The sequence below is a fragment of the Streptomyces cyaneochromogenes genome, assembly GCF_003963535.1.
GTDB lineage: Bacteria > Actinomycetota > Actinomycetes > Streptomycetales > Streptomycetaceae > Streptomyces > Streptomyces shaanxiensis.
In genome coordinates, this window is the sequence record NZ_CP034539.1 from 6,093,280 (window position 1) to 6,149,548 (window position 56,269).

At 70.4% G+C, this 56,269-nt stretch carries 53 protein-coding genes and 1 pseudogene (2 of these 54 running past the window's edge); 36 read left to right on the forward strand and 18 right to left on the reverse strand.

Annotated features, from left to right (window positions below; genetic code table 11):
* On the reverse strand, positions 1-184 hold the 5' end (the start) of the coding sequence (coaA, locus tag EJ357_RS27905; RefSeq protein ID WP_126394286.1) for a type I pantothenate kinase. The gene continues 806 nt to the left of window position 1, outside the view; 184 of the gene's 990 nt are visible here — the first part of the coding sequence; it begins with the start codon at positions 182-184; its stop codon lies off the left edge, out of view.
* A gap of 201 nt (positions 185-385) precedes the next feature.
* Here coaA and EJ357_RS27910 point away from each other — a divergent pair, with 201 nt between their 5' ends.
* Together EJ357_RS27910 and EJ357_RS27915 are read left to right on the forward strand one after the other, a co-directional pair.
* Positions 386-1,396, forward strand: a complete 1,011-nt coding sequence (locus EJ357_RS27910) for an ATP-binding cassette domain-containing protein (protein ID WP_126394287.1) — start codon at positions 386-388, stop codon at positions 1,394-1,396.
* On the forward strand, positions 1,393-2,208 hold the full coding sequence (locus EJ357_RS27915; protein WP_126394288.1) for an ABC transporter permease: 816 nt from the start codon (positions 1,393-1,395) through the stop codon (positions 2,206-2,208). The genes EJ357_RS27910 and EJ357_RS27915 overlap by 4 nt, the downstream gene beginning before the upstream one ends.
* Positions 2,209-2,412: 204 nt before the next feature.
* Here the strand turns inward: EJ357_RS27915 and EJ357_RS49545 are convergent, their stop codons facing one another.
* Positions 2,413-2,748 carry a hypothetical protein gene (locus EJ357_RS49545; RefSeq protein WP_228472622.1) on the reverse strand — a complete coding sequence of 112 codons (336 nt, stop codon included), beginning with the start codon at positions 2,746-2,748 and terminating at the stop codon, positions 2,413-2,415.
* Positions 2,749-2,792: 44 nt separating this feature from the next.
* On the opposite strand from EJ357_RS49545, the gene glmS reads away from it, so the two are divergent.
* Entirely contained in the window at positions 2,793-4,640 is a 1,848-nt protein-coding gene (gene glmS / locus EJ357_RS27930) for a glutamine--fructose-6-phosphate transaminase (isomerizing) (protein WP_126394289.1), read from the forward strand.
* Positions 4,641-4,727: 87 nt separating this feature from the next.
* Here glmS and EJ357_RS27935 read toward each other — a convergent pair whose 3' ends face one another.
* The 3 genes from EJ357_RS27935 to EJ357_RS27945 form a co-directional block, all read right to left on the reverse strand.
* The gene (locus EJ357_RS27935) at positions 4,728-5,087 is read right to left on the reverse strand and encodes an SH3 domain-containing protein (RefSeq protein ID WP_126394290.1); all 360 of its coding nucleotides are present in this window, start codon (positions 5,085-5,087) and stop codon (positions 4,728-4,730) included.
* A gap of 68 nt (positions 5,088-5,155) precedes the next feature.
* A complete protein-coding gene (locus EJ357_RS27940; protein WP_126394291.1) occupies positions 5,156-6,364 on the reverse strand; it encodes an FAD-dependent monooxygenase in 1,209 nt (402 codons plus the stop codon).
* Positions 6,365-6,811: 447 nt separating this feature from the next.
* Positions 6,812-8,248: an NAD(P)H-hydrate dehydratase gene (locus EJ357_RS27945; RefSeq protein ID WP_126394292.1), complete on the reverse strand. Its 1,437-nt coding sequence runs from the start codon at positions 8,246-8,248 to the stop codon at positions 6,812-6,814.
* A 277-nt stretch (positions 8,249-8,525) separates the two neighbouring features.
* Here EJ357_RS27945 and EJ357_RS49550 point away from each other — a divergent pair.
* Positions 8,526-8,876, forward strand: a pseudogene (locus EJ357_RS49550) (hypothetical protein); the annotation flags it as partial.
* A gap of 83 nt (positions 8,877-8,959) precedes the next feature.
* On the opposite strand, the gene EJ357_RS27955 reads toward EJ357_RS49550, so the two are convergent.
* Positions 8,960-9,331: a holo-ACP synthase gene (locus tag EJ357_RS27955; RefSeq protein WP_126394293.1), complete on the reverse strand. Its 372-nt coding sequence runs from the start codon at positions 9,329-9,331 to the stop codon at positions 8,960-8,962.
* A 107-nt stretch (positions 9,332-9,438) separates the two neighbouring features.
* On the opposite strand from EJ357_RS27955, the gene EJ357_RS27960 reads away from it, so the two are divergent.
* The 5 genes from EJ357_RS27960 to EJ357_RS27980 all read left to right on the forward strand — a co-directional run bounded on the left by EJ357_RS27960 (position 9,439) and on the right by EJ357_RS27980 (position 13,998).
* On the forward strand, positions 9,439-10,446 hold the full coding sequence (locus tag EJ357_RS27960; protein WP_126394294.1) for a L,D-transpeptidase family protein: 1,008 nt from the start codon (positions 9,439-9,441) through the stop codon (positions 10,444-10,446).
* Between the two features lie 56 nt (positions 10,447-10,502).
* Positions 10,503-11,669 (forward strand): alanine racemase, encoded by a 1,167-nt coding sequence (alr, locus tag EJ357_RS27965; RefSeq protein ID WP_126394295.1) that lies wholly within the window; start codon positions 10,503-10,505, stop codon positions 11,667-11,669.
* A 241-nt stretch (positions 11,670-11,910) separates the two neighbouring features.
* Complete coding sequence (locus EJ357_RS27970) at positions 11,911-13,152, forward strand: alpha/beta fold hydrolase (protein WP_126394296.1); 1,242 nt, start codon at positions 11,911-11,913, stop codon at positions 13,150-13,152.
* Positions 13,118-13,630 (forward strand): tRNA (adenosine(37)-N6)-threonylcarbamoyltransferase complex ATPase subunit type 1 TsaE, encoded by a 513-nt coding sequence (gene tsaE, locus EJ357_RS27975; protein ID WP_126394297.1) that lies wholly within the window; start codon positions 13,118-13,120, stop codon positions 13,628-13,630. Before EJ357_RS27970 ends, tsaE begins: the two co-directional genes overlap by 35 nt.
* A 158-nt stretch (positions 13,631-13,788) precedes the next feature.
* Positions 13,789-13,998 (forward strand): hypothetical protein, encoded by a 210-nt coding sequence (locus EJ357_RS27980; RefSeq protein ID WP_126394298.1) that lies wholly within the window; start codon positions 13,789-13,791, stop codon positions 13,996-13,998.
* On the opposite strand, the gene EJ357_RS27985 is transcribed toward EJ357_RS27980, so the two are convergent.
* Positions 13,995-14,549 carry a hypothetical protein gene (locus EJ357_RS27985; RefSeq protein WP_126394299.1) on the reverse strand — a complete coding sequence of 185 codons (555 nt, stop codon included), beginning with the start codon at positions 14,547-14,549 and terminating at the stop codon, positions 13,995-13,997. The genes EJ357_RS27980 and EJ357_RS27985 overlap by 4 nt on opposite strands.
* A gap of 114 nt (positions 14,550-14,663) precedes the next feature.
* Between EJ357_RS27985 and tsaB the strand changes: the two genes are divergently transcribed.
* The 4 genes from tsaB to EJ357_RS28005 are packed head-to-tail and all read left to right on the forward strand — an operon-like array spanning position 14,664 to position 17,215.
* On the forward strand, positions 14,664-15,320 hold the full coding sequence (gene tsaB, locus EJ357_RS27990) for a tRNA (adenosine(37)-N6)-threonylcarbamoyltransferase complex dimerization subunit type 1 TsaB (RefSeq protein WP_126394300.1): 657 nt from the start codon (positions 14,664-14,666) through the stop codon (positions 15,318-15,320).
* A 50-nt stretch (positions 15,321-15,370) separates the two neighbouring features.
* On the forward strand, positions 15,371-15,868 hold the full coding sequence (gene rimI, locus EJ357_RS27995) for a ribosomal protein S18-alanine N-acetyltransferase (protein WP_126400109.1): 498 nt from the start codon (positions 15,371-15,373) through the stop codon (positions 15,866-15,868).
* Positions 15,861-16,961, forward strand: coding sequence for a tRNA (adenosine(37)-N6)-threonylcarbamoyltransferase complex transferase subunit TsaD (gene tsaD / locus EJ357_RS28000; RefSeq protein ID WP_126394301.1), 1,101 nt, complete (start codon positions 15,861-15,863; stop codon positions 16,959-16,961). The genes rimI and tsaD overlap by 8 nt, the downstream gene beginning before the upstream one ends.
* Complete coding sequence (locus EJ357_RS28005; RefSeq protein WP_126394302.1) at positions 16,958-17,215, forward strand: hypothetical protein; 258 nt, start codon at positions 16,958-16,960, stop codon at positions 17,213-17,215. Before tsaD ends, EJ357_RS28005 begins: the two co-directional genes overlap by 4 nt.
* 122 nt (positions 17,216-17,337) lie before the next feature.
* Here EJ357_RS28005 and EJ357_RS28010 read toward each other — a convergent pair whose 3' ends face one another.
* Complete coding sequence (locus EJ357_RS28010; protein WP_126394303.1) at positions 17,338-17,817, reverse strand: hypothetical protein; 480 nt, start codon at positions 17,815-17,817, stop codon at positions 17,338-17,340.
* Between the two features lie 421 nt (positions 17,818-18,238).
* Between EJ357_RS28010 and EJ357_RS28015 the strand changes: the two genes are divergently transcribed.
* From EJ357_RS28015 to EJ357_RS28030, 4 genes are all read left to right on the forward strand, one after another.
* Positions 18,239-18,640 (forward strand): hypothetical protein, encoded by a 402-nt coding sequence (locus tag EJ357_RS28015; RefSeq protein WP_126394304.1) that lies wholly within the window; start codon positions 18,239-18,241, stop codon positions 18,638-18,640.
* 78 nt (positions 18,641-18,718) lie between these two features.
* A complete protein-coding gene (locus EJ357_RS28020; protein ID WP_126394305.1) occupies positions 18,719-19,990 on the forward strand; it encodes a hypothetical protein in 1,272 nt (423 codons plus the stop codon).
* The gene (locus EJ357_RS28025; protein ID WP_126394306.1) at positions 19,987-20,565 is read left to right on the forward strand and encodes a hypothetical protein; all 579 of its coding nucleotides are present in this window, start codon (positions 19,987-19,989) and stop codon (positions 20,563-20,565) included. The genes EJ357_RS28020 and EJ357_RS28025 overlap by 4 nt, the downstream gene beginning before the upstream one ends.
* Entirely contained in the window at positions 20,562-21,299 is a 738-nt protein-coding gene (locus tag EJ357_RS28030; RefSeq protein WP_126394307.1) for an ABC transporter ATP-binding protein, read from the forward strand. The genes EJ357_RS28025 and EJ357_RS28030 overlap by 4 nt, the downstream gene beginning before the upstream one ends.
* A 115-nt stretch (positions 21,300-21,414) precedes the next feature.
* On the opposite strand, the gene EJ357_RS28035 is transcribed toward EJ357_RS28030, so the two are convergent.
* The 3 genes from EJ357_RS28035 to EJ357_RS28045 all read right to left on the reverse strand — a co-directional run bounded on the left by EJ357_RS28035 (position 21,415) and on the right by EJ357_RS28045 (position 24,960).
* Complete coding sequence (locus EJ357_RS28035) at positions 21,415-21,864, reverse strand: hypothetical protein (RefSeq protein WP_126394308.1); 450 nt, start codon at positions 21,862-21,864, stop codon at positions 21,415-21,417.
* Positions 21,865-21,974: 110 nt separating this feature from the next.
* Positions 21,975-22,169 (reverse strand): hypothetical protein, encoded by a 195-nt coding sequence (locus EJ357_RS28040; protein WP_126394309.1) that lies wholly within the window; start codon positions 22,167-22,169, stop codon positions 21,975-21,977.
* 442 nt (positions 22,170-22,611) lie between these two features.
* Positions 22,612-24,960 (reverse strand): beta-xylosidase/alpha-l-arabinosidase, encoded by a 2,349-nt coding sequence (locus tag EJ357_RS28045; protein ID WP_126394310.1) that lies wholly within the window; start codon positions 24,958-24,960, stop codon positions 22,612-22,614.
* A 122-nt stretch (positions 24,961-25,082) separates the two neighbouring features.
* Between EJ357_RS28045 and EJ357_RS28050 the strand changes: the two genes are divergently transcribed.
* From EJ357_RS28050 to EJ357_RS28065, 4 genes are all read left to right on the forward strand, one after another.
* Positions 25,083-26,219, forward strand: a complete 1,137-nt coding sequence (locus EJ357_RS28050; protein ID WP_228472623.1) for a LacI family DNA-binding transcriptional regulator — start codon at positions 25,083-25,085, stop codon at positions 26,217-26,219.
* Positions 26,220-26,733: 514 nt separating this feature from the next.
* A complete protein-coding gene (locus tag EJ357_RS28055) occupies positions 26,734-27,792 on the forward strand; it encodes an LCP family protein (protein ID WP_126394311.1) in 1,059 nt (352 codons plus the stop codon).
* 137 nt (positions 27,793-27,929) lie between these two features.
* Positions 27,930-28,232, forward strand: a complete 303-nt coding sequence (locus EJ357_RS28060) for a hypothetical protein (RefSeq protein WP_126394312.1) — start codon at positions 27,930-27,932, stop codon at positions 28,230-28,232.
* Positions 28,207-28,587, forward strand: coding sequence for a WD40 repeat domain-containing protein (locus tag EJ357_RS28065; protein WP_126394313.1), 381 nt, complete (start codon positions 28,207-28,209; stop codon positions 28,585-28,587). The genes EJ357_RS28060 and EJ357_RS28065 overlap by 26 nt, the downstream gene beginning before the upstream one ends.
* A 139-nt stretch (positions 28,588-28,726) precedes the next feature.
* On the opposite strand, the gene EJ357_RS28070 is transcribed toward EJ357_RS28065, so the two are convergent.
* Positions 28,727-29,425 carry a TetR/AcrR family transcriptional regulator gene (locus tag EJ357_RS28070; RefSeq protein WP_126394314.1) on the reverse strand — a complete coding sequence of 233 codons (699 nt, stop codon included), beginning with the start codon at positions 29,423-29,425 and terminating at the stop codon, positions 28,727-28,729.
* A gap of 51 nt (positions 29,426-29,476) precedes the next feature.
* On the opposite strand from EJ357_RS28070, the gene EJ357_RS28075 reads away from it, so the two are divergent.
* Genes EJ357_RS28075 through EJ357_RS28085 form a run of 3 tightly spaced genes read left to right on the forward strand, consistent with a single transcriptional unit; the run spans position 29,477 to position 32,787 of the window.
* On the forward strand, positions 29,477-30,964 hold the full coding sequence (locus EJ357_RS28075) for an MFS transporter (RefSeq protein ID WP_126394315.1): 1,488 nt from the start codon (positions 29,477-29,479) through the stop codon (positions 30,962-30,964).
* Between the two features lie 48 nt (positions 30,965-31,012).
* A complete protein-coding gene (locus EJ357_RS28080; RefSeq protein WP_126394316.1) occupies positions 31,013-31,369 on the forward strand; it encodes a YciI family protein in 357 nt (118 codons plus the stop codon).
* Between the two features lie 47 nt (positions 31,370-31,416).
* On the forward strand, positions 31,417-32,787 hold the full coding sequence (locus EJ357_RS28085; RefSeq protein ID WP_228472624.1) for an RNA polymerase sigma factor: 1,371 nt from the start codon (positions 31,417-31,419) through the stop codon (positions 32,785-32,787).
* Position 32,788: 1 nt separating this feature from the next.
* Here the strand turns inward: EJ357_RS28085 and EJ357_RS28090 are convergent, their stop codons facing one another.
* Positions 32,789-33,958, reverse strand: coding sequence for a THUMP-like domain-containing protein (locus tag EJ357_RS28090; protein ID WP_175647546.1), 1,170 nt, complete (start codon positions 33,956-33,958; stop codon positions 32,789-32,791).
* A 235-nt stretch (positions 33,959-34,193) separates the two neighbouring features.
* Between EJ357_RS28090 and EJ357_RS28095 the strand changes: the two genes are divergently transcribed.
* The 4 genes from EJ357_RS28095 (at position 34,194) to groL (ending at position 38,420) form a co-directional block, all read left to right on the forward strand.
* Positions 34,194-35,219 carry a polysaccharide deacetylase family protein gene (locus EJ357_RS28095; RefSeq protein WP_126394319.1) on the forward strand — a complete coding sequence of 342 codons (1,026 nt, stop codon included), beginning with the start codon at positions 34,194-34,196 and terminating at the stop codon, positions 35,217-35,219.
* Between the two features lie 38 nt (positions 35,220-35,257).
* Complete coding sequence (locus EJ357_RS28100) at positions 35,258-36,061, forward strand: polysaccharide deacetylase family protein (protein WP_126400115.1); 804 nt, start codon at positions 35,258-35,260, stop codon at positions 36,059-36,061.
* A 302-nt stretch (positions 36,062-36,363) separates the two neighbouring features.
* Positions 36,364-36,672, forward strand: coding sequence for a co-chaperone GroES (gene groES, locus EJ357_RS28105; RefSeq protein ID WP_055493212.1), 309 nt, complete (start codon positions 36,364-36,366; stop codon positions 36,670-36,672).
* A gap of 119 nt (positions 36,673-36,791) precedes the next feature.
* The gene (groL, locus tag EJ357_RS28110) at positions 36,792-38,420 is read left to right on the forward strand and encodes a chaperonin GroEL (RefSeq protein WP_126394320.1); all 1,629 of its coding nucleotides are present in this window, start codon (positions 36,792-36,794) and stop codon (positions 38,418-38,420) included.
* A 100-nt stretch (positions 38,421-38,520) separates the two neighbouring features.
* Here groL and EJ357_RS28115 read toward each other — a convergent pair whose 3' ends face one another.
* Together EJ357_RS28115 and EJ357_RS28120 are read right to left on the reverse strand one after the other, a co-directional pair.
* Positions 38,521-39,213, reverse strand: a complete 693-nt coding sequence (locus EJ357_RS28115; RefSeq protein ID WP_126394321.1) for an ester cyclase — start codon at positions 39,211-39,213, stop codon at positions 38,521-38,523.
* A gap of 161 nt (positions 39,214-39,374) precedes the next feature.
* The gene (locus EJ357_RS28120) at positions 39,375-40,148 is read right to left on the reverse strand and encodes an SDR family NAD(P)-dependent oxidoreductase (protein WP_126394322.1); all 774 of its coding nucleotides are present in this window, start codon (positions 40,146-40,148) and stop codon (positions 39,375-39,377) included.
* Positions 40,149-40,399: 251 nt separating this feature from the next.
* On the opposite strand from EJ357_RS28120, the gene EJ357_RS28125 reads away from it, so the two are divergent.
* On the forward strand, positions 40,400-41,305 hold the full coding sequence (locus EJ357_RS28125) for a LysR family transcriptional regulator (RefSeq protein WP_126394323.1): 906 nt from the start codon (positions 40,400-40,402) through the stop codon (positions 41,303-41,305).
* A gap of 49 nt (positions 41,306-41,354) precedes the next feature.
* Here EJ357_RS28125 and EJ357_RS28130 read toward each other — a convergent pair whose 3' ends face one another.
* On the reverse strand, positions 41,355-41,684 hold the full coding sequence (locus EJ357_RS28130) for a WhiB family transcriptional regulator (protein WP_126394324.1): 330 nt from the start codon (positions 41,682-41,684) through the stop codon (positions 41,355-41,357).
* A 380-nt stretch (positions 41,685-42,064) separates the two neighbouring features.
* Here EJ357_RS28130 and EJ357_RS28135 point away from each other — a divergent pair, with 380 nt between their 5' ends.
* The 4 genes from EJ357_RS28135 to EJ357_RS28150 all read left to right on the forward strand — a co-directional run bounded on the left by EJ357_RS28135 (position 42,065) and on the right by EJ357_RS28150 (position 46,482).
* Positions 42,065-42,676 carry a response regulator transcription factor gene (locus EJ357_RS28135; protein WP_003948568.1) on the forward strand — a complete coding sequence of 204 codons (612 nt, stop codon included), beginning with the start codon at positions 42,065-42,067 and terminating at the stop codon, positions 42,674-42,676.
* 320 nt (positions 42,677-42,996) lie between these two features.
* Complete coding sequence (locus tag EJ357_RS28140) at positions 42,997-43,584, forward strand: sigma-70 family RNA polymerase sigma factor (protein WP_115906402.1); 588 nt, start codon at positions 42,997-42,999, stop codon at positions 43,582-43,584.
* Between the two features lie 165 nt (positions 43,585-43,749).
* Entirely contained in the window at positions 43,750-45,252 is a 1,503-nt protein-coding gene (gene guaB / locus EJ357_RS28145) for an IMP dehydrogenase (RefSeq protein ID WP_126394325.1), read from the forward strand.
* A 105-nt stretch (positions 45,253-45,357) separates the two neighbouring features.
* A complete protein-coding gene (locus EJ357_RS28150; RefSeq protein WP_126394326.1) occupies positions 45,358-46,482 on the forward strand; it encodes a GuaB3 family IMP dehydrogenase-related protein in 1,125 nt (374 codons plus the stop codon).
* Positions 46,483-47,173: 691 nt separating this feature from the next.
* Here EJ357_RS28150 and EJ357_RS28155 read toward each other — a convergent pair.
* Positions 47,174-48,382 (reverse strand): nucleotide sugar dehydrogenase, encoded by a 1,209-nt coding sequence (locus EJ357_RS28155; protein ID WP_126394327.1) that lies wholly within the window; start codon positions 48,380-48,382, stop codon positions 47,174-47,176.
* A gap of 262 nt (positions 48,383-48,644) precedes the next feature.
* Between EJ357_RS28155 and EJ357_RS28160 the strand changes: the two genes are divergently transcribed.
* Positions 48,645-50,351: a glycerol-3-phosphate dehydrogenase/oxidase gene (locus tag EJ357_RS28160; RefSeq protein ID WP_126394328.1), complete on the forward strand. Its 1,707-nt coding sequence runs from the start codon at positions 48,645-48,647 to the stop codon at positions 50,349-50,351.
* Positions 50,352-50,445: 94 nt separating this feature from the next.
* Here the strand turns inward: EJ357_RS28160 and EJ357_RS28165 are convergent, their stop codons facing one another.
* Entirely contained in the window at positions 50,446-51,531 is a 1,086-nt protein-coding gene (locus EJ357_RS28165) for a serine hydrolase domain-containing protein (protein WP_407698419.1), read from the reverse strand.
* Between the two features lie 242 nt (positions 51,532-51,773).
* On the opposite strand from EJ357_RS28165, the gene EJ357_RS28170 reads away from it, so the two are divergent.
* Both EJ357_RS28170 and EJ357_RS28175 read left to right on the forward strand, forming a co-directional pair.
* Positions 51,774-53,930, forward strand: coding sequence for a serine/threonine-protein kinase (locus EJ357_RS28170; protein ID WP_126394330.1), 2,157 nt, complete (start codon positions 51,774-51,776; stop codon positions 53,928-53,930).
* A 155-nt stretch (positions 53,931-54,085) separates the two neighbouring features.
* Positions 54,086-56,269: the 5' portion of a protein kinase gene (locus EJ357_RS28175; protein WP_175647547.1), read on the forward strand. Its footprint extends 501 nt past the window's final position; the window shows 2,184 of its 2,685 coding nt (coding positions 1-2,184); the start codon lies at positions 54,086-54,088; its stop codon lies beyond the right edge, outside the window.

A 56,269-nucleotide genomic window follows, 5' to 3' on the forward strand; every position in this document is an offset into this window, starting at 1 on the left:
GGACCTCGTCGAGGTCGATGACGTCGCCGAGGCCGCGCAGCTTCTCGACCTCCTCCGCGGTGAGCGGCAGCGGGGTCTTGTCGCGCAGCGCGCTCCACTCGGCGCGGGTGAGGTCGACGTAGGGAGTCGCCTCCGGCCGCTGCCGGTGGGCGCTCCGGGGCGTCGAGGAGACCGGAGAGATCACAGTCCATTGTTAACGGAGTTTGAACGGGGTGGAGGGTGGGGTCCGTCACGCGGTGGCGGACCGTGCCAGGCGGAGTGCCGGAGGAGTCTGTGGCCGCTTCCGGGAGGAATCCGGGCAAGGTGGGGAATGTCAGTGCCGTGCGTCACAGTTGTGGGAAGGGTGGGCCCAGGCCGGGGTCCACCAACCCCGAGGGGGTGACCCATGACGTATGCGATCGAGGCGGAAGGCCTGGTCAAGCGGTTCAAGGAGACCGAGGCGCTGGCAGGGGTCGACCTGGGGGCCCGCAAGGGCTCGGTGCTGGGGCTGCTGGGGCCCAACGGCGCGGGGAAGACGACCGCGGTGCGGATCTTCGCGACGCTGCTCAGGCCCGACGCCGGCAGGGCCCACGTGGCAGGGCACGACGTGGTCCGCGAGGCCGGGGTCGTACGCGCCATGGTCGGGCTGACCGGGCAGTACGCGGCGGTGGACGAGAACCTGACCGGCACGGAGAACCTGCTGCTCATCGGCCGGCTGCTCGGTCTGCCGAGGAGGGAGGCCAGGGCGCGCGCGGCTGAGCTGCTGGAGCGCTTTCAGCTGACGGACGCGGCCGGACGGGCCGTGAAGACGTACTCGGGGGGCATGCGCAGGCGGCTGGACCTCGCGGCCAGTCTGGTGGGCAGACCCAGCATCCTCTTTCTCGACGAGCCGACGACCGGCCTGGACCCGCACAGCCGCGGTGAGCTGTGGGACCTGCTGCGGGGCCTGGTCGCGGACGGGGCGACGGCCCTGCTGACCACGCAGTATCTGAACGAGGCCGATGTGCTCGCCGACGACATCGTGGTGATCGACAAGGGCCGGGTGATCGCCGAGGGCACCCCGGACCAGCTGAAGTCCCAGGTCGGCGGGCAGGTGCTGGAGCTGAGGCCGGTGCTGGGGCAGGACCTCGCGCGGGCGCATCTGCTGGTGGCCGGGGCCGCCGGGCAGGAGGCCCGGATCGAGGGCGAGACGATCACCGCCCCGGTGAAGGACCCCGAGCTGATGCCGGCGGTCGTGCGGGCGCTCGACCGTGAGGGGATCGCGGTGGGCGAGCTCGCCCTGCGGCGTTCGTCGCTCGACGAGGTCTTCCTGGCGCTGACCGGGCATCGAGCCGAGCCGGGTTCGCCCGAGGGCAACGGTGGCGCGGCCGTCCGGGACGACGAGAGCGAGCTGCAGGAGGCGGTGAGCCGGTCATGACCGCCGCCACCACGACCATCACGGCACCGATCAGCAAGTCGGGCCGTGTGCGGCCGCTCGACGGGATGCGACAGACCTTCACGATGGCCTGGCGGAGCCTGGTCGCGGTGAAGCACAACCCGCTGGAGCTGGTCGACTACAGCATCACGCCCATCATGTTCGTGTTCCTCTTCACGTACGTGCTGGGCGGGCAGATGGCCGGGTCGCCCGAGGCGTATCTGAAGTACGCGCTGCCCGGGATCATCGTGCAGAACACCCTGTTCATGACGATGTACACGGCCATGGCGCTCAACACCGACCTCACCAAGGGCGTCTTCGACCGTCTGCGCAGCCTGCCGATAGCCCGCTCCGCCCCGCTCATCGGCCGGATCACCGCGGACCTCGCCAAGCACGTCTGGGCGTTGCTGCTGATGATCGGCCTCGGACTGCTGCTCGGCTTCCGGATCACCGGGGGACTGGACGGGTTCCTGCTCGGGACGTTGCTGGTGGTGGTGTTCGCGGCGGCGGTGTCCTGGAGCGCGGTGCTGATCGGGATGCTGGCGGGCGACGCGGAGAAGGTGCAGGCGTTCGCGTTCACGATCATCTTCCCGATCACCTTCACCAGCAGCGCGTTCGTCATGGTCGACACCATGCCGGGGTGGCTGCAGGCGTGGAGCGACGTCAATCCGGTGACGCATCTGTCGGACGCGTTCCGGGGGCTGCTGCTGGGCGGGCCGGTGGCCGAGCCGGTGGTGTGGTCGTTGGTGTGGGCTGCGGGGATCGCGCTGGTCTTCTATCCGTTGGCCATGCGGGCCTATCGGGCGAAGACCTGACGGGCGGTCATGGCTGGGCTTCGACAGTGGTCAACTCGCCTGTAGCTCCTGCGGCTTGCCCAGGGGGCCCTGGAAGGTGCGTGGCGCCGACTGACGGCAGCCGACTGGCACCGCTCGGTCCGGTTCCGCCATGCCACGGTGCTTGGACACGGCGCCGGCACGGTGGCGTGAGGCGGAGATCCACGCTGTCGACCTCGCGGTCGGCTACCGCCCCCGCGACTGGACGCGGACTTCGCTGAGCACGCTCTCGGCTTCCTGTCCGATCGTGGCCCGGTCGGCACGCGGCTGCTCCTGCGCGCCACCGACGTCGAGTTCACCCGCGCCCTGGGCACGGGCACGGGCACGACAGTCGAGCTCACGCGCGTCGGTGCGGAACACCAGCCGCACGCCCGACGGCATCAGGGTCACCCCGTAGACCGACGGGTTCTGATACTGCTCCTTGGTCCACGCGGGCGGTCGGCGCGGCATCACCCCCGTCGGCGTGATCCGCCTGCTCTGCCGGGCACTCGTACCGCGGTGGGAATTTCCGAATTCGGGCACGCAGAGGCCCTTTCGGACGCCGTTTCGGTCGTAGGCTGCCGCGCATGTGCGGAATCGTGGGATACGTGGGGTCGCAGTCGGCGCTTGAGATCGTGATGGCCGGGCTGAAGCGGCTGGAGTACCGGGGGTACGACTCGGCGGGCGTCGCCGTGCCGGCGGACGGGGGGCTGGCGGCGGCCAAGAAGGCCGGGAAGCTGGGGAACCTGGAGAAGGAGCTGGCCGAGCGGCCGTTGCCGACCGGGACCACCGGGATCGGGCACACGCGGTGGGCCACGCACGGGGGGCCAACCGATGCGAACGCGCATCCGCATCTCGACAACGCCGGACGGGTCGCCGTCGTGCACAACGGGATCATCGAGAACTTCGCCGCTCTGCGGGCCGAGTTGACGGAGCGGGGGCATGAACTCGGCTCCGAGACCGACACCGAGGTGGTCGCGCATCTGCTGGCCGAGGAGTTCTCCTCCTGTGCCGATCTCGCCGAGGCCATGCGGCTGGTGTGCCGGCGGCTGGAGGGGGCCTTCACCCTCGTCGCGGTGCACGCCGATGAGCCCGACGTGGTCGTCGGCGCGCGGCGGAACTCGCCGCTCGTGGTGGGCGTTGGGGAGGGTGAGGCCTTTCTCGCCTCGGACGTCGCCGCGTTCATCGCCCATACGCGGTCGGCGATCGAGCTGGGTCAGGACCAGGTCGTCGAAATGCGGCGGGACGGGGTGACCGTCACCGGGTTCGACGGGCGGCCGGCGGATGTGCGGCCGTATCACGTCGACTGGGACGCCTCGGCCGCGGAGAAGGGGGGCTATGACTACTTCATGCTCAAGGAGATCGCCGAGCAGCCCAAGGCGGTCGCCGACACGTTGCTGGGGCGCATCGACGCGGCCGGCTCGCTGACGCTGGACGAGGTGCGGATCAGCGCCTCCGAGCTGCGGGAGGTCGACAAGGTCGTCATCGTCGCCTGCGGCACGGCCTTCCACGCCGGGATGATCGCCAAGTACGCCATCGAGCACTGGACGCGGATCCCGTGCGAGGTGGAGCTGGCGAGCGAGTTCCGCTACCGGGATCCGATTCTGGACGCGCGCTCGCTGGTCATCGCCATCTCCCAGTCCGGCGAGACCATGGACACCCTCATGGCGCTGCGGCACGCCCGTGAGCAGGGCTCCAAGGTGCTGGCGATCTGCAACACCAACGGTTCGACGATCCCGCGCGAGTCGGACGCGGTGCTGTACACGCACGCCGGGCCGGAGGTGGCCGTCGCCTCGACCAAGGCGTTTCTGACGCAGCTGGTGGCGTGCTACTTGGTCGCCCTCTATCTGGGACAGGTGCGGGGCACCAAGTGGGGCGACGAGATCGGCGCCGTGATTCGCGACCTGTCGCAGATCTCCGGTGCGGTCGAGCGGGTGCTGGAGACCATGGAGCCGGTACGGGAACTGGCGCGGACGCTGGCCCACAAGGACACGGTGCTGTTCCTGGGCCGGCACGTGGGCTATCCGGTGGCGCTGGAGGGCGCGCTGAAGCTGAAGGAGCTCGCCTATATGCACGCCGAGGGCTTCGCGGCGGGTGAGCTGAAGCACGGGCCGATCGCGTTGATCGAGGACGATATGCCGGTGGTGGTGGTAGTTCCGTCGCCTCGGGGGCGCTCCGTGCTCCACGACAAGATCGTGTCCAACATCCAGGAGATCCGGGCGCGGGGTGCGCGGACCATCGTGATCGCGGAGGAGGGGGACGAGGCGGTCGTGCCGTACGCCGATCACCTGATCGGGATCCCGGTCACGCCGACCCTGCTGCAGCCGCTGGTCGCCACGGTGCCGCTGCAGGTGTTCGCGTGCGAGCTGGCGACGGCTCGTGGCAACGAGGTGGATCAGCCGCGGAATCTGGCGAAGTCGGTGACGGTGGAGTGAGCGAGTGAGCCGCGCTCAGGCCTGAGCGAAGGAAAAGGGCGAACGGCTGGATGCCGTTCGCCCTTTCTCGATCAGCCGGTCACGCGGTCAGATGGGCAGGCAGGTCGCCGGGACCCAGCCGCTCACGTCGCTGTTGTTGGGGCTGCCGTACCACCACTGGTCGCTCGTCTCGCCGCAGGCCGTGTAGCGGCCGCCGGTGTAGGGGTGGCGCTCGTCGAAGCAGACGCCTCCCGGCTTGCCCTTGCCCCAGACACCGAGGGCCGTGGCGCTCGTCTTGGGCAGGCTGCGGAGTTTGACGGATTCCTTGGGCTTGACGTTGACGAGCGAGCTGCTGCACTCCGGCGGCGCCGCCGCGGAGGCGGTGCCGCCGGTGGCGACGGCACCGGTGAGGGCCGTGCCTATGAGGGCCGCGGTGGTCAGCGCGGTGCCCAGAGACTTCAACTTCAAGGCTGTGTTCTCCCGTTTATGTGCGTAGCGCTCCGCGTTGAGACGTGGAGTGCTGGTCACTGGGGAGGTTACTGGGGGAGGCGAGTTGTGATGATCTTCGGGGTGCCTTGGCCGTCCACTGCGTCCGTCCTCCACACCGTCGCCTGAGGCAGGAACCGGTGCTCGGTCGCGTGCGCTGCCATGCGAGCGTTGCGGGCCTGCGCCTCCGGGCCGTCCGGCAAGTGGAATTCGCTGCCCGCCTGTGCGGAACGGGCCTGCATGCTCGTGGCGCCCGCCAGCCGTCGGCGGACGTAGCGGTCGAGGGCGTCGGGTACGTCGCTCGGCGTCGCGCCCGTGAGGACGTCGCCCAGTACCGCGGCGTCCAGGATCGCCTGGGCCGCCCCCTGGGCCTGGAACGGCACCATCGCGTGGGCGCTGTCGCCGAGGAGGGTCACCCGGCCGAGGTTCCAGTGCTTGAGCGGGGTTCGGGTGTGGATGCCGTAGCGGAAGACCTGGCCCGCGCGTTCGAGGATCGTGCGGACCCGGGGGTCCCAGCCCGCGAACACCTGCAGTTGTTCGCCGGGTTCCGCCTTCGCGGTCCACGACTCCTGTGCCGCCGCCTGCGTGCTGAACACGGCCACGACGTTGAGGAGTTCACCTCGGCGCACCCAGTAGTGGACGAAGTGCCGGTCCGGGCCCAGCCAGGCGGCCAGTTGGGGCAGGTCCAGGTCGGACACCTCGTCTGCCGGGAGCAGCGCCCGGTACGCGGCGGTTCCCGAGAACACCGCCCCGTCCTCGCCGAAGAGCCACTGGCGGGCCCCGGAGCGGATCCCGTCCGCCGCCACGACCAGGTCCGCGACCAGGCGTTCGCCGCTCGCCGTCGTCACGTGGGCGGACCTGTCGTCCTGGTCGATTCCGACGACCGTCGTGCTCAGGCGCACCGACTCGGGCGGTACCGCGCCGGCCAGGGCACCATGGAGGTCCGCTCGGTGGACCGTCAGGTAGGGCGCCCCGAACTCCTCCTCGGCCTCGCGGCCCAGCGCGTAGCGGCAGATCTCCGTCCCCTCCGACCAGGTGTGGAAGCTGACGTGGGCGGGATGGGCGGCCTGCGCGGCGACCGTGTCGAGCAGGCCCAGCCGGCGCAGCACCCGCGTGGCGTTGGGCGCGAGCTGGATTCCGGCGCCGACGTCGGTGAAGCGGGGTGTCTGCTCGACGAGCGTGACCTCGCAACCCGCCCGGCGCAGGCTCAGTGTCGCGGCCAGTCCGCCGATGCCCGCGCCCACGACGATCGCTCGCATGCCACGACCTCACTCTGCCGGATTGCCGGACTTGCCCGCCCCTGTGCGTCCTGACTGCCAACCTGGCCGAGCAGGAGAGCGTCGGTCAACCCGCGCGTTGCGGTAGCCGGCACTGTGCGGGGTGCCGGGGTGCGGGGTGCCGGGTGCCGTGGTGCGGGTGGCACCCTCGTGCCGGCTGCAGGCCGTCCGCGTACGACTCCCTGGCCGGGGCCGGTCGTCCTCATACGACGATCGCGCCGCAGCGCCGACCTCGTGAGGGGATCGCCGCCGGCCTGCGCTTTTCTCGGCCCTGCGTTCCCCGCCGGGCCCCGGTTCTCAGCCCTGCGTTCCCCGCCGGGCCCCGGTTCTCAGCCCTGCGTTCCCCGCCAGGCCTCGGCTCTCAGCCCCGTCCTCCTCTGCCAGGCCCCCGGCCCTCAACCCCCGTACATCCCACCACGCCCCGGCCCCTCACCCCCGTACATCCCGCCAGGCCCCCGGAATCCCCTCGGCCACGTCATGCGCCCCCACCGGCGCCCCGTCCGCCGCGAACCTCGCCGACAGGCCGTGGAGATATGCCGCGACGCTCGCGGCGTCCACCGACGTGAGGCCCGCCGCCAGGAGTGATCCCGCGAGTCCCGACAGCACGTCCCCGCTTCCGGCCGTGGCCAGCCAGCCGGTTCCCGTGGGGTTCACCCGGACCGGGCCCGCGCCCCCGGCGTCGGCCACCAACGTCGTCGACCCCTTCAACAGCACCGTCGCCGCATACCGCCCCGCCAACTCCCGTACCGAAGCCAGCCGAGCCCCCTCGACCTCCTCCCGTGCGACCCCGAGCAGCGCCGCCGCCTCTCCGGCGTGCGGGGTCATCAGGGTCGGTGCCGTGCGGGCACGTACCGCCTTTGGGTCGGCCAGCCGCAGGCCGTCCGCGTCGAGCAGGACCGGTACGTCCGTCGCCAGTACCTCCGCCACGGTCGCCGCGTCGTCGCCCGCCCCGGGGCCGGCCACCCACGCCTGCACGCGGCCCGCCTTCTTCGGGCCCCGGTCCGACACCAGTGTCTCGGGGAACCGGGCGATGACCGCGTCCCCGGCCGGGCCGACGTACCGTACGGCCCCCGCCCCGCCCCGCAACGCCCCCGCGACCGCGAGCACGGCGGCGCCGGGGTAGCGGGCCGAGCCGGCCGCGATGCCCACGACACCTCGCCGGTACTTGTCCGTCTCCGCCGCCGGGAGGGGCAACAGCCGTGCCACGTCCGTGTGTTGCAGGGCCTCCAGCTCCGCCGCGTCGGCCGGCAGCGCGAGGCCGATGTCCACCAGCCGCACCACACCGGCGTACTCCCGCGCCGGATCGATCAGCAGCCCCGGCTTGTGTGTGCCGAAGGTGACCGTCAGGTCGGCGCGCACCGCCGCGCCACGTACCTCGCCCGTGTCCGCGTCCACGCCGCTCGGCAGGTCCACGGCGACCACGGCGGCCCTCGATCGTGCGGCCGCCGCGGCCGGCGGTGCCGCCTCGGGACGGAGCCCGCCCTTGCCGCCGATGCCGACGATGCCGTCCACGACCAGGTGCGCGCGCTCGATCAACTCCTCGGCGGCATCGACCCCGACCGCTGTGCCGCCCGCCCGCTTGAGCGCCGAGAGGCCCCCGGCGTGCGCCCGTTCCGGCGACAGCAACACGGCCGTGACTCCCGCCCCGCGCCTGGCCAGCCGGGCCCCGGCGTACAGGGCGTCGCCGCCGTTGTCGCCGCTGCCGATCAGCAGGACGACCCGGCTGCCGTACACCCGGCCGAGCAGATCCGCGCAGGCGGCGGCGAGTCCGGCCGCCGCCCGCTGCATCAGCGCGCCGTCCGGGAGCCGTGCCATCAGCTCCCGTTCGGCCGCCCTTACCGTCTCCACGCTGTACGCAGTCCGCATGTGACCGAGTCTTCCGTACTCTCCCGTCCGCGCTCTTCCGTCCGCGCTCTTCCGTCCTCACTCTTTCGTCCGCGGCGAAGCTCGTCGCATCCGTTGACGCTTTGCCGTGCCTTTGCCGAACTCACCGGCCCCCACAGTGTGAATCGATTCAGTCGAAATGAGTTCGATGAGATCGGTTTCGATGAGAGGAAACCCCATGGGGCGCAGAGTTCCCCTCCTCGCCGCAGCCGGTGCCACCGCTCTCCTCAAGCTCCTAACCTGGACGGCGCGGCGCGGCAGCGGCACCATCAACGTCACCGGCAGCGGCTCCGGGGACCAGGCGCCCGTCTACTCGCGCGGCACCCGGGACGTCGAGGTCCAGCATCTGAACCTCACCGGCAGCCCGCTGTACGGCGTCTTCATGCGCAACGTCGAGAACGTGGTCCTCGGGCAGATCGACATGCGGCTGTCGGCCGGGCTGGGTGTGCGCATCGACAACCGCGGCAACACCAGCCAATGGACGCGCAACGTCCGCATCGACAACGTGTTCGTCTCCGGCGCCTCCAGCCACGCCGTGGAGACGTACGGCGTCGACGGCATCACCATCGGGACGGTGACCGCCCGCATTGTCGGTGAGTCCGGGCTGTTGGGAGAACACCGCGTTCCGCAACATCACACGGGTGCACACCGGCCAGTCCATCTGCTGACGCGGACCTCACGGGTGGCGAAGGCTCAGCCCTCCGCCACCACCACCGCGGACGCCACCCCGGCGTCATGGCTCAGCGACACATGCCAGGACCGCACGCCCAGTTCGGCCGCCCGGGCCGCCACCGTGCCCGTGACCCGCAGGCGCGGCCGGCCGCTGTCCTCGACGAAGACCTCCGCGTCGGTCCAGAGCAGGCCCGCCGGTGCGCCCAGGGCCTTCGCGAGGGCCTCCTTCGCCGCGAACCGGGCCGCGAGCGAGGCGACGCCCCGCCGTTCGCCGCTGGGCAGCAGCAACTCGCTCTCCAGGAACAGCCGTTCGGCCAGATTGGGGGTGCGCTCCAGCGCCGCCCCGAATCTGTCGATCTCGGCCACGTCGATTCCGACCCCGATGATGCTCATGCCGAGCACCCTATGGGTCATATGGGTCTTCGAAAGATGGTCCTCAAAAGAGTGACCCAGCCGCGCGGCATCCCCCGCACGGCGGGCCCTCACGCTTCTGTGACCCCATGATCAGCGGACGTATCGCATGTCGGAGCATCGCCGTGGTGCTCGCCGCCACCCTGCTGCCCATCGGCAGTGCCTCGGCCGACGACCCCGTGCCCCCGGCTTCCGGACCGCAGGGCGAACCAGTGCCCGCGCCTGCCGGACTCGTACCCCCGTCTGCCGGACCGTCGGGCGAACCCGCGCACCGGGATCCCCGACCCCAGGCCGACCCGGTGCCCCCGGTGTCCGGACCGCAGTCCGAACTCGTGCCCGGCGTCCCCCTGAACTCGCTCCAGCTCTGGCAGACCGACACGCCCGACCAGGCGCTGGCGCCCGAGGTGTACACGCCCAGCGCCGCCGAGGACGCCGTCGAGCCGCAGGACGCGGCGGACGGGACGTACGACCGCGTCGAGTACGTCCCTCGCGAGGACGCCGTCGAGGACGTGGAGTGCACCGAGCGGACGGGCCCGCAGCAGCGGCAGGTCGAGGAGTTTCTGAAGCTGGAGGTGGACGGGGAGCAGTCGGTCGCCGACTGCCGGGCCATCCGCGCGTTCCAGACCAAGCACAAGATCGAGCCCGCCAGCGGGTTCGCCGGGCCGGTGACATGGGCCACCATGCAGCTCATCTCGGCCCGGAAGAACCCGAACGCCGAGAAGAAGTGCCCGAAGCGCAAGTACCGGGTCGCCTGTGTCGATCTCGACCGTCAGCTGATGTGGGTGCAGGACGGCCGGAAGGTCGTCTTCGGGCCCGTCTCGATCCGCAGCGGACGGGAGGGATACGGGACGCGGACCGGGTGGCACGCGATCTACTGGCGGCACAAGAACCACGTCTCGTCGCTGTACCACAGCCCCATGCCCTACTCCCAGTTCTTCAACGGGGGCCAGGCCTTCCACGGCGTCTACGGCACCCTCTACACACCCATCGGTTCGAGGGGCTGCGTCAACATGACCCTGGACGACGCCCGGGCGCTGTGGGGGGTGCTGAGGAAGGGCGACCGGTTGTACGTGTGGGGGCACAGGCTGGAGGAGTAGCTCATGGATCCCGGCGCGGCGGCGTTGTCGGACCCCTCTGAGACACTGGGGGCGCCATGACAGAAACAGCAGCCCTGCGGACCGCCCCCCTGCGCGCCCGCGCCGAGATCGATCTGGCCGCCCTGCGGGCCAATGTGCGGACCTTGCGCGCCCTCGCGCCGGGTGCGGCCCTGATGTCCGTCGTGAAGTCGGACGCGTACGGCCACGGGGCGGTGCGGTGTGCCCGCGCCGCCGTCGAGGCGGGCGCCCAGTGGCTGGGCACGGCCACGCCCGAGGAGGCCCTCGTGCTGCGCGCCGCCGGGCTGGACGGCGTACGGATCATGTGCTGGCTGTGGACGCCGGGCGGGCCCTGGCGGGAGGCCATCGAGGCCGACCTCGACGTCTCCGTGAGCGGCATGTGGGCCCTGCGGGAGGTCACCGAGGCCGCGGGGCAGGCCGGCGCCGCCGCGCGCGTACAGCTCAAGGCCGACACCGGGCTCGGACGCAACGGCTGCCAGCCGGGTGAGGACTGGGCCGAGCTGGTCGGTGAAGCCCTGCGCGCGCAGGCCGCCGGGCTCATTCGTGTCACCGGGCTGTGGTCGCATTTCGCCTGCGCCGACGAGCCCGGCCATCCCTCCGTCGCCGCCCAGCTCGCCCGCTTCCGGGAGATGGTGGCGTACGCCGAGACACAGGGCGTGCGCCCCGAGGTGCGGCACATCGCCAACTCGCCCGCCACGCTCACCCTCCCGGACAGCCACTTCGACCTGGTGCGCACCGGGATCGCGACCTACGGCATCTCGCCCAGCCCCGAGCTCGGCAGCCCCGCCGACTTCGGGCTGCGGCCCGTGATGACGCTGTCGGCGTCCCTCGCCCTGGTCAAGCACGTGCCGGGGGGCCACGGCGTCAGCTACGGCCACAGCTACACCACCCCCGGCGAGACCACCCTCGGCCTCGTCCCCCTGGGCTACGCCGACGGCATCCCGCGGCATGCCTCCGGCGCCGGGCCCGTCCTGGTCGGCGGCAAGTGGCGGACGGTCGCGGGGCGGATCGCGATGGACCAGTTCGTCGTCGACCTCGGTGGGGACGAGCCCGAGCCGGGCGCGGAGGCCGTGCTGTTCGGGCCCGGCGACCGCGGCGAGCCCACCGCCGAGGACTGGGCGCAGGCCGCGGGCACCATCGCGTACGAAATCGTCACCCGGATCGGAACGCGCGTTCCGCGCGTCTACAGGGATGCGTCCCTGTGATGCGGGCTCGTGACGCGGCCAGGTGACGCGGCCGGGCGGCGCTGCCACGCGGTCTGTCTACGTGATGGTGGTCCTAGGAATGCGTGCGCGGGCATGCGTCCATAGGAGTGCGTCTATGTGAATCAGGAACGAGACGGGTAACCCGTAGCGGAACAGCGCAACAGAACACCGGCACCATCCACCACCGACGTCACACCGGCACCAGCCGACCACTGCATGACCCAGCGAAGAGGAGCGGTACGTGAGCGAGAGCAGCGCGGAGGCCGTCGCGGCCGTCGCCTCCGCCACGGGGGCGGCCGCGAACTGGCGCAGGGCGACCGGTTTCGCCGGTGCGGCGATAGGCGTGATCGCGGCGGGCGCCGCCGCCGGGGTCGCCATAGAGCGGATGACGGTGGGCCGGGGCATGCGGCAGAAGGCCCGCATCGCCCTGGACTCGGCGGGACCGTACGGCTCGCTGCGCGGCACGCCCGGCAAGGCGCAGGCCGACGACGGCACGGAGCTGTACTACGAGGTCGACGACATCGACCCCGAGGCCGCCCCCGCCCTCACCCCGCGCCGCCGACGGCTCTTCGGCCGCAAGGCTCCCGCCCCCGTCACCGTCGTCTTCAGCCACGGCTACTGCCTCAGCCAGGACTCCTGGCACTTCCAGCGCGCCGCGCTGCGGGGCGTCGTACGCACCGTGCACTGGGACCAGCGCAGCCACGGCCGGTCGGGGCGGGGCGTCGCCCAGACGCAGGAGGGCAAGCACGTCGACATCGAGCAGCTCGGGCGGGACCTGAAGGCCGTCATCGACGCGGCCGCACCCGAGGGGCCGCTGGTGCTGGTCGGTCACTCCATGGGCGGGATGACCGTGATGGCGCTGGCCGACCAGTACCCCGAACTGATCCGCGACCGCGTCGTCGCCACCGCCTTCGTCGGTACGTCCTCCGGGAAGCTCGGCGAGGTCAACTTCGGGCTGCCCGTCGCGGGAGTGAATGCCGTACGGCGGATCCTGCCGGGCGTGCTCAAGGCGCTGGGGCAGCGGGCCGAGCTGGTCGAGAAGGGGCGCCGGGCCACCGCGGACCTGTTCGCGGGGATCATCAAGCGGTACTCGTTCTCGTCCCGGGACGTCGACCCGGCCGTCGCGCGGTTCGCCGAGCGGATGATCGAGGGCACGCCGATCGACGTGGTCGCGGAGTTCTACCCGGCCTTCACCGACCACGACAAGGCCGAGGCGCTCGCCCTCTTCACGGACCTGCCGGTACTCGTCCTGGCCGGCGTCGGCGACCTCGTCACGCCCAGCGAGCACAGCGAGGCGATCGCCGACCTGCTGCCGGACGCCGAGCTGGTCCTGGTGCCGGACGCCGGGCACCTGGTGATGCTGGAGCACCCGGAAGTGGTCACCGACCGTCTGGCCGACCTGCTCACCCGCGCGGGTGCCGTGCCCGCAGGGGCTACCGTAAGTGGCTATGGAAGCACCAGCAGCACCGCACGACGCGGGTGACATCGAGCTCACCGTCACTTCTCCCGACCAGATGCGGGAACTGGGCCGCCGCCTGGCCAAGCTGCTGCGCGCGGGCGACCTCCTGATGCTCAGCGGGGAGCTCGGCGCGGGCAAGACGACGCTGGCCCGGGGGCTCGGCGAGGGCCTGGGCGTCAGAGGCGCGGTCACCTCCCCGACCTTCGTGATCGGCCGCGTGCACCCCTCCCTCGGCGACGGGCCGCCGCTCGTCCACGTCGACGCCTACCGGCTGTCCGGCGGCCTGGACGAGATGGAGGACCTCGACCTCGACGTCTCGCTGCCCGAGTCGGTGATCGTCGTGGAGTGGGGCGAGGGCAAGGTCGAGGAGCTGACCGAGGAACGCCTTCAGGTCGTGATCCACCGGGCCGTCGGCGACACCACCGACGAGGTGCGGCATGTGACCGTGACCGGGCTCGGGGAGCGCTGGGCGGCCGCGGACCTGAGCGTGCTGTCCGCCTGAGCGCTGGATGGGCCCGGGGATCCGGATGAACATTCCGACAAGACGTCGGCAAGATGTCGGCAAGATATTGCATTTGCGGTCTTGCGCGTGGTCACATGGTATCCAGTCCGTGGTTAGGTCTACCTAACTACGTCCCCTCCCGGCCCCAGGAGGCGTCCATGTCGGCTTCGGAGAACAAGGTCCAGCAGCGGCCGCACGTGGTTGCCGGGTTGTCCATGCGTGATCTGCTGGCGGCCGGTGCCGCCGCGAACCTGATCTCCACCCCGCCGCGGGTTCCCGAGCCGGCGGCGAACCGGCCGTCGGCTGAGCACGGGCATCGTGAGGAGCGCGGGCGCCACCAGGAGCACGGGCACCGCAGGGCCGCCTAGGGGATCACTGCCACCGCGCGGCCGATCGTCGCGAAGTCCCACATCGCGTTGCCGTCCTCGCGGGACTCGCGGATGCCGCCCGTCTTCAGCGCCGGGTCCGGCGCCTGCATCGAGCCGTCCACGGCCGCGCTGAAGCCGATGGTGATGTCCTCCACCTCGGTGAAGCGGACGACGTGCTCGACGGGGGTGCCGTCGGTGCCGGTGATCGCGTTGGAGCGGGACGTGACCGCGTAGACGCCCGGCGCCGGGTCGACCGATCCGGGGGTGACGCGGAACGTGCGCTTGACCGAGTCACCCTCGCCGACCAGCCACACCCGGTCGTCGTCCACCGAGTACACGACCCGCACACCCGTACCGGACCCGGCGGGCAGCGCGGCGGGGTCCTTCCGGTCGCGGGGCGTCTTGGAGGCACCCACGTCGGGTGAGTTGTTCGCGTGCGGCCTGCCCAGGCCGGCCGGGACGCTCGCCGAGGCCTGGTACGCGAGGAAGCCGACGGACGCGAGGGCGGCCACGGTGAGCCCCGCCACGAATCCGGAGCTGCTGCTTGCCACCGTCGCCCACCTCGGTTGTTCGGTCGTAGGTCGCGCTTTCGCTCGACCGTAGCAGTCGGGAAGCGCCCGACCGGGGCGGCGCTTCCTGAGCGCCCAGCGCCGTAGGCTGTTTGCGTGCTCTTGCTCGCTCTGGATACCGCCACCCCCGCCGTCACCGTCGCGTTGCACGACGGTACGGACGTCATCGCCTCGTCGAGCCAGGTGGACGCGCGCCGGCACGGCGAGTTGCTGCTGCCGGCCGTCGACCGGGTCCTCGCCGAGGCCGACGTGAAACTCGACGCCGTCACCGGCATCGTCGTAGGCATCGGCCCCGGCCCCTACACCGGACTGCGCGTCGGACTGATGACCGCCGACACGTTCGGACTTGTCCTCGGCGTCCCCGTGCACGGCGTGTGCACGCTGGACGGCCTCGCCTACGCCGCCGACATCGAGAAGGGCCCGTTCGTCGTCGCGACCGACGCCCGGCGCAAGGAGGTCTACTGGGCGCGCTACGCCGACTCGCGGACCCGCCTGACCGACCCGGCGGTCGACCGGCCCGCCGACATCGCCGACCAGGTCGCCGGACTGCCCGCCGTCGGCGCGGGCGCGCTGCTGTACCCCGACACCTTCCCCGGCGTCCACGAGCCCGAGCACGTCTCGGCTGCGGCGCTCGCGGCACTGGCCGCCGAGAGACTGGCCGCGGGCGAGGAACTGCCCGCACCCCGGCCGCTGTACCTGCGCCGGCCCGACGCCCAGGTCCCCAAGAACTACAAGGTGGTCACCCCCAAGTGACCGAACCCGTGACCCCTTCCGCCGCTCCGTCCGGTCCCACGCTGCGTGAGATGCGCTGGTGGGACATCGACCGCGTGCTGGAGCTGGAGAAGGACCTCTTCCCCGAGGACGCCTGGTCCCGGGGCATGTTCTGGTCCGAGCTGGCCCATGCGCGCGGGCCCGAGGCGACGCGGCGCTATGTCGTCGCCGAGGAGGGCGAGCGGCTCGTGGGATACGCCGGCCTCGCCGCCTCCGGAGACCTCGCCGACATCCAGACCATCGCCGTCGCCCGTGCCCACTGGGGGACCGGGCTCGGCGGCCGTCTCCTCACCGAACTGCTGAACGCGGCGACCGACTTCGACGCCGCCGAAGTGATGCTGGAGTGCCGCGTGGACAACGTCCGCGCGCAGAAGCTCTACGAGCGCTACGGCTTCGAGGCGATCGGCTTCCGGCGCGGCTACTACCAGCCGGGGAACGTCGACGCGCTGGTGATGCGCCTGACCACAGCGCCCGACAGCGGCTCCGCCGCGGGCGAAAACTCCGTACAAGGAACCGAGATCAATGGCTGACTCGCGGGACGAACCCCTCGTCCTCGGCATCGAGACCTCCTGTGACGAGACCGGCGTCGGCATCGTCCGCGGCACGACCCTGCTCGCCGACGCCGTCGCCTCCAGCGTCGACGAGCACGCCCGCTTCGGCGGCGTCGTGCCGGAAGTGGCCTCCCGGGCGCACCTGGAGGCGATGGTCCCGACCATCGAGCGCGCGCTGAAGGAGGCGGGGGTGAGCGCGAGGGACCTGGACGGCATCGCGGTGACCGCCGGCCCCGGGCTCGCGGGCGCGCTCCTGGTCGGCGTATCGGCGGCGAAGGCGTACGCCTACGCGCTGGGCAAGCCGCTCTACGGCGTCAACCACCTCGCCTCCCACATCTGCGTGGACCAGCTGGAGCACGGCGCGCTGCCGGAGCCGACGATGGCGCTGCTGGTGTCCGGCGGGCACAGCTCTCTGCTGCTGTCCTCGGACATCACCTCCGACGTCCGCCCGATGGGCGCGACCATCGACGACGCCGCGGGCGAGGCCTTCGACAAGATCGCCCGGGTGCTGAACCTCGGCTTCCCCGGGGGCCCGGTCATCGACCGCTACGCCCGCGAGGGCGACCCGAACGCGATCGCGTTCCCGCGCGGCCTGACCGGCCCGCGCGACCCGGCGTACGACTTCTCCTTCTCCGGCCTCAAGACGGCGGTCGCCCGCTGGATCGAGGCCAAGCGGGCGGCGGGCGAGGAGGTGCCGGTGCGCGATGTCTCGGCCTCCTTCCAGGAGGCGGTCGTCGACGTGCTGACCCGCAAGGCCGTCCGCGCCTGCAAGGACGAGGGCGTCGACCACCTGATGATCGGCGGCGGCGTGGCCGCCAACTCCCGCCTGCGCGCCCTGGCCCAGGAGCGCTGCGAGGCCGCCGGCATCCGGCTGCGGGTGCCCCGGCCGAAGCTCTGCACGGACAACGGGGCGATGGTGGCGGCGCTGGGCGCGGAGATGGTGGCGCGGGGCCGGCCGGCGTCCAGCTGGGACCTGTCGGCGGACTCCTCGCTGCCGGTGACGGATCCACATGTTCCCGGCCACCACCATGACCACGTGCACGAGGTCAGCAAGGAGAACCTGTACTCGTGACGGTCGCGTTGATGTGGGAGGCCCGGGCCGTCCCCGGCCGGGGGGAGGAGCTGCTGGCTTGGGCGCATGCGCAGGAGCTTTCGGGGAAGCCCCTGCGACGCGAGGCCTTCCGGGCGCCGCAGGACCGGGTTCTCGTGATCACCTGGTGGGATGCGCCGTACGATGCGGAACTGCCCGAACTGCCGGAGCCAGCGGGCGATTTGGTGAACCGGGCGGTGCATCGGTGGCGGTTCGAGTCGATGGGTACGGCCTGAGCCGACACCATCCGCTCGGCCGGTCAGCCTGCTTGACGCTGTGCAGGCCCTCCTGGTGCTCGGACGGTTCGCACCCCTGAGCTACCAAGAGGCCCTGCTGTCATGCGCGGGTCCGTGCCTGATCAGCAGCCGTTTCCGGCATGACGGGGCGGATAGTCGTCGGCCGTGTTGTCCACACAAACACTGGCGACCTCCACCTGCGAGGCGCCACCGATGTCCGTGAGCTGGAAGTAGTACTCCGACGAGTTCGTGCTGGTGTCGGGCAGGTCGCTCCATTCCCCTTGGCTTCGCAGCCCTGCGTCGACATCAAAGCACGCCGTGAATGTCTTCTTGTCGTAGCCCTTGTCCGGTGCGTTGTTGACGTCCATCCGCATCTGTACCGTCACGCTATTGGCGTCGTCGCAGACGATGAAGATGACCTCGGAATACGAGGAGTCCTCCCAACGTCGGGACTGGAACCCCTCGATCGCCCCGGCGATGTGGCTCTTCCAGAGATAGTCGCCGGTGTTGATGGGGTACGCATTGGCCGATGGAGCGGACGCCAACCCCAGGAATACCGCCCCTGAGCAGACGGCAGCTATGTATCTCTTGCGACTAAACATCAAGAACCCCCACCTTGGTGTCGTCTCCACTCGCATGGCGATGGTCTTGGGGCGAGTGGATCAGTCGAGTAGATCACCGGACTGTACATGCCAACAGGCGTACAGGCAACGGAGATTGGCGGTTCGACTCCGATGCCGGATCCGTTGCGCGTGCGCCGGCGCCCGGTAGGCGCAAGGCGGGCTTCTGAATCGGTGTCAATAAGCATGCGGCTACGGGCGACTGTACGCGCAGGCGGCTTCCGTTCCGCTTCCGGGCCGGATCAGAAAGCCCTAGCCGATACCGGAAATGATGGTGTACCGTCAGCTCGCTCTGTGTGGCTCAACGACGCCCCGACCAGGCGCGTCGATTCACTTACAGGTAGGGGGAAGGGTTTTGCGTGCAATCCGTCGGAAGACCATTGCGGCAGCTCTGTTGGGCGCCGTGGCGCTGGGCTGGGTCAACGCTTCAAGCGCGAGCGCGTACCCGATCTACATTCGGGACTACTTGTGGGACAGCTACATCTTCCAGCAGACCGAGGGATTCGAATCCCGTAGATGGGAAGACGGCAGCTACTCGGAGATCCTGTTCAACCAGTGCGGGGGCGGAAGTGCGGTAACCATCCAGATGCGGATGGACGTCAACAACGCGCCGGACAAGGGCTACGACAATAAGACGTTCACCGCGTGTTACGGCACGCTGGGGCAGTGGAGCCAGGGCGAATGGAGCGATCTCCCCAGCACCACTAACAATTCTTCTGAGTACTACTTCCAGATCAATGACATTCGCGGGGACGACGAGTTCAGTGCCGGGAAAGTTCTGGTCGACGACACTGCGGCCGACTAGAAGTTCAGCTATCGCCTGTGTCGCGACGCCATTGATGCGTCGCGACACAGGTCGTTAGACATTGGATATGACGCCTCTATGAAATTCAAAACGCGACTGCGGTCGTCGTTCGCCGTGAAGTCGTCACCTTTCCTGCTGGGGCTGGTTCTCTTCTACTATCTGGGAGACGCCGGGCCCCCTCCTCAGAACTACGGCCATGCCCCGACCGTAGTGTCCTTCCCGCTCTTCTACCTGTGCGCTTTCGCCTATGCCGCCGCGTCCGCACTGGCGGCCTGGGAGTCCGGGTCGATCCGGAAGTTCGGCGTATGGCATTGGGCGCCGCAGCGATCGCGATACCGAATCGCGGCCGAGTCCCTCATGCCGGTCGTCCTTGTTTCGTGGTCGATGCTGGTTCTTCCTGTCTCGCTGGCGCTTGTCGAGACCTCCACTCTTCCCACGCTCGCAAGCCTTGGGCCGCTCTTCGAGGCCATGGTTCTCTGCGTGGCGCACGCGGTCATCGGATTCGCTGTCGGCCTCTACCTGCCACGATCGGTCTCCGCACCCGTCCTCGCGGTCACGACGTGGATCGTGATCGCATTCACCATTTCGTTGGATCCGCCGTGGCTGCGTCAGATTTCGGGACTCTGTTTCGAGTACCTGATGTTCGGCGAGGCACTGACCTTTTCCGCATTGTGGCCACCCATACTCCTGGCGGGGGGCGTCGCGCTGGCCGTGGCGGTGCTGTGGATGAAGAATCGGTTCGTGGCCATTCCGGTAGCCCTCGCGATTCTGCTGACCGGGGTAGTTGTCTCGTACAACGAAGTCAAAGATCGTGGGTACTTTCCGCCGATGGCCACGGGCGTGACGGAGTTGTCGTGTGCGCAGAGCCCCGGCGGAACTGAAGTGTGCATGCCGAAGGTGACCGCCTCCGCGCTGCCGCGGGTGGCGCGCACATCGCAGTCGGTACTCGCCGACCTGCGGAGTGCCGGCGTGGAGCGAAGCCCCCGGCTGATCACCGATTCACTGGCGGATGGACGCTACCTGCGCCCGTCGACCGACCGTGTCTGGCGTATCCCGCTGACCAGGGCGGCCGCACAGAACGGTGAGCGCTTCCAGATCGTCATCGCGGCGGTCGGCTTCACCTGCGCACGGCCGGATCCCGTCCTTCGCAGGGCGGTCCTGGAATGGGTCGCCGGTGTGACCCACACCGAGCGTGAGTGGCAGCAGGCGAAGGCGCGCGTGGAGCAGGAACGTAGTAGCGCCGACGCCGCCGCGACGTCGATGGTGCAGGGCGTGCACCGGAAGACGAAGGCGCAGCAGGCCAAGTGGTTCGAGGAGTCCGTTCACGCATCATGCCGTCGGGATGGATGAGCATGTGGTGGTGGATGAAGGCACGGAGAACACACAGTGTGGTTCTTTCGGGCCTGGCTATTTCCCTCCTGCTGTCCCTGACGATCGGCAGCGAAGAAGTCGAACTGCCTTCGCTCGTCTCAGGGATGCAGCAGGCGGTTCTGACGATGTTCGTCCCCATTCCCCTGGTCGCGGCACTCATGGTGTCACTGGAGTCGCGCTTGCCGGGCATCGAGGCCAGCAGCGTGCGACGCGTCGGCGGGTGGGATGCGCTCTTGGTGAGTGCCACCGTGGGGTTCTGGTTCGCGCTCGCCGCAGTGAGCGGGTCCGGGGTAGTAGCTGCTTCTGCCCGTAACGCCGCCTTCCTTGCCGGGTTGATGCTTCTGGCGCGTCCCTGGGTGGGCGAGGCCGCGGTGATGGTCCCGGTTGCCTGGACGATGGTTGTGGTTGCCTTCAACCGTCGTCCGGCACCGGATCCGGAGCCATGGACAATTCTGCCCGAGCCTGCATCCGCGCCCCATGCAGCACTGGCGGCGGCTGTTCTCTTCGGGATCGGGATCAGTTCCGTTATGTTCATCAGCAAGGATAAGTCATGACTCTTGAACTGACCGAGTGCACATATTCCTATCGCCGTTGGCGGCCTGCAGTTCTTCAGGACCTGTCTTACTCCCTCCCGTCCGGGCTGACCATCCTTCTCGGCCCCAACGGGGCTGGCAAGACAACCATGTTGAAGCTCGCGGCGGGTGTTGTTCAGCCCAACAACGGGGAAGTGAAGCTCGATAGCCTCACATCTCGCGACCGTCGGTTTCGGCAACATGTTGCGTGGATGCCGCAATCTGTGGTGGCCATGCCCTCCCTCTCGTCACGAGAGTATGTCGCCTATGTCGGCTGGCTCAAAGGAATGTCCCGCCAAGCGGCATGGGAGAAGGCGGCCCAGGCCCTCACTCGCGTGGAGATGCTTGAACACGAGGACGTGAAGACCAGCCGACTTTCGGGTGGCCAGCTTCGGAGGGTCGGAGTCGCGGCGGCTCTGGTTCACGAGGCGGAGATCCTTTTGCTCGATGAACCAACCGCGGGAATGGATCCACGACAGCGCCGGGTGTTTCGTGATGTCCTCAAGGAGCTGAGCGGAGAAGTCGGCATCCTCATGTCAACTCATGATGTGGCCGACCTCGCCGAGGAATCGGACCACGTCGCGGTGATGCAGGCGGGCCGACTCGCATTCGCGGGTTCCACGGCCGATTTCCTCGCCCATGCTCCGGCGGAAGTTGCGCCCGGCCGGATGGCGGAGGCTGCGTACACGGCGCTGAGCGAGTCGTACGCTCTGTGACCTGGGGCGAGGGAGCGAGCAGAGAGGGTCCGTCAGCAAGCTGACGGACCCTCATGCGCAGGCGAAAGGTGATCTGCAAGCGCTCAGTCGGCTGCGCCGGCGCTCACTGCCGCGGTCAGCAAATGTCGTCGCATGCGGTGGTGTCCACCGCCACCGTTGTCACGTCCACCGAAGAGGCACCCCCGATGTCCGTGAGCTGGAAGTAGTATTCCGAAGAATTGTCGCTGGTGTTGGGGAGGTTGTACCACTCGCCCTGGCTCCAGTCGGGCTTGTAGCAGGCAGTGAACGTCTTCTTGTCGTACCCCTTGTCCGGGGCGTTGTTGACGTCCATCCGCATTTGCACGGTGACGCTGGAGCCGCCGACGCACTTGCCGAACAGCACCTCGCTGTACTCGCTGTCCTCCCAGCGGCGAGACTGGAATCCTTCGGATCCGTTGTTTATGTGGCTCTGCCATGTGTAGTCGTAGAGCTTGATCGGATAGGCCTGCGCAGAGGGCGCAAATGCCAGGCCCAGAAGAGATGCGCCGACGCAAGCTGCCCCGATGTGCCGCTTACGAATAGACATTCAGTCCTCACCGTCGTCAAGTCGTTGGTTGCTTCTGCGATGAACTGATCCGGAAAGCCGCGCGAGCCTGCCCCATGTGCTGTGCACATGGGGCAGGCGTGAAGTCGCTGTCAGGAATCGTCCTTGAGGGTGTCCTGGTCGACGTCGGCCACATCCAGTGTGCCGCTCGACCCACCGTCGATCTTCTTGATCGCGAAGTAGTAGTTGCCCTGAGGGAGGTTGTTCCATTCGCCGCGACTCGTGCCGCCGTTGAAGCAGGCCGTAAACGTCTTCTGGTCGTAGCCCGGGTCAGGGGCGGAGCTCACGTCGCGGCTGAGCTTTACGTCTACACTCGCGTCTCGCGGTGTGTTGCAGCCTGTGAACAGCACCTCGGAGTAGGACCCGTCCCACCATCTCCGGGATTCGAACCCGACGGATGCGTCGGTGATGCTGCTCGACCAGTTCGCCCAGGCCGTCGGTGCCAGAAGTATCGTGGCTGCAACGGCCCCCGCTGCTGCAGTTGCGCCACGATGCAACTTGTTGATGGATCGCATTGATTTCCCCCTCTTACGAACCGCTTCTTTGCTGAATCCGGCCTACAGCTCTCTAGGGTTGAGGTGTACATGCCTTTAAAAACCGTACACCGATGGAGAGATGTGAGTCCAGTGTTCGAGGGGAATTCGCGCGCACGGTGTATCCACTGCCGTCGGCCATACCGATAACCGCGGCACCGGGCCGAAGTCGTCGGCCGGAATTCACATCCGGAATCTATATTCCGTCACCGACAACGCCAGGCCGTCCGACCCGCGACACCTTTGTCTCGCACCGCAGCAGTCGGTCGGGCCCCAGCGCCCGCTCCGGCCCTGTCAACCGAACCCGTGCCACATGCCGTACCTCCGCACTGGAGATCCCCAACCGCAGCTCCAGGACACCCGGTTCGACCACCCGTCGGCCCGAGCGGTCCGTGAAGGAGGACAGGTCGGTGTGGAAGCGGAAGGTCACGCGGCTGGACTCGCCCGGTGTCAGTTCCACCCGCTGGTACCCGATCAGCCGCACATCCGGCCGGGTCACCGACGCCACCGGGTCGTGCAGGTACAGCTGGACCACCTCGGCACCCTCACGGTCGCCCGTGTTGCGGACCGTGACCGACACGTCGTACGAGCCGTCCGTGCCGATCTCGGTGAGGGTCTCGCCGCCGGTGCAGTCCGTCCACTCGAACGTCGTGTACGAGCGGCCATGCCCGAACGGGTACAGCGGCGTCGGATCCAGGTTGCTGACCTCCCCCGCCAACCCCAGGGGCGGCTGGAGGTACGTCCACGGCTGGCCCCCGGGCTCCCGCGGCACGCTCACCGGCAGCCGCCCCGACGGGTTCACGCGGCCCGACAGCACTCCCGCCACCGCCGGGCCGCCCTCCTCCCCGGGGAAGAACGCCTGGACGACCGCCGCGAGGCGCCCCTGCCAGCGGCCCAGTGCGTACGGGCGGCCGGTGAGGAGGACCAGGACGACTGGGACGCCGGTCGCGACCAGGGCGTCCAGCAGGTCGGCCTGTACGCCGGGCAGCCGTAGGTCCGTCGCGTCGCAGCCCTCGCCCGACGTGCCCCGCCCGAACAGCCCGGCCCGGTCGCCCAGGACCGCCAGGCACACGTCCGCCTCCGACGCCCGCGCCACCGCCTCCTCGAAGCCCGCCGGGTCCGGGTCGAGGACCCCGCAGCCCTCCGCGAACGTCACCTTGGCGTCGGGGAGTTCGGTGCGCAGCGCCTCCAGGACCGTCGGGATCTCGATGCCCATCGCCACCTCGGGGTGGTGCGTGAGGACGTGGGAAGGGAAGGAGTAGCAGCCCAGCATCGCGAGCGCGTCCGCCGCGCGCGGGCCGACGACCGCGATCCGGGCGTCCGGGGGGAGGGGCAGTGTCCCGTCCGGGTTGTCCAGCAGGACCACCGACTTCTCCGCCAGCCGGCGGGCGACGGAACGGTTCGCGGGGGAGTCCAGGTCGAGGTGCGCCGACCGCGGCTCCGGGGTCCAGTCCTCGTCGAGGAGGCCCAGCTCGCACTTCTGGAGCAGGACCCGGCGTGCCGCCCGGTCCACCAGTTCCTCCGGGATCTCGCCCGCCCGGACCGCCTCCACCAGCGGTTCCCCATAGCACTTCAGGGTCGGCAGCTCCACGTCGATACCGGCGGCCAGCGCCGCGTGCGCCGCCTGGGCCGGGCTGCCCGCCACACGGTGCAGCGTCTGCAGGAAGCCGATGCCGAAGTAGTCGGCCACGACCGTTCCGGTGAACCCCCACTGCTCCCGCAGGAGTTCGGTCAGCAGGGCCGGGTCCGCCGACGCCGGCACCCCGTCCGTCTCGTTGTACGCCGCCATCACCGAGCGCGCCCCGCCCTCGCGCAGCGCCATCTCGAACGGGGGGAGGGTGACGTCCGCGAACTCCCGCACGCCCGCCCGTACCGGTGCCAGGTTGCGCGCGCCCGCCGAGGACGCGTACCCGGCGAAGTGCTTCAGTGTCGCGATGACCCCGGCCGACTCCAGACCCCGGACGTAGGCCGCGCCGATCGTGCCGGTCAGGTACGGGTCCTCGCCGATGGTCTCCTCGACCCGGCCCCAGCGCGGATCGCGTACCACGTCCAGGACGGGCGCCAGCCCCTGGTGGACGCCGGCCGCGCGCAGGTCGCCGCCGATGCGCCGGGCCATCTCCTCGACGAGCGGCGGGTCGAAGGCGGCCCCCCAGGCCAGCGGTACCGGATAGGCCGTGGCCTGCCAGGCCGTGAAGCCCGCCAGGCACTCCTCGTGGGCCACGGCGGGGATTCCGAAGCGGCCCGCGTCGGCGATCCGACGCTGGGCGCGGGCCAGTGCCTGCGCGCCCAGCGCCGGGTCCACGGGGGCGGTGCCGAAGGAGCGGGTGAGCTGGCCGAGGCCGTGGGTGATCAGCTCAGCGAAGTCGTCGGCGGAGGCGACGGTCATGTCGTGCTGGTGCGGGGCGACTCCGTCGCCGTCCGAGGCGGCGCCCACCCACACGCCGTACAGCTGGGCGGTCTTCTCCTGCAGGGTCATCCGGGAGAGGAGGTCGTCGACGCGGGCGGCGGCGGGCAGGGCGGGGTCGCGCCAGGGGGCGGTGGTCATGAAACTCCTGTCGGGGCGATGGCCCACTCGCGAATGTTTCGTTGTTCACCTCGAATGTTCCGGGAACTTAGGTGCGGTGAGAAGGGTTCGTCAAGAGGCCGCGCAGGGATACGATCGCCGCCATGACTGCCCGTGAGCCCGCTGAAACCCGGACACCGCCGGGTGAAACCCGGAAGACACAGTCGGAAAGCCGGTCGACACCGTCGGAAACCCGGACGACCACGACCACGGCGTCGACGACCGCCCGGTCCACCCGGACCGCGACGCTCGCCGAGATCGCCCGCGAGGCCGGCGTCTCCGCGCCGACTGTTTCGAAGGTCCTCAACGGACGGGCCGACGTCGCCCCGGCCACCCGCACCCGTGTCGAGGAACTGCTGCGCGCCCACGGCTACCGGCGCCGGCGCGCCGAGGCCAGCCGCTCGCCCCTGATCGACCTGGTCTTCCACGAGCTGGAGAGCGCCTGGGCGATGGAGGTCATCCGGGGCGTGGAGAACGTCGCCCGGGACGCCGGGCTGAGTGTCGTGCTGAGCGAGAGCGCCGGTCGGCTGACGCCCGGCCGGACCTGGGCCGACCAGGTCGCCGCCCGCCGCCCGCACGGCGTGGTCCTCGTGCTGTCCGGCCTCGACGAGTCCCAGCGTGCCCTGCTCACCAGCCGGTCGATCCCGTTCGTGGTGATGGACCCGGCGGGCGACCCGGGCGCCGACGTGCCGTCCATCGGGGCGACCAACTGGCAGGGCGGCCTCGCCGCCACCCGGCACCTGGTCGAGCTGGGGCACCGCAGGATCGGCGCGATCACCGGGCCGTCCCGGATGATGTGCAGCCGCGCCCGCATCGACGGCTACCGCGCCGCCCTGGAGACGGCCGGGCTCCCGGTCGAGCAGGACCTGATCCGGCCCGGCGACTTCCACCACGAGACCGGCTACCGGCGGGGCCTGGAACTGCTGCGCCGCCCGGACCGGCCGACCGCCGTCTTCGCCGGCAACGACCTCCAGGCGCTCGGGCTGTACGAGGCCGCGCGCGAGCTGGGGCTGCGGATCCCGGAGGACCTGAGCGTCGTCGGCTTCGACGATCTGCCGGTCACCCGCCTGGTGGGGCCGCCGCTGACGACCGTGCGGCAGCCGCTGACGGAGATGGCGGAGGCGGCGGCCAAGCTGGTCCTCGACCTCGCGCGGGAGGAGGGGACGCCGACGGCGACGCGGGTGGAGCTGGCGACGAGTCTGGTGGTGCGCAGCAGTACGGGGGAGCCTCCGGCGGTTTAGCGGGAGAGGCCTGGTGCCGTGTGGCGGAGGCCTGTTGCCGTGCGGCGGGCGAGGCGTGGTGCCGTGGGGCGGGCGAGGCGTGTTGCGGTATTGGCGGGCGTTGCGCCGCGTCGGACACTGCACCGAAGCCAGTCGGATATTCAACCGAAACTTTCGGATGCCACCCGCATGAGATCTCTGAGAAGAGGCTTATCCTCGGCTGACCCCCGGCAACGCCATGAAGTGGGGCTCCGTCGAGCCGACCCGCGGCTCTTTCGACCGGGCGGAGGCCTCTGGTGCGACGGCCTCGGCGCCGACCGATCGACGGGGTCGGGCTCCAGGCCCACCTGATCCTCGGGCCCCGGTGTGTCGGCGTCACGGTCCGGCTGACTTCGGGTTCAACGGGGCGTGGAGCGGGAGCAATTCGCTGCCGACGGTGACCCTGGGCTGAGAAGGGTCAGAGAAGTCTGAGATTTTCCGAAGAAAACCTGGTCTGGCGTTCCTGCCGTAATAATTCGGACTTACGTTCCTCCTCGTGACTGGACGAGACCAGAACGACGAGAACGGGGACGACGGCAGACGGGCGGGCCGGCGGTCGAGGGTGCTGAAGACCGCCGGCCTGATCCTCGCGGGCGCCCTGGTGCTGGGCGCGGGGACGGCGGGCTGGGCCTACTGGCACCTGAACGACAACATCAAGAGCGTCGACATCAACAACGCCCTCGGCGACAACCGCCCGCAGCGGGCGATGACGACCCCGGCGCCCTCGACCTCCGAGTCGCCGCTGCCCACCGGGTCCCTGAACATCCTGGTCCTGGGCTCGGACTCGCGCACCGGCGAGGAGAACAAGGAGTTGGGCGGCGGCAGCAGCACGGGGGCCCGTTCGGACACCGCGATGGTGGTCCACATCGACGCCGGCCGCACGGAGTCGACGGTCGTCAGCATCCCGCGCGACACCCTCGTCACCCGCCCGTCCTGCCCCCTGTCGTCGGGTGGTTCGACGGAGGTGGCCTACGGCACGATGTTCAACAGCGCGTACGCGATCGGCGGCCCCGTCTGCGCGGTGGCGACGGTCGAGTCAGTCACCGGCATCCGCATGGACCACTACATCGAGATCGACTTCTCCGGCTTCGCCAAGCTGGTGGACGCGCTGGGCGGCGTCACGGTCACGACGGACGAGGACATCGACGACGAGGACAGCCACCTCCAACTGCAGGCAGGCACCCATCACTTGGACGGCGAACAGGCGCTGGCCCTGGCCCGCACCCGGCACGGCATCGGCGACGGCAGCGACCTGGGCCGCATAGGCCTGCAGCAGAAACTGGTGAAGGCCCTCCTGGACCAGATCTCCACCACGTCCCTGCTCACCGACCCGACCCGCCTCTACCGCGTCGCCGACGCGGTGACGGGCAGCCTCACGACGGACACGGGCCTGGACTCGCTGAGCGAGCTGATGAGCCTGGGGGAGAGCCTGAGCGGGCTGTCGTCGGACGCGGTGCGGACGGTCACGATGCCGGTGGTGCCGGCGGCGTCGAACCGGAATCGGGTGGTGGCGGACGAGCCGGAGGCGGGGGAGTTGTGGAGGTCGCTGCGGTAGGAGCGCGTTGGTTCGCGTACGCCTGAGGTGACTCCGCGCGCCCACGATGAACACGTTCGCTCCCTGTGGACGGAGGGGCGCGGAGGGTTCCGGGCGGCCATCATTCAGGTGTGCTCCGGGGCCGTTGAGAAGGGCGCGTGCGCGCCGGCGACTCGTCCGCGGTGGCAGGGCTGCCCGTGGGCATCGCCTCGCTGCTGATGGCCCTCGCGGACTTCTTCCGCCAGGAACCGGCGGTGCCCGACCCGGCGGCGTACGCCGACGACCTGGCGCGGACGCTCAGGGCGCAGTGGCTGGAGGAGGCGGAGGCCAGGCGGCTGCGCGACCCCCGGGTCCTGCCCCTCGCCTGGACGTCGACGGCCCGAGAGGTCGCCAGGGAAGGCGGGCCCGTCAGCGGGCCCGGTGGTCTTCAAGCCGATGACGTACGACGTGTTTTGGGGTGATTGGGATGGCGCCGTCTGGCGGGGCAGTGTCGATACCGGACCACACGCGGTGCTGGCACCACCGCGTCCGGTTCGTGACAGCGAGACAGGTGAACTGAAGGACCAGGCAGTCACCTCCTTGGCCTTCCATCCGGACGGCAAGATCCTCGCTGTCGGCCGTCCCGGGGAGCTGCAGCTCTGGGATGTGCGGCGACAGCCGCCGCGGCCGCTGCCTGGCGGAGGGGGCGATGTGGTCGGCAACCTGGCCTTCAGCCGGGACGGTGAATACCTCGCCGGACTGGATCATGGCCACCCGGACGAAGAGTGGTACAGAGTCTGCCTCAGGCGAGCCGACGCGCAGGGCGGGCTCAAATGACGTGGTGCTGGGCTCGCCCTGACCACCAGCCGCCAGGGTGACCGTCTGCTGGTGAGCAGTGGCCAGGCCAGTGAGTTGTGGCAGCTGGGAACGGACGGGTGGAGATTTGTCGCGATGCTCCCCGCCATGCCAGCGGGCGCTACTTCCGCCCCACCAACCCGTCCACCACCGCCCCCAACTGCTCAGCCACGTCGTACCCCGCCTTCATCTCCTCCCACTTCCCCGACAACTCGCTCATGCGCGGCAGCGCCTCCGCATCCTCCTCAGTGAGGAAAGCGGGGAAGAACGGCCGGCGCTCGGGGTCGGCGGCGCGGCGGGCGTCGGCTCGTCGGAAGACCAGGGCGCCATAGACGACGTACCAGATCGTGCGGTAGGCGTGGAGTGCCTGTTCCGGGGTCAGGCCGCAGGCGATCGCCGAGTCGATGATCTCCTCGGGCATCCACAGCGCGTCCTTGTCCGTGAGGTCGCCCAGGCTCAGCACGTCGATGACCCAGCTCATCTCGCTGAGGATCGCGTGCATATGCACGGCGGTGGTGAGAATGCGGTCGCGGGGGTCGGCGGGCAGGACCGGACGCGGGAAGGTCGCCGCCATGCCCCGCAGGGTGAGCAGGAGCAACTCGTCCTTGTCGCGCACATGGTGGTAGAGCGCCATCGGCGTCGCGCCCACCTTCTTGGCCACGCGGCGCATGGAGACGGCCTCGACGCCCTCCTCCTGGATGATCCGCCGGGCCACGTCGACGATCTGCTCCGCGGCGATGCGGGGCGGACGGCCGGCGGTGCGCCTACGACCCTGTGTCAGGCCCTCGGCCCGGCCCTCTGAGCTCGGTTTCTCTGCCACGGGGCCATTCTCTCTGGTTAATTTCTATACGCGTATATTAATCTGCCTGGCATGGTGGATACGGTCAACTCGCAGATACGCACCTCCCGTTGGTTGCTGCCGGTCCTGCTCACCGTGCAGTTCCTCGTCTCGCTCGACATGTCCGTCGTCAACGTCGCCCTGCCGGACATCCGTGCCGGCCTCGGCTTCGACGCCGGTTCACTGGCCTGGGTCGTCAACGCCTACGCGCTCACCTTCGGCGGACTGCTCATGCTGGGCGGCCGGCTCGACGACGTCGTGGGCCGGCGGCGGATCCTGATCGCCGGCTTCGTCGTCTTCGGCGTCGCGAGCCTCGCCGGCGGACTCGCCCAGGCTCCGGGCCAGTTGGTCGCGGCGCGGGCTGTGCAAGGCGTCGGCGCGGCCCTTCTGTCGCCGGTCGCGCTCGCCCTCGTCACCGTCAACTACCCGGCCGGTACGGCCCGTTCGCGTGCCCTGGGGATGTGGGGCGCCGCGGGTGCGGCCGGTGGGGCTGTCGGCGTTCTCGCGGGCGGGCTGCTCACCGACTGGTTCGGCTGGCGGTCGGTGATGCTGGTCAACGTGCCGGTGGTGGCCGCGGTCCTGGCCGCCGTACGGCCCGCAGTGCCCGCCGACCGGCGGGGGACCGGTGGCCGGCCGCGACTCGACGTCCTCGGCGCACTGCTCGTCACCGCCGGGACCTCGCTGCTCGTCCTGGGACTGGTACGCACCGAGACCCACGGCTGGGCGGCCTGGCAGAGCCTCGGCGTGCTGGGCGCGGCCGCCGTACTGCTGGCGGTCTTCGCCGTGACGGAGACCTGGGTACCGCACCCGCTGCTGCGGCTCGGGATCCTCGCCCGCGGGCCGGTCCTCGCGGCCAACGTCTTCGCGCTGCTGATGTCGGCGGGCCAGTTCGCCGCCTTCTACTTCACGTCCCTGTACATGCAGCAGGTGCTCGGCTACGGGCCGACGGCCGCCGGATGCGCGTTCCTGCCGTTCTGCGCCGGCATCGTGGCCGGTTCGGTGATCGCCGCGCGCACGGTCGGGCGGTACGGCGCCGGGGCACTGCTGGTGGTGGGCGGGCTGCTCGGGGCGGCGGGGTTCGCGTGGTTCGCGGCGGCGATGGCGGTGGACGGCGGCTTCCTGCTCTCCGTCCTCGGCCCGTCGGCGGTCGCCAGCGTGGGCATCGGCATGTGCTTCGTGCCGCTGGGCACGGCGGCCACGACCGGGGTCACCCCCGAGGAAGCGGGCATGGCGTCGGGTCTCCTCAACACCTCGCGGCAGGTGGGCGGGGCCGTGGGACTCGGGGTGCTGGTCACGGTGGCGGCGAGTGCGGGGGACGCAGCGGAGGGGGCGCAGGGGCTGATCGACGGCTATTCGGCGGCGTACTGGGTGGCGACCGGGCTGCTCGCGGTGGCTGCCGCGGCCGCCGGGTTCCTGCACGGAAAGGGCGCACCGCCTGCGGAAACACCGGCCGGAGAAAAATCTCCGAAGAAAAATGGCGAGCGTGTCGATCCGGGCGTCTCCCGTTCGACGCAGGGGTGAGAGGCCGGGAAGAACCCGGTCGCCGACCCCGAGACCCGAGGAGCCACCATGCCCCGCTACCTGTCCCTCGTCCGGATCGACGAGTCCACCGCGCCCGCCGAGGGCCCCAGCCCCGAACTGATGCAGCGCATGGGTGAACTGCTGGAGGAGATCACCAAGGCCGGCGTGATGCTCGACACCGCCGGCCTCACCCCGTCGGCCCAGGGCACCCGGGTGCACTGGGACGGCGCGAAGACCTCGGTCACCGACGGGCCCTTCACCGAGTCCAAGGAGGTCATCGGCGGCTACGCGATCATGCAGTGCAAGGACAAGGCCGAGGCGCTGGAGTGGGCCTCGCGGTTCCTGAAGGTCCACGGGGAGGAATGGCAGGTGACCTGCGAGGTGCGGGAGATCGCCGAGGGCTGATCCGCCCTCCTTGGATCCGCGGCCGTACAGGTGTTGCATGGTGGGCTGTGAAGCCGCAGCCCACCGCAGACACCGGCGGTACCCCGGACGACACGACAGCGACCATCGAAACGGTCTTCCGCATCGAGTCCCCGCGCGTCATCGCCGCCGTCACCCGCATGGTCCGCGACGTCGGCATCGCCGAGGAACTCGCGCAGGACGCGCTGGTCGCCGCGCTGGAGCAGTGGCCCCGGGACGGCGTCCCCGACAACCCCGGCGCCTGGCTCATGGCCACCGCCAAGCACCGCGCCGTCGACCTGATCCGGCGCCGGGAGAACTACGCCCGCAAGCTCGCGGAGATCGGCCGCGACCTGGAGACCACCGCACCGCACGAGGTGCCGCCAGCCCTCCACGACCCGGACGACATCGACGACGACCTGCTCCGCCTGGTCTTCACCACCTGCCACCCGGTGCTGTCACCTGAGGCCCGCATCGCCCTCACCCTCCGCCTGCTCGGCGGCCTGACGACACCGGAGATCGCCCGCGCGTTCCTGGTGCCGGAGGCCACGGTCGCCCAGCGCATCGTCCGCGCCAAGCGCACCCTCGCCGCGAAGAACGTCGCCTTCGAGGTCCCGTACGGCCCCGACCGCGAGGCCCGCCTCGGCTCGGTCCTGGAGGTCATCTACCTGATCTTCAACGAGGGCTACGCCGCCACGGCCGGCGACGACTGGCTGCGCCCGGCCCTGTGCGAGGACGCCCTGCGCCTGGCCCGCGTGCTGTCCGGCCTGATGCCCAAGGAGCCGGAGGTGCACGGCCTGACCTCGCTCCTGGAGTTCCAGGCCTCCCGTACGGCGGCCCGCACCGGCCCGTCCGGCGAACCGATCCTCCTCAAGGACCAGAACCGCACCCGCTGGAACCGCATGCTCATCGCCCGCGGCATCAAGGCCCTGTCCCGCGCGGACGCCACCACCACCGGCGCCCCCGGCCCGTACGCCCTCCAGGCCGCCATCGCCGCCTGCTACGCGCACGCGTACACCTACGAGGAGACGGACTGGAAGACCATCGCCACCCTGTACGGCCTCCTCGCCGCCCGATCCCCGTCCCCCGTGGTCGAGTTGAACCGCGCGGTCGCCGTCTCGATGGCCGAGGGCCCGGAGCCCGCACTGCGGATCGTCGAGACGATCGCCGCCGATCCCGCCCTTCGCGACTACCACTTGCTGCCGAGCGTGCGCGGAGACCTGCTCGCCCGCCTCGGCCGTACGGCGGAGGCGCGGGCGGAGTTCGAGCGGGCGGCGGCGCTGACGCGGAACGAGCGGGAGCGGGAGCTGCTGCTGCGCCGGGCGGCGGAGTCGTCGGAGACCCAGGGGGCCGCGGGATCCTCGGAGTCCTCCGAGTCCTCTGAGTCCTCTGAGTCCTCTGAGTCCTCCGAGCCCTCCTGACTCAGGCCGGGCGCCCCACCAGCATCGTCGGCGCCCCCGCCACCCGCGTCAGAAACACCGTCGCCGAATTGGGTCCCTGAGGCCTGACCTTCTTCCGCAGCTCCTCCGGCTCGACGGCCGACCCCCGCTTCTTCACGGTCAGCGTGCCGACCTCGCGCTCGCGCAGCAGCGACTTCAACTTCTTGACGCTGAAATGCAGTTGATCGGTGATCTCATAGGCCGTGGCGTACGGCGTCGGCCGCAGCTCGTCCCCCGTGACGTACGCGATGGTCGCGTCGATCAGCCCGCCGTCCAGCTGGTCGGCGACCTCGGCGACCAGATGCGCCCGGATGACGGCGCCGTCGGGCTCGTACAAGTACCGTCCGACAGACCGGACTTCAGGGTCGGGGAGGCGACGCGACAGCAGTGAGCGCGGTCCCGGCAACAGGGTGGCCCGCACCGCCCCGGGCTCCGTCCCGAACCACAGCACCGCCTCCTTCACATCGCCACCGTCCGAGATCCACTCGGCCTCGGCGTCCTCGGGAACGGCCTCATGGGGAATGCCCGGCGCGATCTTCAGCGCCGCACGGGGCGCCTTGCGCGCCGCCTCCACGGCCCAGGACAACGGCGGCGAATACGCCTCCGGGTCGAAGATCCTCCCGCGTCCGCCCCGCCGCGCCGGGTCGACGAACACGGCGTCACAGCCGCCCGTGTCCACCCCGACGACATCGGCCTCGCGCACCTCCACCAGGTCCCCGAGCCCCAGCGCCTCGACGTTCGCCCGCGCCACCGCCGCCGTCACCGGGTCCCGGTCCACCGCCAGCACCCGCACCCCGGCCCGCGCGAGCGCGATCGCGTCGCCGCCGATCCCGCAGCACAGGTCGGCGACCGAGCCGATCCCCAGCGCCTTCATCCGCCCGGCCCGGTACGCCGCGACACTCGCCCGCGTCGACTGCTCGACCCCGTTCGGCGTGAAGAACATCCGGCCCGCGTCCGCCGCCCCGAACTTCGCCACCGCCCGCTGCCGCAGCCGCGCCTGCCCGAGCGCCGCCGACACCAGCTCGACGGGGTGCTCGCGGCGCAGCCTTGTCGCGACGGCGAGTTCGTCGGCGGGGTCGGTGTCGCGCACGGCGTCGAGGAGGGCGCGGCCCTCGGGGGTGAGGAGGCAGGAGAAGGAGGCGAGGTCGTTCACCGGGTCATTGTCGGACAGGCGGTGGGGCGTCCGCGCACCGTGGGCCCGGTCGGCGGACCCGGCTCACCGTCGGCCGGTTGGTGGCCGCCCGCAGTGCTGGGCCGGTCGGTGACCGGCCCGTACCGCCGGCCGCTCGGTGGCTCGCCCGTGCCGTGTGGGCCACTCGGTGGATGGTCCGCCCCCGGCGGCGGTGTCGGCCCGGCTTCGGGGCGGGTGCCTGCGAAGATCCGGCTCCATGCGAGTAGTAGGACAAAATGACAAAAGTCACCGCAATGGGTCAGCCGAAGAGCGTGGTCGGCGTGGGCGTGGATATCGGGCAGCCGGACGTTCGCGGGTACGGGGCGGGATCGCCGTCCTCGCCGTGGCCGCCATCGCCTCGGGATGTGCGCCGGCCGGCGACGGCGGATCCGAGGCCGGACGCCCCACCGCGAGCCGACAGCCCCTCAAGGCCCCGCCACCGGCCGCCACCGCGTCCCCGGACAAGGGCCCGCACGCCAAGGGCCCCCAGTCCAAGAAGTTCCAGTCCCCCAGAGCCGCCCACGCCGCCCGAGTCGCCGCCGCCAGACGCTGGCGTCTGGCAAACGTCCCGCTCGTGCCCCCACCGCCCCCCGCCAGGAAGCCGGAGATCACCACCCGCGAGGGCTTCGAGGTCGACGGACACGAGGAGCTCGGTCTCCCGCCGGTCTTCACCACCGTCCCCACCAGGCAGAAGGTCGTCTTCCTCACGATCGACGACGGCGCCGAGAAGGACCCGGCGTTCCTGCGGATGATGAGCGACCTGCAGGTGCCGTACACCGCCTTCCTCAGCGACTACCTGATCAAGGAGGACTACGGCTACTTCAGGCGGATGCAGGCGAGCGGCGTGGTCCTGAACAACCACACCCTCCACCACCCCTACCTCCCCGCCCTGTCCTACCCCCGCCAGAGGCGTGAGATCTGCGGCATGCAGCAGGTGATCGAGGAGCGCTACGGCAAGCGCCCGCTGCTGTTCCGCCCGCCCTTCGGCAACTACGACAGGAACACCCTGCGCGCCGCGAAGTACTGCGGCATCGAATACGTCCCCCTGTGGAACGAGGAGGTCTTCGTCGACCACTGGGACTACCGGGAGTGGGACAGGAAGATCCGTCCGGGCGACATCGTCCTCACTCACTTCCGGGGCAGGGAGGACTGGAAGGGCACAATGCCCGACATGATCCGCCGATTCCTGAACAAGGTGACGGCCGAGGGGTATGCGGTGGCCCGGCTGGAGGACTACCTGTGAGGTCGGGTCCGGTGCCGCCGGCGCTGGCGGCCGTCGTCATGGCGTACGCCCTGCTCACCGGCTGCGCCCAGCCGGCCGGGTCGGTGGCCCCCGGCGCGGCCACGGCCGAACGGCCGACCGGCACGGTGACACACGACGCCCGGCCGGCTAAGGACCCCACGCCCAGGGCACAGCCGTACCGCCGCTGGGGCCTGACCGCCCCGCTGTCCGCACCCCCGTCACCACCCGCCCGGCGGATGCCGACACGCCCGGGCGGCCCGCTGCCCGTCGTGGACCGTGTCCCCACCCGCGACAAGGTCGTCTTCCTCACCTACGACGACGGCGCCGAGAAGGACCCCCGCTTCGTCGACATGGTCCGTGAACTGCGGCTGCCCGTCAGCATGTTCCTCACGGACAGCGTGGTCGGCCCGGGCTACGGCCACTTCGCGCGCCTGCGCTCGGTGGGTGCCTCCATCCAGAACCACACCCTCGATCACGCCGCCCTGCGCGGCCTGCCGTACGCCGGCCAGCGCGCCGAGATCTGCGGCCAGCAGAACAAGCTCCGCGCCCGCTTCGGCATCCGCCCCCACCTCTTCCGCCCGCCCTACGGCACGTACGACGCCACGACACTCCGCGCGGCGGCCGACTGTGGCGTGACGGCTGTCGTGCTGTGGCGCGCGGCCATGGAGGGCGACGGCGAACTGACGTACGCGCAGGGCCCCGGCCGCCTGCGCCCCGGCGACATCGTCTCCGTCCCTTCGGGTGAACCGACCGGCATGTCCCTGAGGAAGCGGACGACGAGGCTCCTGAGGGAGATCCAGGGGCAGGGTCTGGCGGTAGGCCGCCTGGAGGACTACCTGTAGCCCCACCAGCCCCTCCGGCGCTCGAGGACGAGGCCGTTCAGGCCGAAGGAGGTCTGGGGGCACAGCCCCCAGAACGACCGCCACGGCGACGTCGGCGACCAGGAAACTCGGCTCGGCCGGCGCAGCGAGTTAGCAGTCCGCTTGACCGAGTGCTAATCGCGGTCATAGTCTCGGCTCTGGCACTCCCCCCTGGAGAGTGCCAACAACGCGACGGGCAGGTCCGGCACCCGCGACGACGGATCCACCTGGTCGCCACCTCAGACAGTTAACCCCGTGAGATCTCCGAAGGGGGAGGTCGGATCGTGACGACCGCCAGCTCCAAGGTTGCCATCAAGCCGCTCGAGGACCGCATCGTGGTCCAGCCGCTGGACGCCGAGCAGACCACGGCCTCTGGCCTGGTCATTCCGGACACCGCCAAGGAGAAGCCCCAGGAGGGCGTCGTCCTGGCCGTGGGCCCGGGCCGCTTCGAGAACGGCGAGCGCCTGCCGCTCGACGTCAAGACCGGCGACATCGTGCTGTACAGCAAGTACGGCGGCACCGAGGTGAAGTACAACGGCGAGGAGTACCTCGTCCTCTCGGCTCGCGACGTGCTCGCGATCATCGAGAAGTAATTCATCTCAGGCACATTTTGCTTGTGAGCTGCGCCCCGGGCCCCCGCGACCTTATGAAGCCGGGCGTCAGGGGCGCAGTTCGTTTCACCCACGTTTTCCGAGAGGGCTGAACCGCTCCCATGGCGAAGATCCTGAAGTTCGACGAGGACGCCCGTCGCGCCCTCGAGCGCGGCGTCAACAAGCTGGCCGACACGGTCAAGGTGACGATCGGCCCCAAGGGCCGCAACGTCGTCATCGACAAGAAGTTCGGCGCCCCCACCATCACCAACGACGGTGTCACGATCGCCCGTGAGGTCGAGATCGAGGACCCGTACGAGAACCTCGGTGCCCAGCTGGTGAAGGAGGTGGCGACCAAGACCAACGACATCGCGGGTGACGGTACGACCACCGCCACCGTGCTCGCCCAGGCGCTGGTGCGCGAGGGCCTGAAGAACGTCGCCGCGGGTGCCTCCCCGGCCGCGCTCAAGAAGGGCATCGACGCCGCCGTCGCGGCCGTCTCCGAGGACCTCCTCGCCTCGGCCCGCCCGATCGACGAGAAGTCCGACATCGCCGCCGTCGCCGCGCTGTCCGCCCAGGACCAGCAGGTCGGCGAGCTCATCGCCGAGGCGATGGACAAGGTCGGCAAGGACGGTGTCATCACCGTCGAGGAGTCCAACACCTTCGGTCTGGAGCTGGACTTCACCGAGGGCATGGCCTTCGACAAGGGCTACCTGTCGCCGTACTTCGTGACGGACCAGGAGCGCATGGAGGCCGTCCTGGAGGACCCGTACATCCTCATCAACCAGGGCAAGATCTCCTCCATCCAGGACCTGCTGCCGCTGCTGGAGAAGGTCATCCAGTCGGGTGCCTCCAAGCCGCTGCTGATCATCGCCGAGGACGTCGAGGGCGAGGCCCTGTCGACCCTGGTCGTCAACAAGATCCGCGGCACCTTCAACGCGGTCGCGGTCAAGGCCCCCGGCTTCGGTGACCGCCGCAAGGCGATGCTCCAGGACCTGGCGGTCCTCACCGGCGCCACGGTCATCTCCGAGGAGGTCGGCCTCAAGCTCGACCAGGCCGACCTGGACGTGCTGGGCTCCGCCCGCCGTGTCACGGTCACCAAGGACGACACGACCGTCGTCGACGGTGCCGGCAACGCCGAGGACGTCACGGGTCGCGTCGCCCAGATCAAGGCCGAGATCGAGAACACCGACTCCGACTGGGACCGCGAGAAGCTCCAGGAGCGCCTCGCGAAGCTGGCCGGCGGCGTGTGCGTGATCAAGGTCGGCGCCGCCACCGAGGTGGAGCTGAAGGAGAAGAAGCACCGTCTGGAGGACGCCATCTCCGCGACCCGCGCCGCGGTCGAGGAGGGCATCGTCTCCGGTGGTGGCTCCGCTCTGGTCCACGCCGTGAAGGTCCTCGAGGGCAACCTCGACAAGACCGGCGACGAGGCCACCGGTGTCTCCGTGGTCCGCAAGGCCGCCGTCGAGCCGCTGCGCTGGATCGCCGAGAACGCCGGCCTCGAGGGCTACGTCATCGTCTCCAAGGTGGCCGAGCTCGAGAAGGGCAACGGCTACAACGCCGCGACCGGCGAGTACGGCGACCTGGTCAAGGCCGGCGTCATCGACCCGGTCAAGGTCACCCGCTCCGCCCTGGAGAACGCCGCCTCCATCGCCTCCCTCCTCCTGACGACCGAGACCCTGGTCGTCGAGAAGAAGGAAGAGGAGGAGCCGGCGGCCGCCGGTGGCCACGGCCACGGGCACGCCCACTGAGCCCAGGCTCTCCCGGCCGGCCGCCCTCACCGGGCAAGCAGGCAGAAAGGCCCCGGTCCCGCACACACGCGCGGGACCGGGGCCTTCCCCTTCGCGGGCGTCACTGACCGAGTACCCCCAACTGCTCCAGCAGACCCGCCCGGTCGTAGAGCCAGCGGCTCTCGCAGATCCTGCCGTCCCGGAACCGCTGCCAGGTCATGCCCTGCATGGTCACGTCCTGCCCGGTCGCCGGAATCCCCAGGAACTCACCTTTGTGCCGGGCGACCCACGTCCACCGCGTGCACACCTGGTCCTCCTGGGCCATCTGGTCGTCGATCCGGAACGTGAAGTCGAACGCGGCACGCCACCCCGCGTACTGCTCCCGCACCCCCGCGACACCCTGCACGGGCTGCGGATACGACGGATCGTGGTCCACGTAGTCGTCGGTGAGATGCTCCCCGATCCGCTCCGGCGCCATCTTCCCCATGGCCTCGAAGAAGGCCCGCGCCGCCAGGACGTTCAACTGCTCGTCCCGCACGACGTCGAGATCGGTGAACGTCGGCGTCTCGTCACAGAGCGCGACCATCTCCTGGAAGATCCGATCGGTCTCGGGCAGATTCGAGTTCCGCATCGCGTCCTCGTACGACGGGAACTCCACGATCTCGATGAAGTGCGCGGAGTCCGACCGGTCCTTCCCGATGACGTCGTGCGTCGCGGTCCGCTTCCCCTTGGTCTGCTCGACCCACCTGTCCATCAGCCGGTTCATCTCGTCGAAACGGCTGGTCCTGCAATCGATGAGCTGCACGAAGGTCATGACGTCGACGCCTCCCGGTGCCCCTGGATGCGGCTGAACAGCACCATTCTCCTCGCCGGAGGGGCGGTGTGCCTCTCGTACGGTGACGAGCTCGTGCCCGGTGACGAGCACGACAGCGCCCGCCGCCGTGCCGGTCCCCGCCAAAGCCTTCCGGCGCCCGCCTACTGCGGCCCGTACTTGCGCCCCGTCCGCGAACTGATCCCCCCGAGCACCCCCCGGGGCACGACCTTCACCACGCCCATCAACGCCTTGTACCGAGGGTCCGGGATCGACACCGCCTTCCCCCGCGCCAGATCACCGAGCGCCGCCTCCACCAGCTTGTCCGCGTCGAGCCACATCCACCCCGGGATGTTGTCCGTCCCCATCCCGGCCCGCTCATGGAACTCGGTCCGCACGAACCCCGGGCACAGCGCCATGAGCCGCACGCCGCTCCCCGCCAGATCCCGTGCGGCTCCCTGCGTGAACTGCACGACCCACGCCTTGGACGCGCCGTACGTCCCGCGCGGCAGGAAGGCCGCCACGGAGGCGACGTTCACGACACCGCCGCGCCCCCGCTCCCGCATCGCCTCCGCCGCGGCCGACGTCAGCCGCAGTACCGCCTCGCAGTGCACCTTGAGCATCTTCAGCTCGTCGGCCATGGAGACGTCGAGGTAGCGGCCCTTGTTGCCGAAGCCGGCGTTGTTGATCAGCAGGTCGACGGGGTTGCGGCGATCGCTCAGACGGGCGGCGACGGTCTCGATGCCGGCGTCCTCGGCGAGGTCGGCCGAGAGCACCTCCGCCTCGATGCCGTGCCGGTCGTGCAGCTCGGTGGCCTGCTCCCGCAGCCGCTTGGTGTCCCGGGCCACCAGGACGAGGTCGTGCCCGTCCGCCGCCAGCCGTCGCGCGAACGCGGCGCCGATGCCCGCGGTCGATCCCGTAATCAATGCCGTTGTCATGGCCCAACATTAGTGACCTGGACTGCGCGCATCCGCTTACTGCACAGGCCCCGTCCATCAGTGAAGCCCCGGCGAAGACGCCTCTCCTGTGAGAGCCCGTCAGGCCCCTTGCTCCGCCCCGCACTTGCGAACCGCCTTCAACGACTCAGGATGCGGCGCATCGCCCGCCCGCCCTTCACGGTGGGTGACCAGAAATCAAAGTGTCCTTGCGCTGTACGGCGATGAGCCCAAGGATCACTTATGCTCGACCTGTGATCGAGGCCCGTCATCTCCGTGTGCTGCGCGCCGTCTCCGCCACCGGTTCCTTCTCCGCGGCGGGGCGTGAACTGGGCTGCACCCAGCCCGCCGTCAGCCAGCAGATGAAGGCCCTGGAGGCGTCCGTCGGCACGCCGCTGCTGATCCGCAGCGGTCGCGAGATGCGGCTGACCCAGGCAGGTGAGGCACTGGTGCGGCATGCCGCCGGGATCCTGGCGGGACTCACCGCCGCCGAGGAGGAGGTCGCCGCCATCGCCGGGCTGCGCGCCGGGCGCGTGCGCCTCGTCTCCTTCCCCAGCGGCAGCTCCACCCTCGTCCCGACGGCCCTCGCCGCCCTGCGCGCCGCCCACCCCGGCACCCGCGTCTTTCTGGAGGAGGCCGAACCGCCGCAGTCCGTCGAGCTGCTGCGCGAGGGCGACTGCGACGTGGCCCTCGCCTTCCGGTACGAGGGCGCGGCCCAGGAAGGGGAGTGGGACGACCTCGTCGTACGCCCGCTGCTGACCGACCGGCTCGTCGCCCTGGTACCCGAACGTCACCGGCTCGCCCGCACCGTTCCGTCGGGTTCCATCGCCATCGGCGAGCTCGCCGCCGAGCCGTGGATCGCCGGATGCCCGCGTTGCCGGAGCCAGTTGATCGAGGTGTGCGAGAGCGCCGGTTTCACGCCCCGCATCGACTTCGCCACGGACGACTACCCGGCGGTCGTCGGCCTGGTAGGCGCCGGCCTGGGCGTGGCCGTCCTGCCTCAGCTCGCCGTCGAGTCGGTACGGCCGCGAGGGGTGCGCATGGTGACGCTGGAACCGGCGGTCCGGCGGGAGATCGTCGCGCTCACCCTGCCCGACCTGGCGCAGGTGCCGGCCGTGGCGGCGACGCTGGAGCAGTTGGCGCGAGCCGCCGCCCGCTAGTCAGAAGGAAGGGCACGCGTGTGCGTGCCCTGCTTGGAGAAACGTTCCTTCAGTTGTGGGAAGCGGACTCCCCGCTGGCCGTCGACGCCGAGACCAACCGGTTGCGTGCCCGCCCCATGAGCTCCTCGCGCTCGTCCTCGGTCAAGCCGCCCCAGACGCCGTACGGTTCGCGGACCGCCAGCGCATGCGCCGCGCACTGCGCGCGCACCGGGCACCTCATGCAGACCTCCTTGGCCGAGTTCTCACGAGCGCTCCGAGCCGCACCGCGTTCGCCCTCGGGATGAAAGAAGAGCGAGCTGTCCACCCCGCGACAGGCGGCCAGGAGCTGCCAGTCCCACAGGTCCGCGTTCGGTCCGGGAAGGCGGGAGAAATCTGCCATTGCGTGACCCCTTGTAGCCGTTCTGGGCGGATACGGTGCTCACGACCGTACATCTACGATCTAAGGAGATGAAAATATGACTCATTGCGAATCTAGCCCCAAACGCCAAGAAACGGGAAGAAAAACGGCTGAATGGGGCATGGGTTGTGATGAAACGTTGTGGGTCCGCCCCGCATGTCTGCACCGTGTCCGCCCCCTCACGTAGAGTGCCGAAGATGGCACACGGCCCCGTAACTCTTTCGAGTGACCGTCGTTGAGAGGGCGAGGCGGTTGAAGGAACAAGCGCTCGGGCAGGCGTCCGAGACGGTCGACCGCTCAGGTGACGATTTCGTACCAGCCTGGAGGCTCAAGGTGACGTGCATCAGCTGCGGAGGGCGGCCATGACATCCGTCCTCGTCTGCGACGACTCCCCGCTTGCCCGAGAGGCGCTCCGCCGCGCGGTCGCGACCGTGCCCGGCGTCGAGCGCGTGACGACGGCGGCCAACGGCGAGGAAGTCCTCCGCCGCTGGGGCGCCGACCGCTCGGACCTGATTCTGATGGACGTACGCATGCCCGGTCTGGGCGGCGTAGAGACCGTGCGGCGGTTGCTGTCCGCCGACCCCGGTGCGCGCATCATCATGCTCACCGTCGCCGAGGACCTGGACGGCGTGGCCCTCGCGGTCGCCGCCGGTGCCCGCGGCTATCTGCACAAGGACGCCTCGCGCGCGGAGCTGCGTGCCACGGTGACGCAGGCGCTGGCCGACCCGACCTGGCGCCTCGCTCCCCGTCGGCTGCGCTCCGCCGAGATGGGTGCCGCGCCGACGCTCACGGCGCGTGAGATCCAGGTGCTCGAGGGAATGAGCCACGGTCGTTCCAACGCGGAGATCGGTCGCGAGCTGTTCCTGTCCGAGGACACCGTGAAGACCCACGCCCGGCGGCTGTTCAAGAAGCTCGGCGCTTCTGACCGGGCCCACGCGGTGGCGCTCGGGTTCCGTTGGGGCCTGGTTCGCTAGGAGCTCGGTCCTGCAGGCCGTTGCTGTGTGCGGGTCGTTTGCGGCTGGTCGCGCCCACGCGGCGGAGCCGCATGATGTCCCGGCCCGCGCCCCCTTGTGGGGCGCGGTTGCGGGGTCGGCCAAAGCGGCCCTGTCGGTGCCCGCTGCTTGTTTCGGCGCGGATGCCGCATCCTTGAGATGTGGAGTCTCTCGGGGACGAGTCGGTCGAGCGGAAGGGGAGGGCGCAGGGGATGAGTGCCGGCGCACCTACTCATAACGCTTCGGTGCACAACATCGGGCGCGATGCAACGGACCACACGGCCACAAGGCACCATGGACCGATGCGCGACGACGAGGCGGCCAATGCCGCAGGGGCGATCGGTGCACTCGTCCATCGCGCCGTCGACGGAGACGAGCAGGCCACACACGATCTGCTCGCGCACGTCCACCCCCTGGCCCTGCGCTACTGCCGCACCAGGCTGTCGCGCCTGCCGGGCGACGCGCGGCACTTCGTCGAGGACCTCGCCCAGGAGGTCTGCGTCGCCGTCCTGCTCGCGCTGCCGCGCTACAAGGACACCGGCCGCCCCTTCGAGGCGTTCGTCTTCGCGATCGCCGCGCACAAGGTGGCCGACCTGCAGCGGGCCGCGATGCGGCACCCGGGGTCCACGGCGGTTCCGTCGGACGAGATGCCCGAGCGCCCGGACGACTCCCTCGGCCCGGAGGAGCGGGCGCTGCTGAGCAGCGACGCCGAATGGGCCAAGAAGCTGCTGGCCAACCTGCCCGAGAACCAGCGGGAGCTGCTGCTGCTGAGGATCGCGGTGGGGTTGACCGCGGAAGAGACGGGTCAGATGTTGGGAATGTCACCCGGCGCGGTCCGGGTGGCCCAGCACAGGGCGCTGAGCAGGCTGCGAGCACTGGCGGAGCAGTAGCGCTTCCCGTGCGCTCCCTTGAGTGCGCCCCCAAATGAACAGGCTTCTCCTCGGTTCCGTACGAACATACGAAGCCCGGAGCCATACACAACCGTGGAATTTGCGAGCTGTGCTTCCCGTTAGCATGGACATCCGCACCGATCAAGGCCATTTGGGGAAGGTGTCATGACTGCCAACGTCGACGGAGTGCCCGGAAAATTCGCGACCCTCGGGCTGACCTACGACGACGTGCTGCTGCTGCCGGGCGCATCCGAGGTGCTCCCCAACGCGGTCGACACCTCGTCCCGCATCTCCCGCAACGTCCGCGTGAACATCCCGCTGCTCTCGGCCGCCATGGACAAGGTGACCGAGTCCCGCATGGCGATCGCGATGGCCCGCCTCGGCGGCGTCGGCGTGCTGCACCGCAACCTCTCCGTCGAGGACCAGGTCAACCAGGTCGACCTGGTGAAGCGGTCCGAGTCCGGCATGGTCACCGACCCGATCACGGTGCACCCGGAGGCGACCCTCGCCGAGGCCGACGCCCTGTGCGCCAAGTTCCGCATCAGCGGCGTTCCCGTCACGGACCCGGCCGGCAAGCTGCTCGGCATCGTCACCAACCGGGACATGGCCTTCGAGAGCGACCGCAGCCGTCAGGTGCGCGAGGTCATGACGCCGATGCCGCTGGTCACCGGCCAGGTCGGCATCTCCGGCAGCGACGCGATGGAGCTGCTGCGCCGCCACAAGATCGAGAAGCTTCCCCTGGTCGACGAGGCGGGCATCCTCAAGGGCCTCATCACGGTCAAGGACTTCGTCAAGGCGGAGAAGTACCCCAACGCGGCCAAGGACTCCGAGGGCCGCCTCCTCGTCGGTGCCGCCGTCGGCGCCAGCCCCGAGGCCCTGGAGCGGGCCCAGGCGCTCGCCGAGGCCGGCGTGGACTTCCTGGTCGTCGACACCTCGCACGGCCACAACAGCAACGCCCTCAGCTGGATGTCGAAGATCAAGTCCAGCGTCGGCGTCGACGTGATCGGCGGCAACGTCGCCACCCGTGACGGCGCCCAGGCGCTGATCGACGCCGGTGTCGACGGCATCAAGGTCGGTGTCGGACCGGGCTCCATCTGTACCACCCGCGTGGTCGCCGGCATCGGCGTCCCGCAGGTCACCGCCATCTACGAGGCCTCCCTCGCCGCCCGCCCCGCGGGCATCCCGCTGATCGGCGACGGCGGCCTGCAGTACTCCGGCGACATCGGCAAGGCGCTCGCCGCCGGTGCCGACACCGTGATGCTGGGCTCGCTGCTCGCGGGCTGCGAGGAGTCCCCGGGCGAGCTGCTGTTCATCAACGGCAAGCAGTTCAAGTCGTACCGCGGCATGGGCTCCCTGGGCGCCATGCAGTCCCGTGGCCAGGGCAGGTCGTACTCGAAGGACCGCTACTTCCAGGCCGAGGTCGCCTCCGACGACAAGCTCGTGCCCGAGGGCATCGAGGGCCAGGTGCCCTACCGCGGCCCGCTGGCCAACGTGCTGCACCAGCTCGTCGGCGGTCTGCGGCAGACCATGGGCTACGTCGGCGCGGCGACCATCGGTGAGATGGAGACCAAGGGCCGCTTCGTACGGATCACCTCCGCGGGCCTCAAGGAGAGCCACCCGCACGACATCCAGATGACGGTCGAGGCGCCGAACTACAGCCGTAAGTAGTCACCAGGCATCGACGAGGGCGGCCCCGGAAGCACCGGGGCCGCCCTCGTCGTGCCCGTCGGCGATACTGGAAGACGCTGAACGCATCAGGGAAAGGCCACAGACGTGACTGAGATCGAGATCGGGCGCGGCAAGCGCGGGCGCAGGGCGTACGCCTTCGACGACATCGCCGTCGTCCCCAGCCGCCGTACGCGGGACCCGAAGGAGGTCTCGATCGCCTGGCAGATCGACGCCTACCGCTTCGAGCTGCCCTTCCTGGCCGCCCCCATGGACTCGGTCGTCTCCCCGGCCACCGCGATCCGCATCGGCGAGCTCGGCGGCCTCGGCGTGCTGAACCTCGAAGGTCTGTGGACGCGGTACGAGGACCCGCAGCCGCTCCTCGACGAGATCGCCGAGCTGCCCACCGAGGCCGCCACGCGCCGTCTCCAGGAGATCTACGCCGCTCCCATCAAGGAGGAGCTGATCGGGCAGCGCATCAAGGAGGTGCGCGACTCGGGCGTGGTCACCGCGGCGGCGCTCTCCCCGCAGCGCACGGCCCAGTTCTCCAAGGCGGTCGTCGACGCGGGCGTGGACATCTTCGTCATCCGCGGCACGACGGTCTCGGCGGAGCACGTCTCGTCCTCGCACGAGCCGCTGAACCTGAAGCAGTTCATCTACGAGCTCGACGTCCCGGTGATCGTCGGCGGCTGCGCCACGTACACCGCCGCCCTGCACCTGATGCGCACCGGCGCGGCGGGCGTCCTGGTCGGCTTCGGCGGCGGCGCGGCGCACACCACGCGCAACGTCCTGGGCATCCGGGTCCCGATGGCCACGGCGGTCGCGGACGTGGCGGCCGCCCGCCGTGACTACATGGACGAGTCCGGCGGCCGGTACGTGCACGTGATCGCGGACGGCGGCGTCGGCTGGTCCGGCGACCTGCCCAAGGCGATCGCCTGCGGCGCGGACGCGGTGATGATGGGCTCGCCGCTCGCGCGCGCCACGGACGCGCCGGGCAAGGGGAACCACTGGGGCATGGAGGCGGTCAACGAGGATCTGCCGCGCGGCAAGAAGGTCGACCTGGGCACGGTCGGCACGATCGAGGAGGTGCTGACGGGTCCGTCGCACACTCCCGACGGCTCGATGAACTTCTTCGGTGCGCTGCGGCGGGCCATGGCCACGACCGGGTACAGCGAGCTGAAGGAGTTCCAGCGGGTTGAGGTGACGGTGGCGGACTCGCAGCACACGCGGTAGGCGTTACGCGGTTACGGCGCTGCGTCTACTTCTACGTCTGCGTCAGGGAAGGGCCGGTCACTCCGGGTGGGGTGACCGGCCCTTTTGCGTGCCCAACTACGCCTGTGCGGGGGCGCGTTGTGTGGGAGGGGGCGCGTGGTTGCGTTTGGGGCGAATGTGGGCTGAACGGGCGAAGGGAGTCGGTAGTGTCCGTGATCGGCGTCCCGTTCTCTGGGGCGCCCCCTTCCAAGGAGATGTTCCGGACCCCGGCCCTCGGGGCCCGGCCCGAGCTCCAGACGGACCGCCTACCGGGTCAATGGGCGGCATCGTGGAAGGGGGCGCGCCCATGGGCCGTCACCGCAAGCCCACCCGCTGGGATCGCACTTGGCTTCGGCTGGTGAAGTTCCGGAGGAGGTGCATCTTGTGGATCTATGGGCGATGAGCGGCCACCCCTAAGAGACCTAGGGGTGGGCACTCCGTGAATCGCCCGGGAGCCTGCCGCAGCGACCACTGCGGTGGGCTCCCGCCTTACTGGCGGGAGGATGAGCGGCCACCCCCAAGAGAGGTAGGGGTGGACACTCCGTGAATCGCCCGGGAGCCTCCGCAGTACTGCATTACCGGTTGCATTGGACTCCACCTGCTCCACACGGTACCGGCGCAGAACGCCCCACGCCACCAACCCCGGCAGCTCACACACCCCACGCGCCCCCCTTCACAACCGATGCGCCGCCCCCGTAGGCGCCGCCCCCCGCGTGTCCAGCAACAGCTGCGCCTTCACCGACAGCCCCTGAAGGTCGTACGTCCGATGCTGCTGAAGCAGAATCGTCAGGTCGGCCTCCGCCACAGCCTCGTACAGCGCGTCCGCGCGCGGTACCGGGCGGTCCAGGACGCTCCAGGAGGCGACGTGGGGGTCGTGGAAGCTGATGCAGGCGCCCAGCTCCAGCAGGCGGGTCGCGACCTCCTGGGCGGGGGTGGACTGCTGGTCGGCGACGTCGGGCTTGTAGGTGACGCCGAGGAGGAGGATGCGGGCGCCGCGTACGGACTTGCCGTGCTCGTTGAGGAGGGTGGCGGAGCGCTGGATGACGTAGCGGGGCATCTGGCTGTTGACCTGCTGGGCCAGCTCGACCATGCGCAGGGTGCGGCCGGCGGGGCCGGTGAGGTCCTGCGGGACGGCGTGGCCGCCGACGCCGGGGCCGGGGCGGAAGGCCTCGAAGCCGAACGGCTTGGTCTCCGCGCAGCGGATGACGTCCCACAGGTCGATGCCCAAGTCGTGGCAGAGGACGGCCATTTCGTTGACGAGGGCGATGTTGACGTGCCGGAAGTTGGTCTCCAGCACCTGCACGGTCTCCGCCTCGCGCAGTCCACGCGCGCGTACCACCTTGTCGGTGAGCCGGCCGTAGAAGGCGGCCGCCGACTCGGTGCACGCGGGCGTGAGGCCGCCGATCACCTTGGGGGTGTTGGCGGGCGTGAAGTCGCGGTTGCCGGGGTCGACGCGGCTGGGGGAGTAGGCCAGGTGGAAGTCGCGGCCGGCGCGCAGCCCCGAGCTCTCTTCGAGGAGCGGGCGCAGGACGTTCTCGGTGGTGCCGGGGGGTACCGGCGACTCCAGGATGACGGTGGTGTGCGGGCGCAGCATCGCGGCCAGTGTGCGGGCGGCCGTCTCCATCTGGCTCAGGTCGAGCCCACCGTCCTCGCCGCGCGGGGTCGGCGGGCAGATGACGGCGGTGCGGACGCGGCCGAGCTCGGTGGGGCTGGTGGCCTGCCGGAAGCCCCCCGAGACCATCCGGCGCAGTTCGGCGGGGCTGAGGGAGCCGGAATCGGGCCCGGTCCGGTAACCGAGCGTGGGGATGCCGGCGGCGACGGCGGCCTTGGCCAGCGGCAGGCCGTACGGGCCTAGTCCGATGACGGCGAGATCTGCGGGCATGGCGTGGGCCGTCCTTCCCAATAACCGAAGTGGTGCAGGTGCGCAAGCCCTGTGGACAGAACGAGGGGGCGCAATGTCAGACTAGGAGTAAATATGACCGATTTGCGGGATTGAATGATCGCGTTTCCTTGAGTGTTGTCCACAGGCTGGGGGCGAGTAGTGGCTGAAGTCGGGCAACCCGGTCAGAATCTGGGCATGGGGGGTACGAACCGGGCTTCGCCCGACGGGTGCGGCCTACTCGACCGATGAGCGGGAGGCAGCGGTGAGGACAGCGACACTGGGGCCGGCGGAACGCGCCGAGTCACTGGCGGCAATGGCCGAGCGCGAGCTGGACCTACTGGTCGTGGGCGGCGGCGTCGTGGGCGCGGGTACCGCCCTCGACGCGGTGACCCGCGGACTGTCCACCGGCCTGGTCGAGGCTCGTGACTGGGCCTCGGGCACGTCCAGCAGGTCCAGCAAACTGATCCACGGCGGCCTGCGCTATCTGGAGATGCTCGACTTCGCGCTCGTACGGGAGGCGCTGAAGGAGCGCGGGCTCCTGCTCGAGCGGCTGGCTCCGCATCTCGTCAAGCCGGTCCCCTTCCTGTATCCCCTGCAGTACAAGGGCTGGGAGCGCCTGTACGCGGGGTGCGGCGTGCTGCTCTACGACGCCATGTCGATGGCCCGCACCCATGGCCGGGGCCTGCCCCTGCACCGTCACCTGAGCCGCCGTCATGCCCTGCAGGTCGCCCCCGCCCTGAAGAAGGACGCGCTGGTCGGTGCCCTGCAGTACTACGACGCGCAGATGGACGACGCCCGCTACGTGGCCAACCTGGTCCGTACGGCTGCGGCCTACGGCGCGAGGGTCGCCAACCGCGCGCGCGTGAGCGGGTTTCTGCGCGAGGGCGAGCGGGTCGTCGGGGCCCGGGTGCAGGACGTCGAGGGGGGCGGGGAGTACGAGATCCGTGCCAAGCAGATCGTCAACGCCACCGGTGTGTGGACCGACGACACTCAGTCGATGGTGGGCGAGCGCGGGCAGTTCCATGTCCGTGCCTCCAAGGGCATCCACCTGGTCGTCCCCAAGGACCGCATCCACTCCACGACGGGGCTGATCCTGCGCACCGAGAAGTCCGTGCTGTTCGTCATCCCCTGGGGCCGGCACTGGATCGTCGGCACCACCGACACCGACTGGGACCTCGACAAGGCCCACCCGGCCGCGTCCAGCGCCGACATCGACTACCTGCTGGAACACGTGAACTCGGTGCTTGCGGTGCCGCTGACCCGGGACGACGTGGAGGGCGTGTACGCCGGACTGCGGCCCCTGCTCGCCGGTGAGTCGGACGCCACCAGCAAGCTCTCGCGTGAGCACACCGTCGCCCACCCCGTGCCGGGGCTCGTCGTCGTGGCGGGCGGCAAGTACACGACGTACCGGGTGATGGCCAAGGACGCGGTGGACGCGGCGGTGCACGGGCTCGACATGCGGGTCGCCGAGTGCGTGACGGAGGACATTCCGCTGCTGGGCGCCGAGGGATACCGGGCCTTGTGGAACGCGCGGGCGCGGATCGCGGCACGGACAGGGATCCATGTGGTGCGGGTGGAGCACCTGTTGAACCGGTACGGCGCGCTGGCCGAGGAGCTGCTTGAGCTCATCGGCGCCGACCCCGGCCTGGGCGAGCCCCTGCACTCCGCCGACGACTATCTGCGCGCCGAGGTCGTGTACGCCGCCTCGCACGAAGGGGCGCGGCATCTGGACGACGTGCTGACGCGGCGGACGCGCATCTCGATCGAGACGTTCGACCGGGGGACTCGATGCGCCCGCGAGGCGGCCGAGCTGATGGCGCCGGTGCTGGGCTGGGACAAGGACCAGATCGAGCGCGAGGTCGAGCACTACGAGAAGCGGGTGGAGGCCGAGCGGGAGTCGCAGCGGCAGCCGGACGATCTGACGGCGGACGCGGCGCGGTTGGGGGCGCCGGACATCGTGCCGTTGTAGGGCTCCGGCTGCTCCGGCCGCTCCGGCGGGGCTGCTGCTGCGGCGGTGGTCGCGCCTCGTGCCGGTGTGCGATTCGCACCGGCACGGCGGAACCTCACTCGAACGAGTGGCGGGAGCTGGGATCTCTGCTCGAATCCCGGCCGTTCTTACTGGTGCGAGGGCAGAACTCGGCGGCGAGCAGCCGGGGTTCGAGGCCGGGATCTGCGATCGCCGTCGTGTTCACCCGGAATGTCAGGACGCGACGACCGCCGACGGTGGCCGCGGAGCGCACGTAGCTGCCGGAGATGCGCCCGTTGTGCCCCCATACGACGGTGCTGCACGGCAACTTCACGGGAAAGAGACCCATGCCGTACGCGCCGTGTGCGGCACGGGTGTCGAGCATCTCGCGCAGCCAGTGCGGGGGCAGCAGCCGGCCGCCGAGCAGCGCGGAGTAGAAGCGGTCGAGGTCGGCGAGCGTGGACACCAGCTCACCCGCGGCGCCGGCCACCCGCGGGTCGAGTTCGGTGACGTCGGTCCCGTCGGTGGCGTAGGCGCGGCCGTGCGGAAGAAGCAGAGAAGTGCGGGATCCAGGGAAGGAGGTGCCGGTCAGACCCAGCGGAGCGATGATGCGCCGCTCGGCCTCGGCGGCGTAGGAGCGGCCGGTGACGCGCTCGATGACCAGGCCGAGCAGGACGTAGTTGGTGTTCGAGTAGGAGTAGCTGCCGCGTTCGGCAGGAGGGTGGGTGAGTGCGATGCGTACGGCCTGACGCGCTGTGACGGGGACGGTGCCCCCGGTCTCGGCGGTGAAGTCGTACAGGCCGCTGGTGTGGGTCAGCAGGGAACGAAGGGGCAGCGCGCGCCCGTCGTTGCCCGCCCCGCGCACCAGACCCGGCAGATACCGCTCAACCGTGTCGGACAGGGACAACTGTCCTTCGGCGGCGAGTTGCAGGACGACGGTCGCGATGAAGCTCTTCGTGATGCTGCCGGCACGGAAGTGGTCGGTGGGTCCGATGCCCGGGCCGGCCTGGGCGTAGCGGGCGCCGGCCGCGTCGTGGGCCAGCAGGGCCGCGGCGGGGGCCTTGCCGCGGGTGACGAGTTGCGGGAGGAGGGTGCCCGTCGGCTGCGTCGAGGGCGCCGACGAGGCGTCCGGGGCCAGACCGAGGAGCGCCGCGGACACGAGACCGAGGAGGGACACGGACACACAAGCGCCCAGGACTGTCCGAAACAGGGGTGTCGCCGGTCGTGCCATGCGGATTCCTTCCCTTGCCGCGGCCCATCATGCCGGTAGGCGGAATGCGCGATTCAGCGGGGCCCGGGTGTGTCGGGGCCGGGAGGTTCGGGCCACGCGGCGGCGTTGTGGTACGAGGGGCACCCTCGTCGTAGGGCACTTGTCGGGTGAGAGACAATGGAGGCTCTGTCAGGGCGGGTTGTATGAGGGGACGCATGTCGGAGGCGGAGCGGGCGGGGACATCTCGTCAGGACACTCGTCAGGACAACCACGAGCGTCTCCTCGCGGGGCGGTACCGGCTGGGCGGAGTGCTCGGCCGGGGCGGCATGGGCACGGTGTGGCGTGCCGAGGACGAGACGCTGGGGCGGACGGTCGCCGTCAAGGAGCTGCGGTTCCCCTCGAACATCGACGAGGAGGAGAAGCGGCGGCTGATCACGCGCACGTTGCGTGAGGCCAAGGCGATCGCGCGGATCCGCAACAACAGCGCGGTGACGGTGTTCGACGTCGTCGAGGAGGACGACCGGCCGTGGATCGTGATGGAGCTCGTCGAGGGCAAGTCGCTCGCCGAGGTCATCCGTGAGGACGGCCTTCTGGAACCCAAGCGTGCGGCCGAGGTCGGCCTTGCCATCCTCGACGTGCTGCGCTCCGCGCACCGCGAGGGCATCCTGCACCGTGACGTGAAGCCGTCGAACGTCCTGCTGGAGTCCGACACCGACCGGGTCGTGCTGACCGACTTCGGCATCGCCCAGGTCGAGGGCGACCCGTCCATCACCTCGACCGGCATGCTTGTCGGCGCGCCCTCCTACATCTCTCCGGAACGGGCCCGCGGCCACAAGCCGGGCCCGGCGGCCGACCTCTGGTCGCTGGGCGGGCTGTTGTACGCGTCGGTCGAGGGTGTGCCGCCCTACGACAAGGGCTCCGCCATCGCCACGCTCACGGCGGTGATGACCGAGCCGCTGGAAGAGCCGAAGAACGCGGGACCGCTGAAGGACGTCATCTACGGCCTGCTCACCAAGGACCCCGCCGAGCGGCTCGACGACGCCGGTGCGCGGGCGATGCTCAACGCCGTCATCCATGCGCCCGAGCCGAAGGACGAGCCGGAGCCGATGGACGCGACGAAGGTCGTGCCGCTGCCTCCGCAGCCCGGTGCGCCCGCGGAGAAGGGGCGTTCTGGTGCGGGTGCCGGCTCCGGTGGCAAGCGGGGCGAGGAGGCCGGGGAGCGGTTGCGCGGGGCGCTGCGGTCCGTGCGGAAGGCCGCGGTGAGCGCGGGGGCGGCCGGGGTGGCTGCGGCTCGTGCCAAGTCCGGGAGTGAGACGGCTGCTTCGGGGGCCGATGCGCAGGGCCGCGAGGGTGCGGCCGGTGGGGCTTCCGCCGGAGTGGGCGGGGCGAAGGCGCCGTCGGATGCGGGGACTTCGGGGGCGGGGACTTCGGGTCGGTCGTCCGGATCCGGGTCCGAGTCGGCTGCCGGTGTCGGCGTCAGTGCCAATGCCAGTACCGGTGTCGGTGCGCAGGAAGGCAAGGCGGCGAACGGGGCCGGTGAGGGGCGGAGTTCGGGGTGGCCCGTGATGACGCCGCCGGATCTGCCGCCGCGGCCCGTGCCGAGGGCGCCGCTGACCGATGTGGTGCCGAAGCGGACGCTGGTGATCATCGCGTTGGTCGTGGTGCTCGCGGTGATCGGCGTGGTACTGGCCGTTGTTTTCAACGGCGGTGACGGCTCGAAGGGCTCGGCGAGCGGGGGCGGGGCCGCCAAGGCATCGGCGAGTGAAAGTGCCGACACCAAGCAGGACAAGAGCGGCAGTACGCACACGGACGGTGCTGATTCCGCGTCCGCGAGCACGGGGAAGGGGTCCGGTTCCGGGGCGGAGGCCGGGAGTACGCCGAGTGCCGGGGCGAGCGCGTCCGGCGGGAGCGGGGCCGAGGCGGGATCCGGGAACGACAGCGGGGTCGCGTCGACCCACGAGGGGAACCAGGGGTACTCGATCGGGCTGCCCAAGGGATGGAAGTTCCAGAGCACGGGTTCGGCGGGGGACCGCTTCACCGGGCCCGAAGGGCAGAAGCTGCTCGTCGCCTGGACGACCACGCCGCAGGACGACCCGGTGGCGGACTGGGAGGACCAGGAGCAGTACATGACGCGCTCCCAGTACAAGAAGATCCGCATAGAGAAGGTGGACTACCGCAGCTGGAACACGGCCGACTGGGAGTTCACCTATGTCGAGAACGGGACGAAGTACCGGACGATCGACCGGGGCTTCGTCGTGAACGGCCAACTCGGATATGCGCTGATGTACACCGCGAAGAGCGCGAATTGGGACAGCGAGCTGCGTAAGGACACATGGGGGACGCTGACGGATTCGTTCCGGCCGAAGTCGTGACGTGAGCGGGTCCCGGTCCGGGGATGCCGTGACCGGGTTTGAGCCGTGAGATACGGCAACCCCTCTTTGCGGGTTGCCTCCGGCACGTATCGTGAATGATTGCGGACCGTACGCATCCAGTCGTGCGCCCGGAATGCGGCGCAACGCGAACGGGAATGACCAACCGGGCGGCCGGGGGAGGCAACGTGGACGACTATGCGGGTCGGGTGCTCGCCGACCGCTACCGCCTGCCGCTGCCGCCCTCCGACGAGTACGAACTCACCGAGTCCCGGGCCTTCGACACCTACAGCGGGCAGGAAGTGCTCGTCCGGCAGGTGCCGTTGCCGGAGGTCGTCGAGGCGGAGGTGCTCGACGCCGAGGGGCTGCCCGACGGGTTCACCGCCCGGGAGACGCGGGACCGCGGGGCCGGGCGACGGTCGACGGGGCGCTCGAGCGCGCGCCGGCCGAGCGATCCCGCCGTGCGGCGGGCCGTGGAGGCGGCGCAGGCCGCGGCGCGAATCCCCGACCATCCGCGGCTGGACCAGGTCTTCGACGTGTTCGCCGATGGCGGGTCGCTGTGGATAGTGAGCGAGTTGGTGGCCGCGCGTCCGCTGGCCGCGTTGCTCGCCGAGAAACCGTTGACCCCCTACCGGGCGGCCGAGGTTGCCTCCGACGTCCTCATGGCACTCCGGGTGCTGCACGCCCATGGCTGGGTCCACCGGAACATCACCGCGCGCACGGTGCTCGTCTGCGACGACGGCCGGGTGATGCTGACCGGGCTGGCGGTCGGGGCAGCCGAGGAGGCACTGTGCGGCTATGACCCGGTGCCGGTCGAGGACGGCGACGGCGGTGCCGGAGCCGGGGTCGAAGCCGGTGCGGGTGCAGGGACGTTCGGTGGCGGGCCCGATGCCGGTGGCACGGATACAGACCCCGAGGCTGCCCGGAGGGCCGCGATCGAGGCGCGGGCCGCCGGAGGGTTGCCGGTGCCGGGTGCCGACGCGGGCAACGGGACCGGGTCGTCCGGTGCGGCATCGCGCGGTGCCCTGGAGACCGGTGGGGACATCAGAGCCGCGCGGGCCGGGGCGATCGCCGCGTATCGGGCGGGAGCCAGGGCGGCGGCCCGGGTGCAGGACTCGCGGCAGGGCGGCCGGCCGGCGCTGCCCGGGGCCCGCTCGGCGCCCGAAGGCGGCCCCGCCCCCCTGGCCAACGGATCGGCGCAGCAGCCGTACCCCTCCGGCAACGGTGTCGCCACGCCCCCGGGCCGGATAGCCGACCCGTACGGCGTGCAGGCCACGTCCTGGCATGGCGCCTCGCCTCGCAGAGGGGCGGTCGGCGGTGCGGGGACGGAGGAGGGCCGTGACCGTACGGCACTTCCGTCGGCGGGCCCGGGTGCCAGGTCCGGACTCGGCGGTTTCCCCACGCAGGGGGCCGCACCCGGCGCTACGGGCGCCCCCGGTTCCGCCACCCCAGGCATCCCCGCCCCCACCACGCCCACCACCCCCTCAACTCCCGGCGCACCCACCCCACCCGCCCTCGACTCCCCTCACCCCCCGACCCGCTGGGACGACCTCGTCTCCCGCACCCCCGCCCACCGCGGCCCCACCACCGCGCTCGCCGCGGAGCGGGCCCGGCAGGCGCGGATGGCCGTCGTGGGGCCGGTGACGGAGCGGTGGGCGCCGGAGCAGGCCGGGCCAGTGCACGAGAACTGGCAGTTGGCCGCGCCCATCGGGCCCGCGACCGATCTGTGGGCGCTGGGGGCGCTGCTCTTCCGGGCCGTGCAGGGGCACGCGCCGTATCCGGAGGAGTCGACGGCCGAGCTGGTGCAGCTGGTGTGCGCGGAGCCGCCCGCCTTCGCCGAGGAGTGCGGGCCGCTCAGGCCGGTCGTGGAGTCGCTGCTGCGGCAGGACTCCACCGAGCGTCTCGACTTCGAGGAACTGCGGGGCTGGCTGCGTTCCCTCGTGCGGTCCGCGCCCGAACCGGAAGCCGGTGCGCATGTCGTCGCCGTCCCGCCGGCCGACCCGAACCGGCTGCCGATCGTGCGCCGGCGCGGCGAGCTGGTGCGTCGGCGGCGGGCCGGGCTGCCCGCGCATCACGGACGGCACAAGCGGGCCAGACAGGAGGCGCGTTCGCCGAGGCGGCTGGGCCGTACGCTGCTGCTGCTCGTCCTGCTGGGCATGGCCGCGGCGATCGCGTACGCCGTGCTGTTCATGCCGAAGGCCGACCAGGGCAACGGCGCCACGGCCGACGCCGATCGCACCGGTGCCGCGGGCCAGGCCGATCCGGCGGCGACCGAGGAGGCCGCCGAGGCGAGCAGTGAGCCACGGCCCGACCAGACCTCTCCCGAGTCCGGCAACAGCCCT

Excerpts from the sequence above, each read along its gene's own strand:
- EJ357_RS28030 (WP_126394307.1), top strand. The coding sequence starts at position 20,562 with ATGACTCTTGAACTGACCGAGTGCACATATTCCTATCGCCGTTGGCGG.
- rimI (WP_126400109.1), top strand. The coding sequence starts at position 15,371 with ATGCGCTGGTGGGACATCGACCGCGTGCTGGAGCTGGAGAAGGACCTC.
- EJ357_RS28155 (WP_126394327.1), bottom strand. The coding sequence starts at position 48,382 with ATGCCCGCAGATCTCGCCGTCATCGGACTAGGCCCGTACGGCCTGCCG.
- glmS (WP_126394289.1), top strand. The coding sequence starts at position 2,793 with ATGTGCGGAATCGTGGGATACGTGGGGTCGCAGTCGGCGCTTGAGATC.
- alr (WP_126394295.1), top strand. The coding sequence starts at position 10,503 with ATGACAGAAACAGCAGCCCTGCGGACCGCCCCCCTGCGCGCCCGCGCC.
- EJ357_RS27945 (WP_126394292.1), bottom strand. The coding sequence starts at position 8,248 with ATGCGGACTGCGTACAGCGTGGAGACGGTAAGGGCGGCCGAACGGGAG.
- EJ357_RS27955 (WP_126394293.1), bottom strand. The coding sequence starts at position 9,331 with ATGAGCATCATCGGGGTCGGAATCGACGTGGCCGAGATCGACAGATTC.
- EJ357_RS28045 (WP_126394310.1), bottom strand. The coding sequence starts at position 24,960 with ATGACCACCGCCCCCTGGCGCGACCCCGCCCTGCCCGCCGCCGCCCGC.
- EJ357_RS28065 (WP_126394313.1), top strand. The coding sequence starts at position 28,207 with ATGACGTACGACGTGTTTTGGGGTGATTGGGATGGCGCCGTCTGGCGG.
- EJ357_RS28080 (WP_126394316.1), top strand. The coding sequence starts at position 31,013 with ATGCCCCGCTACCTGTCCCTCGTCCGGATCGACGAGTCCACCGCGCCC.
- EJ357_RS28130 (WP_126394324.1), bottom strand. The coding sequence starts at position 41,684 with ATGGCAGATTTCTCCCGCCTTCCCGGACCGAACGCGGACCTGTGGGAC.
- EJ357_RS28115 (WP_126394321.1), bottom strand. The coding sequence starts at position 39,213 with ATGACCTTCGTGCAGCTCATCGATTGCAGGACCAGCCGTTTCGACGAG.
- EJ357_RS28050 (WP_228472623.1), top strand. The coding sequence starts at position 25,083 with ATGACTGCCCGTGAGCCCGCTGAAACCCGGACACCGCCGGGTGAAACC.
- EJ357_RS28095 (WP_126394319.1), top strand. The coding sequence starts at position 34,194 with ATGCGAGTAGTAGGACAAAATGACAAAAGTCACCGCAATGGGTCAGCC.
- EJ357_RS28025 (WP_126394306.1), top strand. The coding sequence starts at position 19,987 with ATGAGCATGTGGTGGTGGATGAAGGCACGGAGAACACACAGTGTGGTT.
- EJ357_RS27910 (WP_126394287.1), top strand. The coding sequence starts at position 386 with ATGACGTATGCGATCGAGGCGGAAGGCCTGGTCAAGCGGTTCAAGGAG.
- EJ357_RS28035 (WP_126394308.1), bottom strand. The coding sequence starts at position 21,864 with ATGTCTATTCGTAAGCGGCACATCGGGGCAGCTTGCGTCGGCGCATCT.
- guaB (WP_126394325.1), top strand. The coding sequence starts at position 43,750 with ATGACTGCCAACGTCGACGGAGTGCCCGGAAAATTCGCGACCCTCGGG.
- groL (WP_126394320.1), top strand. The coding sequence starts at position 36,792 with ATGGCGAAGATCCTGAAGTTCGACGAGGACGCCCGTCGCGCCCTCGAG.
- EJ357_RS28075 (WP_126394315.1), top strand. The coding sequence starts at position 29,477 with ATGGTGGATACGGTCAACTCGCAGATACGCACCTCCCGTTGGTTGCTG.
- EJ357_RS28135 (WP_003948568.1), top strand. The coding sequence starts at position 42,065 with ATGACATCCGTCCTCGTCTGCGACGACTCCCCGCTTGCCCGAGAGGCG.
- EJ357_RS28020 (WP_126394305.1), top strand. The coding sequence starts at position 18,719 with ATGAAATTCAAAACGCGACTGCGGTCGTCGTTCGCCGTGAAGTCGTCA.
- tsaD (WP_126394301.1), top strand. The coding sequence starts at position 15,861 with ATGGCTGACTCGCGGGACGAACCCCTCGTCCTCGGCATCGAGACCTCC.
- EJ357_RS28170 (WP_126394330.1), top strand. The coding sequence starts at position 51,774 with ATGTCGGAGGCGGAGCGGGCGGGGACATCTCGTCAGGACACTCGTCAG.
- tsaE (WP_126394297.1), top strand. The coding sequence starts at position 13,118 with ATGGAAGCACCAGCAGCACCGCACGACGCGGGTGACATCGAGCTCACC.
- EJ357_RS28100 (WP_126400115.1), top strand. The coding sequence starts at position 35,258 with ATGGCGTACGCCCTGCTCACCGGCTGCGCCCAGCCGGCCGGGTCGGTG.
- EJ357_RS28120 (WP_126394322.1), bottom strand. The coding sequence starts at position 40,148 with ATGACAACGGCATTGATTACGGGATCGACCGCGGGCATCGGCGCCGCG.
- EJ357_RS28140 (WP_115906402.1), top strand. The coding sequence starts at position 42,997 with ATGCGCGACGACGAGGCGGCCAATGCCGCAGGGGCGATCGGTGCACTC.
- EJ357_RS27960 (WP_126394294.1), top strand. The coding sequence starts at position 9,439 with ATGATCAGCGGACGTATCGCATGTCGGAGCATCGCCGTGGTGCTCGCC.
- EJ357_RS28010 (WP_126394303.1), bottom strand. The coding sequence starts at position 17,817 with ATGTTTAGTCGCAAGAGATACATAGCTGCCGTCTGCTCAGGGGCGGTA.
- EJ357_RS27980 (WP_126394298.1), top strand. The coding sequence starts at position 13,789 with ATGTCGGCTTCGGAGAACAAGGTCCAGCAGCGGCCGCACGTGGTTGCC.
- EJ357_RS27915 (WP_126394288.1), top strand. The coding sequence starts at position 1,393 with ATGACCGCCGCCACCACGACCATCACGGCACCGATCAGCAAGTCGGGC.
- EJ357_RS27940 (WP_126394291.1), bottom strand. The coding sequence starts at position 6,364 with ATGCGAGCGATCGTCGTGGGCGCGGGCATCGGCGGACTGGCCGCGACA.